Here is a 50,348-nt window from a genome sequence, read left to right on the forward strand (position 1 = left end):
GTGACGTGAACAATCACCAGCCTGCCATGACCGCCCCCTCTCAGCGAATTTGCAGAACTCTCAGCACACTACCATAACCTGAGACGGCATACGCCCGCCCGGGCCCTAAACGCATCCGACAGAAGACACCGACCGGGCAAACCCGACCCGGCAGCTATTGGTCGTTGCGATCGGTAGAAAGGTTCAGCCAGGTCGCGTAAAAATTCGTTGTCGCAGGACTGCTTCAGCCCGAATAGCGCTCGGCGAATTCGGAAATGCGCTGCACTACGGCTTTGGAGGCATTGATGCCGCGCGCCTGCGCCTTCTCGGCCGCTTCGGCCCGCGCCCGGCCCGGCACGTGCACGCCAAAGCGCCGGCGCAGCCGGTCGAGCTGGTCCTTCATGCGCTGCTCGAAATCCGGGTCGAGCAGCTTGGGCTCGACAGCGAGCACGAACAGGCCGGTTCCGGGGCTGTCCGGTCCGCCGGAGAACCACGGCGCGTCGAGCGACCAGTTGGCGCCCGACAGGCCGGCAGCCAGGACTTCGACCATCAGCGCGATGTTGGCGCCACGCTGGCCGCCGAAGGCCAGCATGGCGCCCTTCATGGCCGCGGCCGGATCGGTGGTCGGATTGCCGCTGGCGTCCAGCGCCCAGCCTTCGGGGATCTTCTTGCCGTCCTCGGCCGCCTTGCGGATGTTGACGAAGGCGGTGGCGCTCGACGACTGGTCGATGACCAGCGGCGCGCCATCGGCGGCGGGTGCCGCAAACGACATCGGGTTGGTGCAATAGACCGGCTTGACCGAGCCCGAGCCTGCCAGCACCGCCGGCCCGTTGGTGGCGGCGAAGGAGACCAATCCCAGCTGCGCCAGACGCCCAGTGAAATAGCCTAGTGCGCCGCAGGTATAAGCGTTCTTCTGCGAGAAGATGGCGACGCCGAACAGCTTTGCCGCCTTGGCGAGGTCGTCGATGGTGCGGTCGAAGCCGGTATGGGCGAGGCCGCCACGCGCATCGGATTGATAGACGGCGAGCGCCGGCCTGGTGATCACGGGATCGGCATTGCCGTCGATGCGGCCGGCTTCCAGCGCTTCGAGGTAATCGATGAAATGGGTCAGCCCGACGGTCGAAAGCCCTTCCGCCTCGGCGGCAATGATCGAGGCGGTGAGCGACTTCGCCGCCTCCTCATTGGCGCCGGCGCCGAGCGCCGCCATCCGGCACAGCCCTGTTGCCTGGTCGAGAGAGAGTTGCATGGTGCGGACCCGATTGGTGGTGAGTGATTAGGGAGTAGTCAGTAGGGAGTAGCGAAAGCAAGCGGTTTCCCGGTCATATGCTGACTACTCACTACTGCCTACTCACTATTCCCTAGCCCACCTTGTTCGGTATGCGCGCCTCGATCTTGCTGAATGCAAACACCAGTATGCCGGTGATGATCATGTAGATCAGCGCCAAAAGCAGCAAGGGTTCGTAGGTGAGGTAGGTGTCCTGCCGGACCTTGGACGAGACTGCGAAGATGTCGATGACGCTGATCGTCGCCACCAGCGGCGTCGACTTCAGCTGCAGCACGGTTTCGCCGGTCAGCGTCGGCAGCGCCCGGTAGATGGCCTGCGGCAGCCAGATGCGGCGGAAAATCTTCCAGCGGCTCATGCCGAAGGCGCGGGCCGCCTCTAACTGCCCCTTCGGCACGCCGGCAAAGGCGCCGCGCATCACTTCGCCCTCATAGCCGGCGAAGGACAAGGTCAGCGCCAGCACTCCATAAGGCCAGGCTTGCCTCAGATACGGCCACATCCAGGATTCGCGGATCCAGGGAAATTGCGGAAACAGCGAGCCCAGCCCGTAATAGAGCAGCCATAGCTGGATCAGCAGCGGCGTGCCCCTGATGACGGTGCAGAATGTCCTGGCGGGCGCGGAAAACCAGAAAGAGCCGGCGGCCTGCGCGAGCCCGAGCGGCACGGCGAGCAGGAAGCCGAGAAAGCAGGTGACGGCCAGGATCCACAGCGACCGCCAGATGCCGAGAAGCCCCATTTCATAATATTGCGGCAGCCAGTCCCAGCGCATGAAGAAGGCGGCGCTCAGCACCAGCCCGATCGCGATCAGGATCAGCACGATGCGATGCGGCTGCAGCCACAGCGACGTCCGCGCGGCAACATTGATGATGATCGCTTCTCCGGCCATCAGCGCGCATCCTTGAGCGACGGCATACCGCGCCGCGACCAGGCCTCGAGACGGCCGATGAGGAGGTTGGAGACCAGCGACAAGATGAGATAGAGCACGCCCGCGGCGAAAAAGAAGGTGAAATAGGCTTTGGTGACGCCCGCCGCCTGCCGCGTCGCCAGCGCCAGCTCGTAAAAGCCGACGACCGCCAGAAGGGCCGTATCCTTGGTGGCGATCAGCCACAGATTGGCGAGCCCGGGTATGGCGAAGGGCAGCATCGCCGGCAAGGTGATGCGCCGCAGCATGAGCCCGGGTGACATGCCATAGGCGCGGGCGGCTTCGATCTGGCCCTGCGGTATGGCCAGGATGGCGCCACGAATCACTTCGGTCGAATAGGCGCCCTGGACAAAGCCGAGCACGGCGATGCCTGCCGCAAGGCCGCTGATGTCGACGCGCTGGTAGCCCATTGCCGTCAGCGCCTGGTTGATCAGGTCTGTTCCGGCATAATAGAGCAGCAGGATCAGCACCAGTTCGGGCACGGCGCGCACGATGGTGGTGTAAACCGCCAGCAAGTCGCGTACGACCGGCCCGCCGTAAAGCTTGCCAAAGGCGCCCCCGGTGCCGATCAGGAGACCAAGGACCGTGGCGCCGAGCGCGATCTCGATCGAATGGAGCAGCCCAAGCAAGAGCGTGCCGCCCCAGCCCGGCGGATTGGGCGAAAGAAGCTCGATTATGCCGGCCGCCGAGGCCGAAAGAAGTGCGTCGATCAGCGTCGCCCCCGGATTGCTGGCTTCAACCACCGCCGACGGCAGCGCCGGCGGGGGCAGGGAGGCATGGCGCTAACGCCGTGCCCCCTAGCTCATGCGAGGATCGTCAGTTCGACTGCGCGCCGCCACCACCGTAAATGTCGAAATCGAAGTATTTCTTCGATATCTCGTCATATTTGCCGTTCGAGCGGATCGCCTTGATGCCGGCGTTGATCTTGGCCTTAAGGTCGGTGTCTTCCTTGCGCACGCCGGCGCCCACGCCCGGTCCGAGCACTTCATCGTCCGGAGCCACCATGCCCTTCAGATCGCAGCAGGCCTTGCCCTGGTCCGACTTCAGGAATGCGTCGAGCGCGATCGAATCCGCCTGGACGGCGTCGAGGCGGCCTGCGGCCAGATCGTTGTTGGCTTCGTCCTGGGTCTGGTATTCCTTGATCTCGGCGGCCGTGGGGCCGAAATGCTTCTTGGCATAGGCCGAATGGGTGGTCGACACCTGCACCCCGAGCACTTTGCCCTTGAGATCGTCCGGCGTGGCGCCGAATTTCTGGTCCTTCGGCCCGATGATGGCGGTCGGCGTGTTGTAGTACTTATCCGAGAAGTCGATGGTCTTCTCGCGTTCGGCGGTGATCGACATCGAACTGGCGATGACGTCGATCTTCTTGGTCGTCAGCGCCGGGATGATGCCGTCCCAGGCGACAGGCGTGATGACGCAGTCGAGCTTCTCCTCGGCGCAGACGGCGTCGATGAACTCGATTTCCCAGCCAACCCATTTGCCGGAAGCGTCCGGCGAGGTGAAGGGCGGATAGGGCTCGGCGGCGACACCGATCTTGACCGGATCGGCCTTGGCCACGCCCATGGCGGCAACGCCGAGCAGCAGCGCTGCGGCGAATGTTTTCAGAACAGTCTTCATGTCACGACTCCCAGTTTGTTGTTGGTTCCCGGTTTTCTTCCGTCCCGGCTTGTCCTAGCCGATGTTGCGGATGAACTGCTTCAGCCTTTCGGATTTCGGTGCGCCGAATATCTGCTCCGGCGGCCCCTCTTCCTCGACCAGCCCGTTGCAGAGGTAGACGACATGGGTCGCGACCTCGCGGGCGAATTTCATTTCATGCGTGACCAGCACCATGGTGCGGCCCTCGCGCGCCAGGTCGCCGATCACCTTCAGCACCTCGCCGACCAGCTCCGGGTCGAGCGCCGAGGTCGGCTCGTCGAACAGCATGACGCGCGGGTTGATGGCCAGGGCGCGGGCGATCGCCGCGCGCTGCTGCTGGCCGCCCGAGAGATAGGCCGGATAGACGTCGCGCTTTTCGGCCAGGCCGACGCGCGCCAAAAGCTTTTCGGCTTCCCTGATCGCCACGTCGCGCCTGACGCCCAGAACATGCACCGGAACCTCGATGACGTTCTCGATCAGCGTCATGTGGCTCCACAGGTTGAAGTTCTGGAACACCATGCCGAGCTTGGCGCGGATGCGTTCGATCTGCCGGCGGTCGGCGGGCACGGTGTGGCCGTGGCTGTCGGCCTTGAGTTTGATCTCCTCGCCATTGACGCGGATGATGCCGCTGGTCGGGTTTTCCAGGCAGTTGATGCAGCGCAGCAGCGTCGACTTGCCGGAACCCGAGCCGCCGATAATGGCGATCACCTCGCCGTCGCGCGCCGACAGCGAAACGCCTTTCAGCACATGCAGATGGCCGAATTTTTTGTGCAGGTTCTCGACATGGATGGCTTCGGCGGCGCCGTCCTGCGCCTTGCCGGATTGGACTGCGGCGGTTCCCGCCGCGCTCACCGGGGAACCTCTGCCACAGGGTCCACGGCAGATCGTCGAACGTCTATCCGGCTAATCAACATACGCTGTAATGCCCACTCCAGACTTCAGCATGGACCCAACAGCGCGAGCCCGTCAATCCCGCTCATTACGGCACTTGCGGCCTTATTGTGCAAGTGTATAAATAGCCTCCGATGAAATTTTTTCCATTTTTTTCACCTTGAACACGGCATTGAAAAGGGCACTGATGAGCGCTTTCGGATCACAATCCATGGCGGCGCCGTTGCGGCGCGTGCTGATGCGGTCGGCGGCCAATGCCATGCGCGGTGCCGACCGGGTTATCTGGCACTATGGCCCGGGTTTCGACCCGGCGAAAGCGGCGGCGCAGCACGCGGCTCTCGCTGAGCTGGTGACGGCGTCCGGCGCCGAAATCGAATGGATCGATGACAAGGCCGATGGGCTGTCGGATTCCGTATTCACCCACGACCCGTCGCTGATGACCGACCGCGGCGCGCTGATCCTGTCCATGGGCAAGCCATTGCGCGCCCGGGAGCCATCGCTGCATGAGGAAACCTACACACGCCTGGGTATTCCTATCCTCGGCCGCGTCGAGGCTCCCGGCCAGGTCGAAGGCGGCGATTGCGTATGGCTGGATAAAAACACGCTGGTAATCGGGCGCGGGGTGCGCTCCAACCAGGAAGGCATACAGCAGGTTTCCAACCTGCTGACGCCGCTCGGCATTTCCGTCTACGGCTTCGATCTGCCGCTGTGGCAGGGCGAGGAGGCGTGCCTGCATCTGATGTCGGTGATCAGCCCGCTGGCCGACGACCTGGCCCTGGTCTATTCACCGCTTTTGCCGGCGCCGTTCTATCAGTTGCTGAAGGCGCGCGGCATCCGGCTGGTGGAAGGCGACGCCGAAGAGTTTGCCGCGTCCAACGGCCTCAGCCTGAACGTGCTGCCGACCAGCCCGCATAAAGTCATTGCCGTCGCCGGCTTTCCCAAGACCAAGGCCGCGATGGAAGCCGCCGGCTGCACGGTTCAAATCTTCGAGGCGGATGCCCTCTGCATCGCCTGCGAAGGTGGGCCGACATGCCTGACGCGGCCCATCCTGCGGCAATGAATGAGCGCCGCAAGTTCCGCCGCGAGGGCGAGGAGCGGCGGCGGCAGGATCTGATCGACGCGACGCTTGCCTGCGTGGCCGAACATGGGCTGGAGGGCGCCAGCCTGCGCACCATCGCACTGCGCGCCGGCGTCACCGCGGGGCTGATCCGGCACTATTTCCCCGGCAAGGAAGACTTGCTGCAGGAAGCGTACGCGGCGCTGATGGGCCGTATGACCGAGCAGGCGAAGGCAGCATTGCTCATGGAAGACGCCGCGCCGCGCCAGCGCCTTGCGGCCTTCGTTACCGCCAACCTCAACGCCCCGATCATCGATGCACGCGTGTTTTCGCTCTGGGCAACCTTCATCGGCCGCGCCGGCGCGGATCCGAGCCTGGCTCGCGCCCACCGCGAAGGCTATCTTGGCTTTCGCAACGAGGTGGAAGCAGTCGTTGCCGAAGTGCTCGGCGCCGAGCAGCGCAGGCCAAACGCAAATGAACTGCGCCGCCATGCCATTGCCATCAACGCGATCATCGACGGGCTCTGGATCGAAGGCTGTCTGGCCGCAGAGATGTTCTCGCCTGGCGAATTGGCGGCGATCGGCGTCAAAGCCATAGAGGCCGAGCTCGGCCTCGCGCCGCAAAAGGGAGAGAAGCTATGACCACCATCGGCGAAGCGCTGATCACGCTGCTCGAAGCGCATGGCGTCAACACCGTTTTCGGCATTCCTGGCGTCCACACTGTCGAGCTTTACCGCGGGCTGGCGCGTTCAAAGATACGCCATGTCACGCCGCGTCACGAACAGGGCGCCGGCTTCATGGCCGACGGCTATGCCCGCGCCAGCGGCCGGCCGGGCGTCGCTTTTGTCATCACCGGACCGGGGCTGACCAACACCATCACCGCAATGGGCCAGGCGCGCGCCGATTCGGTGCCGGTGCTGGTGATTTCGGGCGTCAACGCGATGCCGACGCTGGGCAAGGGGCTGGGCTTCCTGCACGAACTGCCGGACCAGCGCGGCATGATGGAGAAGGTGGCGCTGTTTTCGCAGCGTGTCACCGAGGCCAGCGAATTGCCGGGCGCTCTGGCGCGGGCCTTTGAGCTGTTTTCGTCGTCGCGGCCGGGCCCCGTCCATATCGAGATCCCGACCGACGTCATGGTCAAACCGGCCGATGGCATCGCTGCTTCGCTCACCAATGCGGCGGCGCCGGCGCCGGACGGCTCGGCCGTTGCCGAGGCCGCCAGACTGATCGCAGCCGCGCGCCGGCCGCTGATCCTTGCCGGTGGCGGTGCCAAGCGCGCCGAACAGCCACTGCAGCGTCTGGCCGAGCGGCTCGGCGCGCCTGTCGTCCAGACCGCCAATGCGCGCGGTCTGCTGCACGCGCATCCGCTTTGCGTGCCGGCCAGCCCCAGCCTGAAGGCGGTGCGTGCGCTGATGGCAGACGCCGATCTGGTCATCGCCGCCGGCACCGAATTCGGCCCGACCGACTATGACGGTTACAGCGACGGCGGCTTCGTGCTGCCCGCCAATTTGATCCGCATCGATATCGGCGCCGACCAGCTCGCCCGCCGCCCGGTGAGCGTCGGCATCCAGGCCGATTGCGCGGAGGCGCTTGGTGCACTGCTAGGCGCGCTCCACCCTGATCATGCCGCAGCGAAGGACGGCGAGAGCCGCGCAGCCGCGTCGAGAAAGGCGGCCTTTGCCGAGCTCAGCCCGGCCTATGCCGCGCAGGTGCGTGCGGTGGAAACCATCCGCGACGCACTGCCGGGCGCCATCATCGTCGGCGATTCCACGCAGCCGATCTACGCCGCCAATCTCTATTACGACCATGACCGGCCAGGCGGCTGGTTCAACGCCGCCACCGGTTTCGGCGCGCTCGGCTACGGGCCGCCGGCGGCGATCGGCGCAGCGCTCGCCATGCCCGGCGTGCCGGTGGTTTGCCTCACCGGCGACGGCGGCTTTCAGTTCACCTTGCCGGAGCTGGGCGCGGCGCTCGATGCACCCGCACCGGTCATCTTCGTCGTCTGGAACAACAGAGGCTATCGCGAGATCGAAACGTCGATGCTCGATGTCGGCGTCGAGCCGGTCGGCGTGTCCCCGGCGCCGCCGGATTTCTGCAAGCTGGCCGAGGCCTATGGTATATCAGCCGAGCGGCTTGCCGGTACTGCCGGTCTCGCCGATGCGCTCAAGCGCGCACGCGCAACCAGACTGCCGCACGTCATCGAAATCACCATCGACTGACGCCTGGCCCTGCGCCGGATGTCCATGCGCGGGGGGTCGGAAGGGGCGGTCGGCGGCTTCGAGCGATGCAAAGACGCAACAACTGCCATGTCGAGATGTCGGTTGAGTGATCGTGCAAAAGGCGCGACGCTCTGCGTCGGCGCGGCACGACAAGCGGCATAATCATAAGAAACGACAGGAGCGTCCAGGATGACGGAAACAGTTCAGGGCAAGCATATCGTGGTGACCGGTGGCACCGGGGCGCTGGGTGCCGCGGTCGTCGGCAAATTGCTGGCGGACGGCGCGATCTGCCATGTGCCCAATGCCCACGCGTCGGCCCCCTCGCATTTCCCCTTCGCGGCCCATGATCGCGTCCGGCTGGCGCACAATGTCGATCTCGCCGATCCTGCCAAGGTCGATGCCTTCTATGACAGCGTCCCCGAATTGTGGGCCTCCATCCATCTGGCCGGCGGCTTTGCCGCAGCCCCGGTCGAGAAGATCGAATCCGCATCCTTTGCCGAATTGATGGACACCAACGCCCGCACCGCCTTTCTGTGCTGCCGCGCTGCGGTGCGCTCCATGCTGGGCTCGGCCACTGCAGGCCGCATCGTCAATGTCACGGCGCGTGCTGGGCTCGATCCGCGCCGAGGCGCCGGCATGGTCGCCTATGCCGCCAGCAAAGCGGCAGTGGCAGCGATGACCGTGGCGATGGCGGAAGAGCTGAAGCACAAAGGCATACTGGTCAACGCGGTGGCGCCCTCGACGCTCGATACGCCGGCCAACCGCGCCGACATGCCAGACGCCGATTTCGGCAAATGGGTCAGCCTCGAAGCCGCCGCCGAGGCAATCGCCTATCTGGCATCACCGGCCAATCTGGCGATGAACGGCACGCTGGTGCCGCTCTACGGCCGCGCCTGAAGTTCCGCCGCCCAGAGCGGCTCATTTGGTTTGGCTTCCGATGGCGGCCTTTGCCGACCTCGCCTGATCTACAGCGGAGGTTGGCCATCCAATCATGGCGACCGCCGACGCCTCCACGGCATTAGAAGGCCTGCGATTACGTCAGGTTCGAGACCCCCACTTGCACGACCTCGACTGCGTCGCCGATGGCGATCGCGCCGGCGTTGTTGGGAATGGCATTCTGGCCGAAGATGATGCCGCCCTTGGCGGAGCGGTGGAGTTTGCCAAGCGTCTGCAACGGCTCGCGCGGGTCCGGCTGCTCGCCGCTCAACGGATCTCGGGTGGTGATGACGCAGCGCGAGCAGGGCTTTGCGATCCGCAACTCCACCGTGCCGATGCGGATCGTCTTCCAGCTGTCTTCAAGCCATGCGCCTTCTGCGTCGACGACGATGTTTGGCCGGAACCGCGCCATCTCGATAGGCCTGGCAAGATGGCTGTTCAGATGGTTCAGCGAGCCCGTCGTGGCGATCAGCAGCGGAAAACCGTCGGCAAAGCCGACGTAATCGCCAGGCTGGCCGAATTCCGCATCGACCGGCCGGCTTCGCGGATCGTCGAAATAGACGAGATCGACGGGCCGGCCAACAATAGCCGAGAGATAGGCGCCGGCGGCCGGATCGCCCGGCCGCGCGGCAACCATATCCTTCCAGATCTTGACTTGCCGGAGCGCGGTGCCGGGAGCCGGTGCCTCGACGAAGTGCGAGCCATGCCTGTCATGTTTCAACAGGACGCCCGTTCCGCGATGCTCGACGTCGATCGTCGTCATATCGGGTGTCTGGCGAATGGTGAGGAACTGCCCATCCTTGTCGACGACCATCCAGCGGCGGTCGCCTTCCATGCCCATTGTCTCGATGTCGGCGCTCGGCACGGCATGGCCGCGCAGGCTCTTGACCGGATAGCGATAGAGTTCGACGACCTTCATCCCGCATGCTTCTCCGTTGCCCGAAGGGCCGGCCTTCCGTGTTTACGTCTGCAACGACGGCCGAGCCTACAACCGCGCGTGCGGAATTGAAGGGGTTGCACGGTCTTAGTCTTGTGCCAATCGCGCAGCCGAGCATGAAAAACCCGCGAGCCTTGCGGCCCGCGGGTTTTCTTGTTCAGGCTGCGCGCGAGGCGCAGCCGAGGCCTAGCTTGCGCGAAGCGACTTACGCGCTGCGCGCCAAGCGGCTTAGCTTCCCTGCTTCTTCAGCGCGGCGCCAAGGATGTCGCCCAGCGAAGCGCCGGAGTCGGTCGAGCCGTACTGTGCGACGGCTTCCTTCTCTTCGGCGATTTCCAGCGCCTTGATCGAGACCTGCAGCTTGCGGGTCTTCTTGTCGAAGGCGATGACGCGGGCGTCCAGCTTCTGGCCGACCGAGAAGCGCTCGGGGCGCTGCTCGTCACGGTCACGGCTGAGGTCGTTGCGCTTGATGAAGGTCTCGATGCCGCTGTCGACCAGCCGCACTTCCAGACCGCCATCCTTGATGCCGGTGACTTCGCAGGTGACCACCGCGTTCTTGCGCAGTTCGCCTGAAGTCGCGGCTTCGCCGACCGTATCCTTGGCCAGTTGCTTGATGCCGAGCGAGATGCGCTCCTTGTCGATGTCGACGTCGAGCACCTGCGCCTTGACCATGTCGCCGCGATTGTACTCTTCGATGACCTGCTCGCCCGGACGGGTCCAGTCGAGGTCGGAAAGGTGCACCATGCCGTCCACGTCACCTTCGAGGCCGATGAACAGGCCGAACTCGGTCTTGTTCTTGACCTCGCCCTCGACCTGGCTGCCGACCGGATGGCTCGCGGCGAAAGCCTGCCACGGGTTTTCCAGCGTCTGCTTGAGGCCGAGCGAGATGCGGCGCTTAGCCGGATCGACCTCGAGCACGACAACGTCGACTTCCTGCGTCGTCGACAGGATCTTGCCGGGATGCACGTTCTTCTTGGTCCACGACATTTCCGAAACGTGGATGAGGCCTTCGATGCCCGGCTCCAGCTCGACGAACGCGCCGTAGTCGGTGATGTTGGTGACGGTACCCTTGATCTTCTTGCCGATCGGGAACTTGGTGCCGATCTCGGACCACGGATCGCTCTCGAGCTGCTTCATGCCGAGCGAGATACGGTGGGTTTCCTGGTTGATGCGGATGATCTGCACCTTGACCGTCTGACCGATGTTGAGGATTTCGGTCGGATGGTTGACGCGGCGCCATGCCATGTCGGTGACATGCAGCAGGCCGTCGATGCCGCCGAGGTCGACGAACGCACCGTAATCGGTGATGTTCTTGACGACGCCTTCGACAACCTGGCCTTCTTCGAGGTTCTGCACGATTTCCGAACGCTGTTCGGCGCGGCTTTCCTCGAGCACGGTGCGGCGCGACACAACGATGTTGCCGCGGCGGCGATCCATCTTGAGGATCTCGAAGGGCTGCGGGTTGTGCATCAGCGGGGAGACGTCGCGGATCGGGCGGATATCGACCTGGCTGCGCGGCAGGAACGCCACGGCGCCGTCGAGGTCGACGGTGAAGCCGCCCTTGACCTGGTTGAAGATGACGCCTTCGACGCGCTCACCCTTGGTGAACTTCTCTTCGAGCTTGACCCAGCTCTCTTCGCGGCGGGCCTTGTCGCGCGACAGGACGGCTTCGCCCAGCGCGTTTTCGATGCGCTCGACCATGACCTCGACCGTGTCGCCGACCTTGAGCGTCGAGTCCTTGCCCTTGACGCCGAATTCCTTCAGCGGCACGCGGCCTTCGACCTTGAGGCCGACATCGATGATGGCCATGTCTTTTTCGATCGCCAGGATCGTGCCCTTGACGACCTGACCTTCGCCGGAGTGACCGGTGGTAAATGATTCTTCGAGCAGGCTCGCGAAATCGTCGCGAGTGGGATTTGCAGCTGACATATTTTCTCCTGGAGTGCCCCGCATCTGAAGCGGGACGGGCGCCGTGGGTTAGCGTTGCGTTGGCCTGCCGGCGTTCCGGGCTACAAAAGCCCTGGGCCGCCTAAGCGGCAATTCCGGCGCATGAAGAATGCTGGCAGGCTGGTTCGTGCCCGATATGGGTATTTTCTTCGCTTCCGGCAATCGGTGGAGCGGGAAAACCCTGGATCAGGCTTTGTCTCTCTTGGCCAGGGCGTCGTCGATGATCGCTTTGGCCGCTAGAAACGCGGCCTCTATAGCCATTTCGGAGGTATCAAGCAAGTGCGCGTCCGCCGCCGGCTTCAGCGGCGAGTCGGCGCGGCCCATGTCGCGCTCGTCGCGGCGCACAATATCGGCAAGGATTTCGGCGAAATCGGCGGTGCCGCCGATGCTTTCGATCTCGGCCAGCCGGCGCTGCGCCCGCACTTCGGCGCTCGCCGTCACATAGAGCTTTATGTCGGCGTCAGGGCACACGACCGTGCCGATGTCGCGCCCGTCGAGCACCGCGCCTGGCGGTGTCCTGGCGAAATCGCGCTGCTTTTCGACCAGGATGCGCCGGACGGTAGGGTAAATCGCGACCTTCGAGGCCGCCTCGCCAACCGCATGCGCCGACAGCACCGCACGGTCGAGCTTTGCCAGATCGACCTGGCGTGCGGCGGTTTCGGCTGCTGAGACATTGTCGAGTGGCAGCGCGTGCCGGATCAACGCATAGGCGACGGCGCGGTAGGTGAGGCCGGTGTCGAGCAGGTTGAGGCGGTAGTGGTCGGCCAGACGTCGGGCCAGCGTGCCTTTGCCGGCGCCGGCGGGTCCGTCGATGGCTATGGTGAAGGTCATTGGCGGGCCAACACGAAAGACAGACGCCGCGATCCTTCGCGCCCCCCTCTGTCCTGCCGGACATCTCCCCCTCCAGGGGGGAGATCAGAAGCTTCTGCGCCCCACTCTTTCCTGCAATTTCGAAAACTGGCGAAAGCCGCTGTGACGGCCGATCTCCCCCCTTGAGGGGGAGATGTCCGGCAGGACAGAGGGGGGCGCTGTCCCGCCGACATCTCTGCTTGCTTTGCGCTTAGCATCAACCTACCCGATCTCCGCACCGAGCCCCGTCATCAGACCCATGAACTCCGGGAAACTCGTCGCGATCATGGCGGCGTCGTCGATGGTCACCGGCTTTTCCGTTGCCAGCCCCATCACCAGGAAGCTCATGGCGATACGATGGTCGAGATGCGTCTGCACCGTCGTGTCCTGGCCGTTGGGATGGCCGCCCAGCCCCTTGCCGCCGGGCTTTCCGCGCACCGCGAGCGAAGCTTCGCCTTCGGTGCAGTCGACGCCGTTGAGCTTCAGCCCATTGGCAACCGCTGCCAGTCGGTCGGATTCCTTCACCCGCAGCTCTTCCAGCCCCTGCATCAACGTCTCGCCCTCGGCGAAGCTCGCGGCAACTGCCAGCACCGGATATTCGTCGATCATCGACGGCGCCCGCTCGGGCGGCACGGTGACGCCCTTGAGCTCGGAGTAGCGCACGCGCAGATCGGCGACATCCTCGCCGCCGGCATTGCGCGGGTTCAAGATGTCGATCTGGCCGCCCATTTCCTGCAGTGTCAAAAGCAGGCCTGTGCGGGTCGGGTTCATCAGCACGTTCTCGATGAGGATGTCCGAACCCGGCACGATCAGGGCCGCGACCAGCGGGAAGCCGGCCGAGGAGGGGTCGCCGGGCACGGCGATGGTCTGCCCCGTCAATTTGCCCTGGCCCTCGATGAAGATGTGGCGCACGCCGCGCTCGTCGGTCTCGACCGAGAGATTGGCGCCAAATCCCCTAAGCATCTTTTCGGTATGATCGCGCGTCATCACCGGCTCGATCACGGTGGTGATGCCGGGCGTGTTTAGGCCTGCCAGCAGCACGGCCGACTTCACCTGCGCCGAGGCCATCGGCACGCGGTAGGTAATGGGTGCGGCGTGTTTCGGCCCATGCAGCGTGATCGGCATGCGGTCGCCCGGCGTCGCCTTCAGCACCTGCACGCCCATCTGGCGCAAGGGTTCGAGCACGCGGCCCATCGGCCGTCCCGACAGCGATGCGTCGCCGATGAAGGTGGTTTCCATGTCGTAAGTGCCGACAAGGCCCATTGTGAGGCGGGAGCCGGTGCCGGCATTGCCGAAATCGAGCGGGCCTTCCGGCTGCAGCAGCGCGCCATTGCCGGTGCCGCGGATCACCCACTCGGCGCCGCGCTTCTCGATATGCGCGCCCATCGCCTTCATGGCGGCAGCCGTGCGCATCACATCCTCGCCTTCGAGCAGGCCGGTGACGCGGGTTTCGCCGGACGCGAGCCCGCCGAACATCATGGAACGGTGCGAAATCGACTTGTCGCCCGGCACCCGCGCGGTGCCGGAAAGGGCAGATGATTTGCGGGCGGTGGCCGGCTTGGCAGCGGCGGCGTGAGACATGGAATTTCCCTGGACGGAATGCCGGCGCACCGGCGCTTTTCATTTGTTGCGGCGGTCTCGTATCACGGCGGGGGGAAATGGTCATCCCCATGGGCGCCGCTTGGCGCGAGGCCTTTCAGTGCTTGGTTTTGTGACGCCGGCTTTTCGCTTTGACAGCGCGGTAAACTGTGGTTAAGGGGACCACTCTTTTACTGACGAGGCTTGACGTGGCAAAAAACGAACTTGGCACAAAGCGTGTCGACCCTGAAACGGGCCGAAAATTCTACGACCTGAACAAGGACCCTATCGTCTCGCCCTATACGGGCAAGACGTATCCTCGTTCCTATTTCGAGGACGGCAAGATCGCCGCCCTCGAAGAGGAAGAGGAAGTGGCCGAGAAGGAAGTGGACGCCGAGGAAGAAGAAGGCGTTGAAGTCGTCTCGCTTGAAGAGGCCGACGAAGACGTCAAGGCCGGCGACGAGCTTCCCGACCTGGGCGACGACGAGGACGATGTCGATCTAGGCGACGATGAGGACGATACTTTCCTTGCGGACGAAGAGGAAGAAGACGACGATGTCGCCGACATGATCGGCGTCGGCGACGACGACGACGAAGTCTAAGAACGCTTCGAACGCATGCATTTAGCGGCGTTCACGGGCTATGACGAAAAAGCGGCCCTCGAAGGCTTGATCTTCAGGGAAGGCGGGGTTAGAAGCCGCCTGCACTAAACGGCGCGGTCCTGAAACCCGCGCCGGACCTCTCGCCGGCAACGGCGACGGCTGACTGCCGGAGTGGGGCCATAGCTCAGTTGGGAGAGCGCTTGAATGGCATTCAAGAGGTCGTCGGTTCGATCCCGATTGGCTCCACCAAACAGTCTGCAATGTTTCCATGCATTTAGCATCGCGGCTGGCTTAACGCTGTTACTGTGATTAGTTCCGGGGCACCGCAGTGTTTCACGTCGACGGATTCCACTGCGGGCACACTTTGCCGACAGGTGTGGCTTCCTAGCTACATACAAAGTTGCAGGCATATTCTACTAGTTGCCTGACATTCTGCTGGGGATTCCGATGAAAGCCTTTCTTTTCGCTTCACTTATCGCGCTTTCGGTGACCGCGCCGGCAATCGCCGCCGACACCATTACTGCTCCTGTGGACACCCCTGAATGGACCTGGCAAGGACCTTACGCTGGTATCTTCGGCGCGGGAACGCTGGAGCACTACAAGATCCATGAGCCGAACATTGGCGCCGGAGCTACCCACAGCCCCGGCTCGGCAACAATCGGCGGCTTTGCGGGCTATAACTTCCAGTCGGGCAAGATTGTCTACGGCGTCGAAGGCGAGCTTGGGTATCGCTTCAAGAAGAACACCTTCAACGACATTCCTGGCCCAGGCGTCCTCGACGCTTCCACCGGGTTGTTTGGCTCTGTAAAGGGTCGAGTCGGAATGGACATGGGAGCGTACATGCCGTTCGTCACGGCGGGGGTAACCGCCGCAAAGTTGAAGACGTTCTATCCAGGTGGTGACGCGGAGCGCGATGCCACCTTGGTAGGCGGCATCGTTGGAGCAGGTTTAGACGTCGCACTCACCCACAACGTGTTTTTGCGCGGAGAGTATGATTTCTCCTTCTTTGGCAAGAAATCGCTCGAATATTGCGGTGGCGGGTGCACACTCGAACACACGGTTCAGACGCACGACTTCCGCGTCGGCGTCGCGATGAAATTCTAGCTGTTAGCAGCACGAGCCTTGCTGAACTGGTCGCGTGTGCGACTTGCCGCAAAGGTCGACCTTAGCGGAATGGCGATCAGCGGTCTCGAGAACGGATTCAGGAAATCGCGTCCTCACGATATCGCGGCAGTCCGCAAAGCGTTTGAAGAGGCCGGAATCGTCTTCACCGTCGAAGGCACTCCCTCGCTAGCCCGCTCAGAAGGTGATAGCGGCCTCGCCACCGACAACAGACAGTGGCGCCGGCGGCAGAGAAAATAATAAGGGCGAAAAGCACGGGCGACCGATGAAGAACGTCCGGGTGCGACTGAACATCCTCGCTCCAAGGATGTTCTTGGGCCGCACGAAAAAGCCCGCCAGCTTGAGCTGGGGGCAATCGGTCTGGAGTAGCTGGAATGAGCCAGCATAGACGAACGAGCGGCGGGTTGGATGGTCCCTTTACCTGCCTGGCTTACCAGCCACCGCTCTCCAAGGCTCCCATAGACCTACGCCTGCTAAGTCGTCACGTCGAGCGCGTGAGTGGCCGTCACCTTGCCAACCTTGGCAATTGTCACGCAGATCGCCCGGACCAGGCTCGGTAGCGCAAGATAACACGAAATGCCGCCGGTGGCGCGAACGCGAAGGCCAAACCCGATCCGCTCGCTGTCGAATACAGAAGTCCGTGCCGTTCGGCTTCGTAGCGCCCACCACGCGCTTTGTGATTTTGACTGATTTGGCGCCTTCGGACATACTGTGGCACCGCTTGGAGGGTCGGGGCACCGCCAGGGCACCATAAAATAGACAACCCGGCGACACTCACGGAAGCACCGTAGCTGATTTGCGTTGAAACTAATAACTTCCCGGACACTGGCTGCAACGCACGGAAACAGAACGAAAGAAAGGCCCTATGAATGGCATTCAAGAGGTCGTCGGTTCGATCCCGATTGGCTCCACCAAACAGTCTCTTTCCGACGCTCGGTTTCGCGGCATTCATGCTTGTCGCCTGCCAGTCGGCGCCTGAACCATCATCGCCGCCGCCAGCGCCCGCACCTCAGCCCATGGCGCCTGCCGCGATCTCTGCTCCGGATGGTGCGGCGGTCCTCGATCCATCCGTGCGGGTCATGCCCCCGGGCGAAGGCGTCCCGGCCAAATATGTCGCGTTTTCCGGCATATGGGGCGGACAGCTGGACGGGATGTATGACGGCAAGCTCGCCGTGCTGACGATTACGCGCGGCGGCAATGTCACCGCCACCTATGCCTGGGGCAATGTCGGCGACAACAAACCGGGCGTGGCAGATGGCGAAGGCAAGATTTTCGGCAACACGCTGAAACTGCGGCGCCTTCCCAATGGCGCGGACGTCAGCGCGGTCATTCAGGCGGACGGAACGCTGGCCGTCACCTATGGGCTTGCCGACCGCACCTATACGGGCACGTTCACCAAGCAGTAATCGCGAGAGCGAGTGTCAGCCTACGGTTCGCGCCTGCCCCGATCAGTGCAGGCCGAATTCGCGCAGCAGTTCTTCGCGATAGCGCACGAAGCGGCTCTCGCTGCGCTCGCGCGGGCGTGGCAGGTCGATGTCGATCAACCGCGCCGCGCCGCCTTTCTCCTTGGGCAGGATCAGCACGCGGTCAGCCAGATAGATCGCCTCCTCCAGATCGTGGGTGACCATCACCATGGTGACGTTCTCTTCGCTCCAGATGCGCGCCAGTTCCTCCTGCATGCCGATCTTGGTCATGGCGTCCAGCGCCCCGAGCGGCTCGTCGAGCAGAAGGATTTCGGGCTGCACGGTGAGCGCCCGGGCGATGCCGACGCGCTGCGCCATGCCGCCGGAAAGCTGGCTCGGAAAAGCATCCGCGAATTCGGCAAGGCCGACCAGGGCGACGTAGAAGCGGGCGCGTTCCTCGGCCTGCCTCTTGGGAACACCGCGCACTTCGAGGCCGAACGCGACATTGCCGAGCACGCTCAGCCACGGCAGCAGCCGCGGCTCCTGGAAGATCACGGCACGCTCGGCGCCGACGCCATGCACCGGCTGGCCGTCGATCGCGACACCGCCGCTGTCGGCCGCCTCCAGCCCGGCCAGAATACGCAGCAGCGTGGTCTTGCCGGAGCCGCTGGCGCCGACAATGACCAGGCATTCCCCCGAACGAATGTCGAGGTTGAGCGTCCGCAGCACGGCAAGCTGGCGCCCGCCGAGGCTGAAGGATTTGGACAGGTCGCGGATCGAGACCTCCCCGCCGCGGTTGGAACCGGTCATCTCATCTCTCAGCTATTTCAGAGCTCAGTTGATCTTGGTTTCGCCGGGCCGGTACAGAATGTCGGCGGCTTTCAGCTTGCCCTTGGCCAGACGGCCGTCGCGCTCCAGCACGGCGACCCAGAAGTCGATGTCGCGGTCGGTCGCCTGCGCACCTTCGCGCAGACCAAAGCCGGTCCAGTAGCGGGCGAGATCGCCGTTTTCACCGCGCTTGTCGAGGATAGTGGCCAGCACCTTGCGGGCTTCGTCCGGGTTCTGGCGCGACCAGTCCGAGGCGCGCGCCGACTGTTCGACGAAGTTGCGCGCCGCATCCGGGTTGGCGGCAATGAAGTCGCGCCTGAGCACGACGAAGCCGCCGGCGAGTTCGCCGAGCACCTGCGTGTCGTCGAACACGCCGCGCACGCCGCCATTGGCGACCAGCGCGCCGGCAAAGGTCGCCTGCCAGTAGCCGAGGCCGGCAATGTCGACTTGGCGCGAGCGCAGCGTCTGCTCAAGCTGCGGGCCGGGCACGACAATGAGGTTGGCGGCGGTCGGCGGCAGGCCGACGCTGTGCAGGGCCTCACGCACCGTATAGTCGAGATGAGCGCCGAGCGTGTTGACCGAGATGGTCTTGCCGGCAATGTCGGCGATCGATTTGATCGGGCTGTCTTCCAGCACGTAGAAGACGCTCTTCACATCCTTGTTGATGCCGTTGCTCGGATACGCCGCGACGAAGTCGTTGCCGCCCGACATCGAGTTGATCACCGCCGCGGTGGCGGCCGAGCCGATGTCGACGCTGCCGGAAGACAGCGCAAACAGCGATTCCGGTCCACCCGAGGAATAGCCGACATTCTCCAGCTCGACGCCGAGCCCTTTGAAGTAGCCGAGCTCGTCGGCCAGCTCATGCGGGGAGATGCTGCCACGGCTGGCGAGGTAGCGGAACTTGACGGCTGCGGCTTGCGCAAAGGCCAGGCGCGGCAGGCCGGCGGCGATGAGGCCGGCGGCAAGCGGCGCGCCGGCAAGCAGCGAACGGCGGGTGATTTTCATGATCGGGTCCTTGTGAGGTAAACGGTGAGGGGCGGACTGCTCAGTTGACAGGATTGCTCCAGCGACAGAGCCGCCGCTGCAGGGTGACCAATGCCTGATTGGCGATCAGGCCAAGCCCGGCGAGGATGACGATTGCCGCAAACATCAGCGGGATCTGGAAATTGTACTGCGCGTTCATCACCTGGAAGCCGATGCCCTTGTTGGCACCGATCATCTCGGACGCGATCAGCAGCAGCAGCGCCGTGGTGGCGCTCAGCCGCAAGCCGACGAAGATCGACGGCACGGCGCCCGGCAGTACGACGCGGCGAAACACGGTGAGCCGGCTCGCACCATAGACGCGCGCCATTTCAAGCAGCTTGGGATCGACTTCCTTGACGCCGCTGGTGGTGTTGAGCAGCAGCGGAAACAGCGTCGCCCAGAAGATGACGAAGATCTTCGAGGTCTCGCCAAGTCCCAAGAGCAGGATGAACACCGGGTAGAGCGCCAGTGCAGAGGTCTGCCGGAACACCTGCAGGATCGGATCGAGCGCGGTTTCGACCGGGCGCACCTGGCCCATGAACAGGCCGAGCGGAATGGCGACGGCGACGGCTGCGGCAAAGGCGATGCCGGCGCGCTGCAGGCTGATGGCGATGTCGCCGAGCAGGCTGCCGCCGGCAAGCCCCTTCCAGAGCGCTTCGACGATCATGTCGATCGGCGGCAGCACCGCCGCGTTGACCCATCCGACGCTGCTCGCCACCTGCCAGAGCGCCAGGAAGCCGGCAAGCACGCCGTAGCGCTTCAGGAAGCGAAAAGCCGCCTTGCTACCGAGGTTCAGGAAGTCGGTGCCGAGCCCGGTTTCGCCACCACCGCGGCGAACCGTGATTTGCCGATCGATGTGCTGCAACGTCATTGCTTCACCCCTTCGATGCCAAGGTCATTCGGCGGCAAGGACGGTCGAGCGGGCGACGGTCCATGGATTTTCCGGGCGCCTGAGGCCGAGATTCTCGCGCAGCGTGCGGCCTTCGTAAGCCGTGCGGAACAGGCCGCGCCGCTGCAGCTCGGGAATGACCAGGTCGACGAAATCGTCGAGCGCGCCGGGCAGCCAGGGCGGCAGGATGTTGAAGCCGTCGGCCGCGTCGCTGGTGAACCATTCCTCCAGCTGATCGGCGACCTGCCTGACGCTGCCGACGATGGTGTAGTGGCCGCGCGCCGTCGCTACCCATTGGTAAAGCTGGCGGATGCTGAAATTGTGCTCGTCGGCAATCTGCCGGATCAGCGCCTGGCGGCTCTTCATGCCTTCGGTTTCCTTGCTCGGCGGCAACGGGCCGTCGAGCGGATAGCCCCTGATGTCGAGCGTCTGGCCGGCAAGACCGTTGAGGAGCGCAACACCGTCCTCGGGCAGGATAAGGTCGTTGAGCTGTTGGTATTTGGCGCGGGCCTCGTCCTCGGTGCGGCCGACGAAGGGCGCGACGCCCGGCATGATCAGCACCTGGTCGGGATCGCGGCCGACTTCAGCCACGCGCGCCTTGATGTCGCGGTAGAATTCCTGCGCCGTCTCGAGCTTCTGATGGGCCGTGAAGATGACCTCGGCCGAGTGCGCGGCAAGCCCACGGCCGTCTTCCGACTGCCCCGCTTGTACGACAACCGGATGTCCTTGCACCGGGCGCGGCACGTTGAGCGGACCCTTGACGCTGAAATGCTCGCCCTTGTGGTCGATGTCGTGCAATCTGTCCTTGTCGTAGAAACGGCCCGACTGCTTGTCGCGGATGAAGGCGTCATCCTCCCAGCTGTCCCACAGCGCCTTGACCGTCTCGACATGCTCATGCGCCCTGGCATAGCGCTCGGCATGGCTGGGCTGGACGTCGCGGTTGAAATTGCGTGCCGTTTCGTCGCCGGCCGAGGTCACCACGTTCCAGCCGGCGCGGCCGTTCGACAACAGGTCGAGCGAAGCGAATTTGCGCGCCAGCGTGTAAGGCTCCTCATAGGTGGTGGACGCCGTTGCGATGAAGCCGAGATGCGTCGTCAGCGGCGCCAGCGCCGCAAACAGCGTCACCGGCTCGAAGCCGGCGATCTTGGCGTTGCCGCCCTCGCGGGCGCCGAGGCCGACGGTCAGGTTGTCGGCCAGGAAATAGGCGTCGAACAGGCCGCGCTCGGCGGTCAGCGCCAGCTGCTTGTGGAACTCGAAATTGGTGGCGCCGTCGGCCGGCGCATCGGGATGACGCCAGGCGGCGATATGCTGCCCGCCGCCGGGCAGGAAAGCGCCTAGCTTGATCTGCCGCGGCCTGCTATCGGACTTGCTGGCTCGAGTCATTGCAGGCGTCCTTCTGGTCTATGCGGGATGGAATATTGCGTCGCGGATCGTGGTTTCAGGCGGCAAGGACGACGCTGTAGGGCACGCCGGCCACCCGGCATGCCTCGGCGACCGCCTGCCGGGCTCGCGCCTTGACTGCCTCTGACACCAGCACGCCATCTGCAAAGTCCTTGTCCGAGGCGTAGATCGCGGTCGGCAGGGTCTGCGCCTCGAAGAAGCCGAACAACGGCCGCAACTGGTGTTCGACGACAAGCGAATGACGCTCGCCGCCGCCTGTTGCCGCCAGGATGATCGGCTTGCCGCGCAGTGACGACGGGTCGAGCAGGTCGAAGAAGTGCTTGAACAGCCCGGTGTAGCTGCCCTTGAAGGTCGGGGAGCCGACCACCAGCACGTCGGCGCCGAGCAGCTGCTCGATAATACCGCGCGCCGCCGGATCGAGATCGCCAAGCTGTCTTGCAGGCGCAAAGGACGGGCCGAGATCCTCGATGTCGAAAACGCTCAAAGCCGAGCCGGCCCGGCTCGCCACCTCACCGGCGATGTGGCTGACGAATGCCTTCGTCTTGGACGGACGGGTCAGGTTGCCGGACAACCCCACCACCAGCTTTTTTGACATCCGAGGCTCCTTCTCGCAAACGCACTATCCGCATTAAGCCTACCGATTTTGTAGAATTAAATGAGCGAGAAGATTTCAAAACCGGGCTCTGAAGCGAATGGAGTTTGCGGTACATCGCCTTTGGTTGGTTCATTTGGCCCCAAAAGCGCCGCGGCAGATGCTGACGCGGTCGCGCAGGGCATCGCCGGGGACCATGGCCTTGGTCCTTTGCGCACCGATGGGTATCGTCGCGAAACCGTCAAGGGCCGGCGGCATTGACACTGCGTTGTGTCAGTGTCGATTGAACCCAATCGCGTGGGCGACGAAGTAGGCAACTGCAATCAAAGAACAGGATACGCGCATGAAGAAGATCGGCTTTCTTTCCTTCGGCCATTGGTCGCCCTCGTTGCAATCGCAGACGCGCTCGGCGTCCGACGCGCTGCTGCAGTCGATCGACCTGGCCGTCGCCGCCGAGGAGCTGGGCGCGGACGGCGCCTATTTCCGCGTCCATCATTTTGCCCGCCAGCTCGCTTCGCCGTTTCCGCTTCTGGCCGCGGTCGGCGCCCGCACCAGCCGCATCGAGATCGGCACCGCCGTCATCGACATGCGCTATGAGAATCCGCTGTATATGGCCGAGGATGCGGGTGCTGCCGACCTGATCGCCGGTGGCCGGCTGCAGCTTGGCATCAGCCGCGGTTCGCCGGAGCAGGTGATCGACGGCTGGCGCTACTTCGGCTACGTGCCGCAGGACGGCAAAAGCGATGCCGACATGGCGCGCAATCATGCCGAGGTTTTCCTGAATGTGCTGCGCGGCGAAGGTTTCGCGCAACCCAATCCGCGGCCGATGTTCCCCAATCCTCCGGGAATGCTGCGGCTCGAGCCATTCTCGGCCGGCCTGCGCGACCGGATCTGGTGGGGCGCCGCTACCAACGCGACCGCCGAATGGGCGGGCAAGCTCGGCATGAACCTGCAAAGTTCGACGCTGAAGTTCGATGAGGGCGGCCAGCCGCTCCACATCCAGCAGGCCGAACAGATCCGCGCCTATCGCGCGGCGTGGAAGGCGGCCGGCCATACACGCGAGCCGCGCGTGTCGGTCAGCCGCAGCATCTTTGCGCTGGTGAACGACCGCGACCGCGCTTATTTCGGCGGCGGCAGCAGCGAAGATCATTTCGGCTATATCGAGCCTGAGAAGCTTGCCGTCTTCGGCCGCTCCTATGCCGCCGAGCCCGATGTGCTGGTCAAGCAGCTGAAAGAGGATGAAGCGATCGCCGAGGCCGACACGCTGCTTCTGACCGTCCCCAACCAGCTCGGCGTCGAGTACAACGCCCACGTGATCGAGGCGATCCTGAAGCACGTCGCGCCGGCTCTGGGCTGGCGCTGACAAGAGGCGCCAGCCGCCGGGCAAACAAAGAGATAGACCGTTTCGCCGGCAAACGGTGAAACGCTCTAAGGGAAGAGGCGGCTAGGCATCCGCCTTGAGGGTCTGCTTCTGCTGGCCGAGCCCCTCGATGCCCAGTTCCACCACATCGCCGGGCTTCAGGAACACCGGCGGCTTCATGCCGAGACCGACGCCGGGCGGGGTGCCGGTGGAGATGATGTCGCCAGGATGCAGCGACATGAACTGGCTGAGATAGGAAACGAGATAGGCGACGCCGTAGACCATGGTCCTGGTCGAGCCGTTCTGCATCGTCTTGCCGTTGACCGTCAGCCACATTTTGAGGTTCTGCGGATCGGCAACCTCGTCCTTGGTGACAAGCCACGGGCCGGTCGGACCAAACGTGTCGCAGCTCTTGCCCTTGGTCCACTGGCCCTGGCGCTCGGCCTGGAAGGCGCGCTCGGACACGTCATGGGCGACGGCATAGCCGGCGACATAATCCAGCGCATCGGCCTCGCTGACATATTTGGCTTTTCTGCCGATGACCACGGCGAGTTCAACCTCCCAGTCGGTCTTTTCCGAGCCGCGCGGGATCAGCACATCATCGTCGGGGCCGACAATGGCCGAGCTCGCCTTCATGAAGATGATCGGCTCCGGCGGCACGGTGGCGCCGGTTTCGGCGGCATGGTCGGAATAATTCAGGCCGATGCAGATGAACTTGCCCGTGCCGGCGACGCAGGCGCCGAGGCGCGGCTTGCCGGAAACCGCCGGCAGCGACTTCGGATCGAGCCTGGACAATGTCTCGATCGACGCCGGATCGAGCGCGTTGCCGGCAATGTCGGCGACATGACCTGAAAGATCGCGGATCGTGCCATCCGCATCGAGCAGGCCGGGGCGTTCGTTCCCTATCTCGCCATAGCGCAGCAGTTTCATCTTGCTCTCCAAATTGTGGCCCAAGGCCGTTTTCAAAACTCGCTCCGCCAAGCGATGACTGGGCGGACTCTGGCTATCGGACCCGACCTGGGGCAAGCCGGACTTTAGAACTGTTCGAGCCTGGACCTGCGGATCGAGGCTATTGCTCAGATCGACCAGCCGCCGTCGATATTATAGGCCTGCCCTGAGGTGTACGTGGCGCCGGCCAGATAAACCGCAAGGTCGGCGATTTCCTCGGGCGTGCCGAGACGGCCCATCGGCTGGCGGGCAATGAAGGCCGCGCGGGCCGCCTCGTAATCGCCCTGCGCATGCATGCGGTCCTGCAGCGACGGGCTTTCGACTGTGCCGGGGCAGATGGCGTTGCAGCGAATGCCCTTGGCGACATAGTCGGCCGCGACCGCCTTGGTCAGGCCGATCACGGCCGCCTTGGTGACGCCGTAGGCGAAACGGTTGGGCACACCCTTACCGGCGCCGGCGACGGACGACATGTTGATGATCGAGCCATCGCCGCGCTCCAGCATGCCGGGCAGTACGGCCCGAATGGTGCGGATCATGGCGCGGACATTGAGGTTGAAGGCGAAATCGAGATCGGCGTCCTTCATCTCGAGGATAGACCCGGAATGGACGAAGCCGGCGCAGTTGAACAGCACGTCGACGCGGCCGATTTCGGCGAAGCCGGATGCCACCGCATCGTCGTTGAGAACGTCGAGCTTGCGGGTCTTGATGCCGGAGGTCTTGGCGAGTTCGGCCAGCAGCGCCTCGTTGATGTCGGTGGCGTGCACGATGGCACCTGCCTTGGCGAAGGCCAATGCGCTCGCTCTGCCGATGCCTTGTGCCGCCGCGGTGACGACAACGACCTTGCCTGCTAGATCCGCCATGCGTTTCTCCTCGCCCTCTTTGGCCACTGCTCGGCCCGATTTACTGCCGGCTGACTGGGGCGTCCCGTGCCAGACAGGCGCGACTATGCGGCCTGCACAATCCATCAGTCCTTAAATAACAAATGTTTTTTCTGGTTAAAGAACACATGTCCAAGCGTCAAGCCCGAACGCGATCACCTTCGCGACGGCCGATGTAATACACATCGCTTGCTCTGATGCAACAACATGTATGACAACCGGACAACGAGTCACGTTTCAGGCGGCATTAGTCGCCGTATGGCACCCAGACGTTCTTCACTTCGACGGCGCGGCGCAACAGGGCATCGCCGGCGGCCTCGTCGGAGGCCCAGTCGAGGCTGCGGCCGTTGCCGGTCCAGACGCGCTTGAGATTGCCGACGGAATCGGCCTCCGCCTTGGCGCAAGTGTCGGCGTCGGCGAACAGCCAGAGCCCGTCGACATCGTCATGCTTGGCCAGCACGCCGGCAAGCTCCGCCGTGCGGCCGGTGACGATGTTGATGGCGCCGGCCGGAACGTCGGAATATTCGATCACCTGGTAGAGATCGGTGGCGAGCAGCGGGTATTTTTCCGACGGCACGGCCACCACGGTATTGCCCATGGCAAGCGCAGGTGCGGTCAGGGAGATGAAGCCGAGCAGCGGCGCGCTGTCCGGGGCGACGATGCCGACGACGCCGACCGGCTCGTGCAGCGCCAGCGTGACGGCGCGGGCCGGTGGCTGATGCACCCTGCCCTCGAACTTGTCGGCAAGGCCGGCATAGAGGAAGAGCCGCTCGATGGACTGTTCTACTTCCTCCCGCGCGGCCTTGGCGTTGGCGCCGGTCAGTTCGGTGAGGCGGGCGGCGAACTCGCCGGTGCGGCCGGACAGGTTTTCGGCGAGATAAAAGAGCACCTGGGAACGGTTGTAGGCGGTCGCTTCCGTCCAGGCCTTGCAGGCGCGGGCGGCGGCAACGGCGTCGCGGATGTCCTTGCGGCTGCCGAGACCGACTTCGCCGGCGAGCTTGCCCTTGGCAGTGGCTATCGCCAGCGAATAATTGCCGTCGGGCCGCACCTGCTTGCCGCCGATGAACAGCTTTGCGGTACGATCGATGGCGCCGCCATCCGATTGCTCGACGGGCTGCGCCGAAGACGCCGTCGGCTTGATCACCGGGCCGAGCGGCAGCTTTGCCGAGAGATACTCGAACATGCCCTCGCGCCCGCCCTCGCGGCCAAAGCCGCTTTCGCGATAGCCGCCGAAGCCGCAGGCGGCGTCGAACATGTTGGTGCCGTTGATCCAGACGACGCCGGCCTTCAGCTGCGGCGCGACATGCAGCGCGAGGTTGATGTTTTCGCTCCACACCGAGGCGCCCAGCCCATAGCGCGTGTTGTTGGCGAGTTCGATCGCTTCCTCGGTGTTGCGGAAGGTCATGGTGGCCAGAACCGGGCCGAAAACTTCTTCTTGCGCCAATATATTTGCCGGCGAAACACCGGTGGCGAGTGTCGGCAGATGGTAGTAGCCGGAAGACGGCAGCACCGCGTCGGGCTGCCAGCAGACGGCGCCCTGTCTGGCGCCTTCTGCGACCAGGCCCTTGACGCGGTCGAGCTGGGTGGCGTCGACCAGCGGGCCGATATCGGTGTTCTTGTCGAGCGGGCTGCCGACGCGAAGCCGGCTCATCCTGACCTTGACCTTGGCGATCAAGGCATCGGCAATGCCTTCCTGCACCAGAAGCCGTGACCCGGCGCAGCAGACCTGGCCCTGGTTGAACCAGATGCCGTCGACCAGTCCTTCGACGGCGCTGTCGAGATCGGCGTCCTCGAAGACGATGAAGGCCGACTTGCCGCCGAGTTCCAGAGACAGTTTCTTGCCCGATCCGGCCGTGGCTTTCCTGATGATCTTGCCGACTTCCGAGGAGCCGGTGAAGGCGATCTTCTGGACGCCGGGATGGTTGACGATGGCGACGCCCGCTTCAGGTCCACCCTGGACGATGTTGACGACTCCCTTCGGCACGCCGGCGCGCTCGCAGATCTCGGCGAACAGGATGGCCGTGAGCGGCGTGAACTCGGCCGGCTTCAGCACCACCGTGCAGCCGGCGGCGAGCGCCGGCGCGATCTTCCAGGCCAACATCAGCAGCGGGAAATTCCATGGGATGATCTGGCCGACGACACCGACGCCCTTGTGGCCGGGGAAATCCTTGTCTAGAGCCTGCGCCCAGCCGGCGTGATGGATGAAATGGCGGATGGCCAGCGGCACGTCGATGTCGCGGCTTTCGCGGATCGGCTTGCCATTGTCGATTGACTCAAGCACTGCGAACAGGCGCTGATGACGCTGCATCGCGCGGCCAATGGCGTAAAGCATTTTTGCGCGCTGGTAGCCCGAGGATGCCGACCATTTCGGTAAGGCCTTGGTGGCTGCGGCGACGGCTGCGTCGATATCGGCGGCGCCGGCATCGGAGATCTTGGCCAGCAGCTTGCCGGATGAGGGTTCGCTGGTCTCGAAGGTCTTGCCGCCGCCTGCTGCCTTCCAGCCGCCGTCGATGAACAGCGCCTTGCCGAAATCGCGTCCGGCAAGCCAGGCATCGGCCTCGGTGCGGGCTTCCGGCGCCGGGCCGTATTCCATGGCGTGATAGCGTTCGAGAATGTTCATGACGCGCTCCAGATAATCGTCTTGGCAGGCGCTCTGTGGCGCCCCCCTCTGTCCTGCCGGACATCTCCCCCACAAGGAGGGAGATTAGCCTTCGCGCCTGTCGGCTCTGAAACGTCGACAATTGGCGAAATCGCCGACGTTAGCCAATCTCCCCCCAAGTGGGGGAGATGTCCGGCAGGACAGAGGGAGGCGCGAAGGAACTCGACGTTCAAGGCCTTCTCCGCCTCACGCCATTGCGTGGCGGTGATTGGCCGAATAATGCCCGGTCAGATGGTGCTCGAGCTGGCGCTCGATATCGGTCAGCAGGCTCGAGGCGCCGAAGCGGAACAGGTCTGGCTCCAGCCATGGCCGGCCGAGCTCCTCCTTCATCAGCACCAGCCAGTCGAGCGAAGCCTTGGCTGTAGAGATGCCGCCGGCCGGCTTGAAGCCGATGAGAAAGCCGGTCTCCTCGAAATAGGCTCGGATGGCGCGCACCATGGCAAGGCCGACGGGCAGCGTGGCGTTGACGCTTTCCTTGCCGGTCGAGGTCTTGATGAAATCGGCGCCGGCCATCATCGCCACCATCGAGGCTAGCATGACATTGCGCAGCGTGGCGAGGTCGCCAGTGCCGAGAATGACCTTCAAATGCGCATCGCCGCAGGCTTCGCGCATCGAGACGATCTCGTTGTAGAGCTCCTGCCATTTGGCGCCGAAGACGAGGCCGCGCGGGATGACGACGTCGATCTCGTCGGCGCCGTCGCGCACCGAAGCCTCGATCTCCTGCAGGCGGGTCGACAGCGGCGCAAGGCCGTGCGGGAAAGCGGTGGAAACGGCGGCGACATGGATGCCGGTGCCGCGCACGGCATCAACAGCCGTCGCGACGAAGGGATGATAGACGCAGACCGCTGCCGGCCGGATTTTTTCGCCCTCGATGCCAAGCCCCTCGACGATGTCGCGGCGGAACGGGTTGATCGCCTTGGCGCACAGGCGGCGGACGCGCTCTTCGGTGTCGTTGGAATTCAGCGTCGTCAAATCCATGCAGGAGACGGCGCGCAGCAGCCAGGCGGCCTGGTTGTCGGCCTTGATCGAACGACGCTTGGTCAGGCTGGCGACGCGGCGCTCCAGCGCCGAGCGATTGACCGAGCGCACCGATTCCATGAAGCCGAGATCGAGCCGCATGCCGGTGTTGCGGGCGATGCCATGCGATTGCGGAACGGGCGTGTTGGCTGCGGCACGCGCCGGCAGCGGCGTGACCTTGGACCCGCCGAGATCGGCTTCGCGGATTGTGCTGCTCATCTCCTGCCCTTTCGCTCGACGATTTTACGTCGTGGTGCGTGTCGTTGCTCCCGGACCGCATGGCGGCTTTAGGCGACGCACACCGAAGATAGCTCGTGAAGCATCGCTTCACGAGTCCTTCAAGCGGTCATAGCAGAAAAAGGCGGCGAAAGCAGCTGAATTTTGACCGCATGGTCAAAATTCCAATCGAGAAGCTGGCGCCGAGGCGCCTGCTGATGTCAGCCGACGAAAGCGCGCTCGACGACGAAGGTCGAGGGATGGCTGAGCGAGCCCTCATGGAAGCCGAGGCTTTCGGCCATTTCCTTGACGTCCTTCAGCATATGCATCGAGCCGCAGATCATGATGCGGTCCGTCTCCGGATTGAGCTTCTCGATGCCGAGGTCGGCGTAGAACTTGCCCGAGCCGATCAGCGCCGTGATGCGGCCCATGCGCGCCGATTCTTCGCGGGTCGTCGAATTGTAGAGGGTGACGCGGCCGCCGGTCAGTTCGCCGATCAGGGGATCGTTCTCGAGCGCGGCCACCAGTTCCTGGCCATAGGTCAGTTCGGCATTGTCGCGGCAGGTGTGGGTCAGGATGACCTGATCGAATTTTTCGTAGGTATCGGGGTCGCGCAGAAGGCTGGCGAAGGGCGCAATGCCGGTGCCGGTCGAGATCATGAACAGGCGCTTTGCCGGGGTCAGCGCGTCGACAACCAGCGTGCCGGTCGACTTCTGGCGCATGATGACGGTGTCGCCGACCTGGATCTTCTGCAGTTCGGAGGTCAGCGGACCATCCGGCACCTTGATCGAGAAGAATTCCAGCTCCTCGTCCCAGGCCGGGCTGGCGACCGAATAGGCGCGGTACACCGGCTTTTCGGCATTGGGCAGACCGATCATGACGAACTCGCCGGAGCGGAAGCGCAACGACTGCGGGCGGGTGATGCGGAACGAGAACAGGCGGTCGGTGTAATGCTTCACCGAGACGACGGTTTCGGCATAGACATTGGCCGGAATCGGGAACTGCAGCGGACGGGCGCCGGCGGTGTTGAGTGCGGATGTGGTGTTCATCAATCCAACTCTGTCTTGCCCAAGCCACTACGCGGGCGCCAAACCGTTTCCTGCGCGCCCAGACCCTTCAGGTCCCGGCGCGCCGTTCACACACTCCAAAGCAGTAAGCTCTTGTGTCCCAAATTTATTAGTATACAAACGATATTTGTGTCAAGATACCACGCTAAAACAGCATTCCAAACTGCGGCATATTCATAGTCCTGGCATTTCGGGTTTCGACAATGAAAGAGAATTTTTCGGTGAAGCAGCCGGATTCCGCGGGCGACGTCGTTGCCGGCATCGATGTCGGCGGAACCTTCACCGACCTCATTTTGATCGACGGCAAAGATGGCGGAAAGGTGCATATCGCCAAGACGCCGACGACGGTCGACAATCAGGCGTTCGGCGTGGTTTCAGCGCTGGGCGCCACAGGCTTTGCCATAGACGGCATCGACCTCATCGTGCATGGCACGACCACCACCACCAATGCGGTGCTGGAACGCAGGCTGGCGAAAACCGGCATGATCACCACGCGCGGTTTTCGCGACGTGATCGAGCTTGGCCGCCGCACACGGCCGCAGCCCTACGGCATGACCGGAAGCTTCGTTCCGATCATCCCGCGCGATCTCAGGCTCGAAGTGTCGGAGCGCGTCGAAGCATCCGGCGCGGTGCGCACGCCGCTCGACGAGGCCGAGATGCGCGACGCCGTGAAGACGCTGATCGGGGCCGGCTGCGAGTCCCTCGTCATCCATTTCCTGCATTCCTACGCCAACCCTGGACATGAGCGGCGCGCCGCCGAAATCGCCGCCGAGCTTTGGCCGAACGGCTACATCACGACTGGCCATGCGCTGCTGTCGGAAGCCCGCGAATTCGAGCGCGGGGTGACCGCCGCGGTGAACGCCTCGGTGCAGCCGATCCTCGAGCGTTATGTCGAGCGGCTGCGCAAGGAATTGGCTGCCAAGGGCTATGCCCGCGACTTCCTGATCATGAACGGCAATGGCGGCATGATCTCGGCCCGCTTCGTCACGCGCGAGTCGGCCAAGACCGTGATGTCAGGCCCGGCTTCGGGTGTCATCGCGGCCGCCTATACGGGCAAGCGCGCCGGCTTTGAAAACCTCGTCACCTACGACATGGGCGGCACCTCGACCGATGTGGCGCTGATCCGCAACGCCGAGCCGGCGGTCTCCAACGAGATCGAGATCGAATATGCGATGCCGATCCATGTGCCGATGGTGGCGGTGCATACGGTCGGCGCCGGCGGCGGCTCGATCGCGCGCGTTGATGCGGCCGGCCTGATCCAGATCGGCCCGGAAAGTGCCGGCGCCAATCCCGGTCCGATCTGCTACGGCCGCGGCGGCTTGGAGCCGACCATCACCGATGCCAATCTGGTGCTGGGACGGCTGGCGCCGAAAAAACTGCTGGCGGTCGAAAATCCGGTCACCGTCGAGCGGGTCACCGGGATCTTCGAAGACAGAATAGGCAAGGCCACCGGCCTCTCCGGCGTCGAGGCGGCGGGTGCAATCCTGCGGCTCGGCAACATGAAAATGGCCGGCGCCATCCGCATGGTCTCGGTGTCGCGCGGCCATGATCCGCGCGATTTCGCGCTGTTCGCCTTCGGTGGCGCCGGGCCGCTGCATGCCTCCGCCCTGGCGCGCGAACTCGGCCTGCCCCGTGTGCTGGTGCCGGCGCGTCCGGGCATCACCAATGCGCTCGGCTGCGTCGTGGCCGATCTGCGCCATGACTTCGTCAACACCATCAACCAGCCGGTCGCCGTGCTCGATGAAGCCAGGCTTCGCGAGGTGCTGGAACGTCACCGCGGGGAAGGCGAGGAACTGATCGGCAAGGAAGCGGTGAAGCCGGAAACGATCCGCGTCACGCACTCTGCCGACATGCAGTTCGTCGGCCAAACCCACATCATCAACGTGGCGCTGCCGTCTTCATCGGTGACAAGGCAAGAGTTGCAGGCGCTGTTCGAAAAAGCCTATTTCGCCCGCTTCAAGGTCGAGTTGCCGGAGATCCGCGCCAATCTGGTCAACCTCAACACGTCGGTGACGGGCGTGCGGCCGGCGATCGACCTGTCACGGCTGATCGACCCGGCCGGACGTACAAAGACGCTAGACGAGGCGCTGCGCGAAACAAGGCCTGTCTGGTACGCAGGGCGCTGGCACGATACGCCGATATACGCACGCGAAAAGTTGCCGCCCGATGCCGTCATCGAAGGGCCGGCGATCCTCGAACAGATGGACGCCACCACCGTGCTCGAACCCGGCGACCGCGCAAGATCGGACGCCGACGGCAACATCATCATCGATATCGGCGAGGCCTGAGATGCAAAAGCTCGACGCCATCACGCTTTCGGTCCTGCAGGCAGCCTTGCAGCAGGTCTGCGACGAGATGGATCTTACTTTCTCCCGCGCTGCCTTCTCGCCTGTCATCGCCGAAGCAAATGACCGCTCCGACGGCATCTACTCCGCCGTCGACGGCTCGTTGATCGCACAAGGCAGCCAGGGCCTGCCGGTGTTCGTCGGCGTCATGCAGTATTCGACCAGGACGGTGATCGAGATGATCGCCAACGGCCGCTGCCTGCCGCCGGAACCCGGCGACATCTACATCGTCAACGATCCCTATCTCGGCGGCACGCATCTGATGGACGTGCGCTTCGCCATGCCGGTCTACCGCGACGGCAAGATATTTTGCTGGCTATCGAATACCGGCCACTGGCCCGATATCGGTGGCTCGGTGCCGGGCGGCTTCTCCGCTTCCGCCACAGCCGTCGAGCAGGAAGGCCTGCGGCTGCCGCCGGTCAAGCTGTTCAAGAAGGGCGTGCTGGACACGGAAATCTACGCCATCATCTGCTCCAACATCCGCGTCGCCGACCAGCGCATCGGCGATATAAGAGCGCAGGCCGCAGCACTGCTGATCGGTCAGGACCGGCTCAATGGAATCCTCGATCGTTACGGCGACGAAACTGTCGTCGGGGCGATCGCCGAACTGCGTCGCCGCGCCGCCGAGCAGATGCGCGCCAACATCTCCGCCATTCCCGACGGCACATACAGTTCGAAGGCCTTTGTCGACTCGGACGGCGTGGTCAACGAACCGCTGACCATCGCGCTCGCCGTCGAGAAGCAGGGCGACACGCTGACCTTCGATTTTACCGGCTCGTCAAAACCATGCGCGGGGCCGATGAACAGCGTGCTGGCGACGACATTGTCGTCGGTCTATCTCGCCATGCGCCATATTTTTCCTGATGTGCCGATCAGCGCCGGCGCCTTCCAGCCCCTGATCGTCAAGCGGCCGGAAGGCACCTTCCTCGACGCCAAATACCCGCGGCCGGTCTCGGGCTGCGCGGCTGAAGTCTCGCAGCGCATCGCCGAGGCGGTGTTCGCGGCGATGGTGCAGGCGCTGCCGGACAAGGTGACGGCCGCGCCCGCCGGCTCCAGCGGCAATTTCGCGCTGGGCGGCAACGATCCGGCGCGCGGCCGCGACTATGTGATGTATCAGATCTCCGGCGGCGGCTATGGCGGCAATTCAGGCCATGACGGGCTGACCAATGGCTGCTCGACCATCGGCATTTCCAAATCACCGCCGGTCGAGATCATGGAGCAGGCGTTTCCTGTGCTCTACCGCCACTATGCCTTGCGCGAAGGCTCGGGCGGCGCCGGCAAGCAGCGCGGCGGCTTCGGCCTCGCCTATGAGGTCGAGATCTTGCGAGGCGAAGCGCGCGCGTCCTTCGTCATGGACCATGGCCGTTTCGGCCCGCAAGGCGCGCTCGGCGGCAAGGACGGCGCGGTGAACACGGTGACCGTGTTCCGCGACGGCGAGGCACATGTGCCGCCGCATCTATCCAAGGAGCAGGACATCGCGCTCAAGGCCGGCGACCGCGTGCGCGTCGGCACGCCCGGGGGTGGCGGCTATGGCGATCCGCGTGAGCGCGACCCGAAACTGGTCGCCGAAGACATCAGGCTTGGTTACTACACCGATGAGCAAGCCAAAGAGCTGTTCGGAACCTGACAGCCGACAGGCCCGAGCCGCGTCAGGTCTGCAGCTTGGCCTTCAGCGCATCGGCGAATTTCTGCGCGATCTTCTTGAAGCCGGCGGGATCGGGATGCAGTTCGTTGGCCCAGTCGGCCACCTTCAACGTTCCCTGCGTGTCGACCAGATGGAAATTGTTGTTGGGATCGTCGGCCAGGCGCTTCACCACATCGCGGAACGCCGCCAGCGCGTCGTGAACGATGACCGTGCCCTTGGCGACCGTCCAGTTGCAGAAATCGAGCGACGGTTTCAGCCACGGGCCGACACAGGACGGATGCGCTCCGTTCGGGATCGGAAAATCATAGCAATGGCCAAAGATCGGCACGCCTGGCGCGACGCGGTCGCGCAGCGCGAACAAATCGAGATAGCAGGCCTCGACCATGCCGAGCGCCTTGGTGAAGCGGTTCTTGTTCAGCCCGGGGGCGTGGCCGTCATTGAAGTCGAGGAAGATGCAGAACTGGTCGCCGGCAATGTCGTTGCCACCGGCAGAGAACAGGATGGCATCGGGCTTGCCGTCCAGCCAGTTGGCCTTGTTGCGCAGGGCGGCGATCATGCGCTGCTGCTTGGGCAGCGACATCTCGTCGGTCGCCGCATCGCCATGATGGGCAAGGTTGAGGATGGTCGGCGGCATCGAGCCGATGCGTCGCAGCTGCGCGATCACGTCGGTGTCGACGAACGGAAAGCCGTTACCGGTGAGCGGATAGTCGAACCAGGAATCGCCCTGCGCCAGCATCACCAGCGGCCGGTTGGCGACGGCCGCCTCGAGATTGCCGGCGCTTTCCCTTGCGGTTTCGAGCCGCTCGATGTTTGCTTGGTGAACCCTGATGCGCTTGGCGATGTCGTCGTCGATGCGCCGTTGCGCGGCTTCCTGCACGAATTCCTGCTGGTCCATCCCCAGGTCCCTCCCATGACCGCTTATGTCCGGCTGAGCATGCGCCGATGTCCATGATCGGTCTGTAATTTAGATCACAGTAAGATTCCTGGGGAAGGACGGCTTGCCGCGCCGTGATCGCCGCAGAGCATGTCGTTTCCGTCTCCGTGGGGCCTGCAAAACACCATAGACTTCTATCCTTGTTTTCGCGCAATTCCGGACGGGAAACCGCCAACACCTTCCCTGGAATTGCTTAGTCAACGGAGATCAGGAACATGCGTCTTTTCGGTCGTTTCGTGCTTGCCGCTTCCGCCGCCCTGCTGCTTGGGACCGGTGCTGCCTCCGCCGAGAAACTCAGGATCGGCACCGAGGGCGCCTATCCGCCCTTCAACTACGCCAATTCGGACGGCACGCTGGGCGGCTTCGACATCGACCTCGGCAAGGCACTGTGCGCCGAAATGAAGGCCGAGTGCGAATTCTCCGTGCAGGATTTCGATGGCTCGATCCCGGCGCTGCAGGCTGGCAAGTTCGACGCCATCATCAACATCACCATCACGCCGGAACGGGCCGAGAAGGTCGAGTTCACCCACAAATATTACCAGACGCCGCCGGCCATCGCCGTGCCGAAGGATTCGACCATCGCCGGCACATCGCCGGACGATCTGAAGGGCAAGGTGCTGGGCGTGCAGAGCGCAACCATCCACCAGAATTTCGCCGAGCAGAAATACTCCGGCTCGACCGTGAAAGCGTATCCGACCGGCGACGACGCCCGCACCGACATGGCCAATGGCCGGCTCGACGCGATGATGGACGGCTCGATCATCCTGACCGAATGGCTGAAGAAGCCCGATGGCGCCTGCTGCAAATTGCTCGGCACGCTGACCGCCGATCCGGCCATTCATGGACCCGGCGTCGGCATCGCCCTGCAAAAGGGCAACAAGGAACTGGCCGACAAGTTCAATGCCGCCATCGACGCCCTGCGTGCCAACGGCAAGTACAAGGAAATCAACGACAAATACTTCTCGTTCGACGTCTACGGAAGTTAACCCCTTCACCGCTCCTACCTCGGCAGCGCCATCAGGCGCTGCCGTTTTCATGAGATGACGGAGAAGTTTCTTGGTTGAGCGGCGCTCCCCTTTCTACACCAGCATCGTTGGCCTCGGCGCCACGATGGGCCGGGTCGGCGGCGACTTCGTCTCGGCCAAAACTTATTCCGGCATCGCCGACGAGCATCTGAACACGCGCAAGAATGTCGGCGTGCAGGATCTCAGCACCATGGGCAAGATGGACATCAAGGGGCCGGAAGCGGAGGCGCTGGTCAACCACATCATCGTCAACGATGCGGCCGCGATGAGCCCCGGCCAGGTGCGCTATTCCACCGTCTGCCGCGACGATGGCGGCATCATGGACGACCTCACCGTGTTCCGGCTGGGATCGGAGCATTTCATGCTGGTGACCGGTTCGGTCAACCGGCTGAAGATGCTGCCCTGGCTGCAGCATCATGCTGAAGCGCGAAAGGCCTATGTCACCGACATCACGGCGGCCGTCGCCTTTCCGACGATACAGGGGCCGCGTTCACGCGAGCTGCTGAAAGCACTGGTTTCGGATGCCGATCTCGATGAGTTGAAACGCTGGGCGTTCACTTCAGGGCGCGTCGGCGAGACCAAAGTCCTGATCTCACGCACCGGGGTGACCGGCGAGCTCGGCTTCGAACTGTTCGTGCCGGCGGACGAGGCCACTTCCGTCTGGGACGCGCTGATGCGGACCGGTAGCGATTTCGGCCTGAAGCCATACGGCGTGCTGGCCATGTTCACGCTCGGGCTGGAAAAGGCCTATCCGGCGCATGGCATCGACATGGACGAGAGCCGTACGCCCTTCCATGTCGGGCTCGATCGCTGGATCAAGTTCGACAAGGGCGAGTTCATCGGCCGCGAGGCATTGCTCACAATTCGCGGCAAGGGGCTCGACGAACGCTGGACCGGGCTGATTCTCGACGGTGACAAGCCGGCCGCGACGGATGCCAGGGTTTTCGCCGACGGCGAGGATGCCGGCGTCGTCACCTACAGCGATCACGGCTATTCGCTGGGCAAGGTGCTGGCGACCGCGCATCTGCGGCTGCCGTTCACCGCCATCGGCACCGAACTCAGCATCGACATTGACGGCAAGCGGACACGCGCGGTGGTGGCGCCGATGCCGTTCTTCGATCCAGAAGGCACGAGACTGCGCGCCTAGGCGAGTTTCGCCAGCAGCCGCATAAACGTAGCGGCCTCCTTGGCGGTCAGCGGCGCCAGCGTTTCCTGGGTGATGGCGCGGGCCAGCGGGATCAGCCGCTCGATCGCCTCGCGTCCCCGGGGCGTGAGACTGACCAGCAGGCGCCTTTTGTCGACCTCATGCTTGGTCAGGTCGACCAGGCCGCGCGCTTTCAGTCGGTCGATGACGCCCTTGACCGTCGCCGCGTCCATGGCAATCAGCGTGCCGAGCTGGTTCTGCGAGGTCTCGCCGACATCGTGCAGTTTGGCGAGTGCTGCAAATTGCGGCGGCGTCAGGTCGCTGATCTGGGCGGCAAAGATCGAGACATGGCGCTGATGCGCCTTGCGCAGGATGAAGCCGACCTGCTCCTGCAGGCGGTAGTCATGTTCGTCGGGCTCTTCGGCCTCGACGAGCTTGAGAAGATTGTCCCCGCCGCTCATCGCAAGCCGTCCCAGGCCTTGATGTCGCCGACCGCCAGGCCGCCCATGCGGTCGTGCACGCGGGGGCCGCAGCTCATGGCGAGGCAGAACAGGATTTCGTCGGCGCGCGGCCCGTCGCTGAGACCGACCTCCATGGCGTCGAAATGGCTACGCACATAGGCGGCGTTGGTGTGGCCGAGCGGCACGTCGAGCCGCGAGCCGAAGGCGCCGACCTTGGTTGCCGACGGCACGATCGCCTTGGCGTCGCCCAGCCGCTCGCGCATGGCGTAACCGCCAGGAACGTGCCACAGCGCGCCGTGCTCCAGCTCCCCTGACGAACCGACGATGGTGCCCTTGCCGTAGGCGTCGATCTGCTTGATGTCGCCGCCCAATGCGGCAATGAGCTTGTCGGTGAGCAGCAGGCCGAGCGGCTTCAGATCGTCCATGGCGCTCTGCAGTTCTTCGACGTAGCGGCCGGCGAACGGGTTCTTCACCAGGGCCACGGCTGCGGCGCGGCGGCGCGGCGCAGCAGCGACCGGCCCGCCATCGTGAAAGATCTCTTCGGTCAGAACCGCGATCTTGCGGATCGGAAACTCAGGCATGGGCAACTTCCTTCCCTGGATTTTTGTTGGGCGCGGCAAGCGCCATGGAACCACTGATGCGCGCTTCCCCACCTAGAAACAGCGCCGATGCGGCAATCAGGCCGCGCCGGCGAAAATCTTCGGCGACGGCAAGGCCATTGTCCAGCGCCCGCTCCACATCGCCACGCGCGAGCATGCCGACGGCTTGTGTCACCAGCCGTGCACCGAGGTCGCTGTCGGGCGCCAAGTCCTGCGCGGGAATGCGCTTGATGGCGGGATTGCCGGGCAGGTCGACGGCGTTGGCAATGAGTGTCGCGGCCGCATCGGCCTCGGCGCCGGTGTGCGCCAGCACGGTGACGGCGTCGGCAATGCCAAGCGAGAACGAACGGCCGCGCCAGCCGCTGGTGGCGACGCCGCGCACGCCGTCCGCCGAGCGAATGGTGAGGCGGTCGGCCATGCCGTTGCCGGTGCCGGCGATCGCCAGGTTCATCGACTGGCCCTTGCCGATATGGAGGGCGCTGTCGCCGCCATTGTTGACATAGGCCCGGTCGAGCTTGCGACCGGCAAGCAATGCCGAGAGCATTTCGTCGGCTACCGATCCCGCGACGGCGGCCATCGGCGTGATGAAGCATTCCGCCAACGGCATGACGGCTGCTTCCATGCGCCGCGCGGTCGGGCCGGCGAAGGTGCGCGGCGCCAGGAAAAATGCCGGCAGCCGCAATTCGGGAAGCTCCTCGACCAACTCGATCAGGATCGTCTGGAAGCGCTCGATCGCCTGATCGTAGGCGGCACGACACTCAGCCGCCTCACCAAAGGCCTCGACGATCAGGTCGATCGGCCCGTGGTTGAGGTGCAGCCGCTTGCCGTCCTGCAGCCAGTGGACTTGCGGGCCTTGCATCAAGAGGCCCCGTTCGAGCCGACGCGGCGCAACTGCGCCAGCGGCGGCCATGGGTTTTGAGCCTCGGCGCCTGAGCCGCGACGCGGGTTGAGATATTCGCCGCCCCTGGCAACGATATCCTCGACGCTGCGTATCTCGGCCTCGTAGCCGCCCAGCCGGACATAGTCGTCGCGGCGTAGCGTGAATTCGATCGGCGCCACCAGCGCCGGCGTCGGCACATAGCCGAAGGCGCCTTCCGGCACGCGCATGACGTCGACCATCAGCGTGATGCCGCCGCCCGGCCAGACATAGACCGGCGCGCCGCCAACGGTAACATAGGTATTCAAGCCCTGCACCGAGCGGGTGAGATTGACCGGGTTTTCGGTGACGCCGGCGCGCAGCGAACCGCCGGCGCCGCCGATGAACAGCACGGTGCAGAGCGCCGGCTCGCAATTGTCCTCGATCAGGCCGACCGATTTCTGCAGCCGCTCGGGGAACGGTTTTTCCACCGGCTTCAACTCGTCGTCGAGCTCGTAATAGGCGAACTGCTCGCCGGTGGTCGACACCATCAGCAGCGACAGGCCGGGGCGGGCGCCCTTCTTGGCGTTCCATTCGCCGAGGATCGACAGCGGGTCGGAAATCGAGGTGCCGCCCCAGCCGAGGCCGGGCTCGGAAACCTTGAAATAGCGGCCCGGCGTCGAACGGCGGCCGATGATCTTGATGCCGGTATCCTGCCAGCCCAGCACCTTGCCGGCCTGATGCTCGGAGACGACGCCGGTGATATGGTCGTCGACCACCACCACCTCGTCGACAAGGCCGCGCCATTGCGTGGCGAACATGCCGATGGTGGCCGACCCGCAGCCGACCCGCATACGGTGTTCCTGCTTGCCGTCGATGACAGGTGGTTTGCCGGCTTCGACGATGATGGTGGCGCCGCCATCGATGGTCAGTTCGACCGGCTTGCGATTGCACAGACTGAGCATCGCGTCGCAGGTTGCCCGGCCTTCGGCCTTGGAGCCACCGGTCAAATGATGCACTCCGCCGAGCGACAGCATCTGCGAGCCGTATTCGCCTGTCGTGACGTGGCCGATCGGCTCGCCTTGCGCGCGCACGATTGCCGTTTCGGGACCGAGATGGCGGTCGGTGTCGATCTTCACCTTGACGCCGCAGTACGAAAAAATGCCTTCGGTGACCACGGTCACCAGATCGACCCCCTCGACCTCCTGGCTGACGATGAAGGGAGCCGGCTTGTAGTCGGGATAGGTGGTGCCGGCGCCGATTGCAGTGACGAAGCGGCGGCCGGTGTTGACCAGTTCGCCGTCCCATTGCTCGCCCTCGGCAGTGAAAGGCACGACCGCGGCGCCGCTCTCTGCCGCATGGTCGAGGATGGTCAGCGGGTCCATACGCACGATGCGGCCACCGACATTGCCGTAGCGGTCGCAGGCGCCGGTGCGGCCATCGGCGATGTAGCACATCACCGGACAGGCATCGCAGCGGATCTTTTCCGCCACCAGCTTTTCGCCCGGATCGTGGGTTTCGAAGCGTTCGGCAAGCTCGCTCATCGGCGTGCCTCCTTGTCGCGGATGCCATCTTTTTCGCGGATGGCGGCGCGGATGCGCGCCGGCGTCGCCGGAACCTTGGTGATGAGAACGCCGGTGGCGTGGCGTATGGCGTTGAGGATGGCGGGTGCGGTCGGGATCAGCACATGCTCGCCCAGGCCCTTGGCGCCGAACGGTCCCTCCGGATCGGGAACCTCGATCAATATGTGCTCGATCTCAGGCACATCGCCGATGGTCGGGATGAGATAGTCGTGCAAATTCTCGGTGCGACCGGGGATGTATTCCTCCATCAGCGCCATGCCGATGCCTTGCGCGATGCCACCTTCGATCTGGCCTTCGACCAGCAGCGGGTTGATAGCCTTGCCGACATCGTGCGCGGCGGTGATTTTCAAGAGCTTCACCGTGCCGAGCTTGAGATCGACTTCGAGTTCGGCGATCTGCGCGCCATAGCCATAGACGGCGTAAGGCTTGCCCTGGCCCTTGGCATCGAGCGGCAGCGTCGGCGGATCGTAGGTCTCCTCGGCGCGAAAGACGAAACTGTCCGCATCGACATCGAGCGCGGCGAGATCGATGCGCCGAGTGGCTTCGCCTTCACGAATGACGATCGCCGGGCCGTCCAATTGCAGGGCAGCGTTCTCCGAGACATTGGCAAAGCGCAGGATTTTTTCGCGCAAGGCGCGGCCGGCCTTCTCGGCCGCCTTGCCGGTGACAAAAGTCTGGCGCGATGCCGATGTTTTGCCGGCGTCGGGGCTGATCGCAGTGTCGGCGCTCTTCAGCTTGAATTTTTCCAGCGGCAGGCCGAGTGCGTCGGCGCAGATCTGGGCGATGACGGTGTTGGAGCCCTGGCCGATATCGACGGCGCCCTGATGCAGGATGACCTCCCCCTCTGGCGAGATACCGACCCTTATGGTCGACGGATTGGGCAGCGAGGTGTTGCCGCAGCCATACCAGCAGGACGCGATGCCGACGCCGCGCTTTTTGCTCGTATTGGCATTGTTGAATGTATCTGCGTCGGCCGTCGCGCGAGCCCAATGCAGCCGCAAGGAGTCGAGGCACTCGAATATGCCGACGCCCGACTCCAGTCGCTGTCCGGTAACCGTTTCGGATCCGTTCCGAAGGCAGTTCTTCAGCCGAAAATCGAGCCGGTCCATGCCAAGCTTGCCGGCGAGCTCATCATAGAGCGTCTCCTGCATGATCGTCGCCTGCGGCACGCCGAAGCCACGGAAGGCGCCGGAGATCGGCCCGTGGGTGTGGATGGCGCGGCCTTCGGCGCGGTAGTTCGGCGTCGCATAGGGACCGGAGGCATGCACCGGCACGCGGTTGGCGACGGTCGGGCCCCAGCTGGCATAGGCGCCGGTGTTGAAATCGCCTGTGAAGACCATGCCGGTGACATGGCCCTCGGCATCTACGCCGATGGTCGCCTTCATCTCCGACGGATGTCGCTTGGTGGTCGACATCATGGATTCGGTGCGGGTGTAGGCAAGCGCCGCCGGCCGGCCGGTCTTCAGTGCCACAAGCCCGATGAGCGGCTGCAGCGACACGTCGAGCTTCGAGCCGAAGCCGCCGCCGGTCGCGGTCGGCACGATGCGCACCTTGTCGACGGCAAGACCGAGCACCTTTGCCGTTTCGTCACGGTCCATGTAGGGGGCCTGGGTGCAGGCGACGACGACCAGCGTGTCGCCGTCCATGTAGGCATGGCCGGCTTCCGGCTCGATATAGGCGTGCTCGACATAGGAGGTGTCGATGGCACCGGACACCGTGTAAGCAGCCTCGCCAAGCGCCGTCTCGGGGTCGCCGCGCTCGACAAAGCCCTTGGTCAACAAATTGGCCGGGCGGTTCGCGTGGATGAGCGCAGCCCCTTCTGCCTGCGCGTCGCCGGGCTGCAGAAAATGCGGCAGCTCGGTCCAGCGGACCGGGAAATCCTGGAGGTCGAGATCGAGCATGGCCTCGCGCTCGCCGGCGACCAGCGCCACTGCCTCGCCGCGCAGCCGCGCAAAGCCTTCGGCCAGCGCCGGCTGGTCGGCAAACGGACCGATGACGCCGAAACAGTTTTTTCCCGGGATGTCGGCGGCGGTGAAGACGCCGGCGATGCCGGGATGCGACTTCACCCAGCCCTCCAGGTCGCCGAAGGCGAAGCCGGCATGATAATGCGGCGAGCGGACCACCAGCACAGCCAGCGCATCGGCGGGAAAGGCATCGCCGCCGAATTTTTCAGCGCCGGTGACTTTTGGCACGCCGTCGAGCCGGACCGGGGAGGCGCCTACAGCATTCCCTGTGGTTGGCATTCTACGTTCAAAGTTGAATTCCAACGAATGACGTTGGCGCTGCCCCTCACCCTTACCCTCTCCCCGTGAAGAACGGGGAGAGGGGAGCGTCGGCGCTGGAGCACTTCCCTTCTCCCCGTCACTATACGGGGTGAGGGTGCCGGCAGGCGGATGAGGGGCAGCGCCGTCGGTCGACGTCTCGAACCGTCCCGCATCCATCACTGCCGCGATGATCTTTCTGTAGCCGGTGCAACGGCAGAGGATGCCGCCCAGCGCATCCTGCACCTCGGTCTCGGTCGGATTCGGCGTGCCATCCAGCAGCGCCGTTGCCGCGACCAGCAGCGCCGGCGTGCAGATGCCGCATTGCGCGGCGCCATGCGCCAGGAAGGACGCCTGCAGAGCCGAGAGCCGGCCATTGGCGAGGCCTTCGACGGTCGTTACGGACGTCCCGGCTGCGGAGGCCGCCGGCATCAGGCAGGCGCAGACGGCGTCGCCGTCGACCAGCACCGTGCAGGCGCCGCAATCGCCGGCATCGCAGCCAACCTTGGTGCCCGTCAGCTGCAATTCGTCGCGCAAAACCTGCGACAGACGGCGCAGCGGCGGCACATTGACCGAGACGGCGGCGCCATTGACGGCGAAGGCGATCTCGGCGCGATCGAGGCCGACGCCCGGCACGAGGTCGGGCAGGGCTTCAATCATCTCGGAGTGGCTCATGCCGCCACCATGCTGTTGTCGTTCGTCAGTCCGCAAGCCCCCAGCACGGCGCGGGCGACAAGCTCGCGCGCTGCGTCGAGCCGGTATTCGGCGCTGCCGCGCACGTCGGCAATCGGCGAGAGCTCGGCCATCGGCGCGGACAGGAGCGCATCGGCGAGTGCCGGGCCGACAGGCTTGCCCACCAGCACGGCTTCGACAGCGGCGAGCCGCTTGGCCACGGCCGAGCAGGACCCGACCGCGACAGCGGCTTCCATGACTACGCCATCCTCGGCAACGAGGCGCGCCGCCACCATGGCGATGGAGATGACGAGGTAGCGCCGCGCACCGAGCTTGACGAAGGCCGACGTGCCGGTGGCCCTGGGCTTCGGCACCCGGATGGCGGTAACCAGCTCGCCCGGTCGCAGGGCGGTGCGGCGGTTGCCGAGAATGAACTCCTGCAGCGGCAGATAACGCGTCGCGGTTGCAGAGCGCAGCTCGACCTCGGCGTCCAGCACCAGCAGTCCCGGAACGCCATCGGCGGCAGGCGAAGCATTGCAGAGATTGCCGGCGATCGAGGCGACATTCTGGATCTGCAGGGAGCCCACTTCGCGCGCGGCCTGCTTCAGCGCATCGAAAGCCGCCGGCAATGGATGGCGGACAAGGTCGGTCCAGGTGGTGCGGGCGCCCAAAACCCAATGGGTTTCGGTCTCGGCAATGCCGCGCAGCGAGACCAGGCCGTTAATATCGAGAACATTGTCGCGGAACGGTTTGGCGCCCTGCGCCGGATAGAAATCGGTGCCGCCGGCAAGCACGCGCCAGGCGCCCTCGCCCAGCAGAGCGAGCGCCTCGTCGAGCGTGGCGGGTTTCGCGTAACGGATCACGCTTTGCCTTCCAAAAAAATAGGCCTTCCCATTGGGACCTTCAAAAGGTGGGGTCTTCCCGAACCCCGCCAATGTCTGATCAGGCCAAATTCATTCGTATGCAAATGATATCAAGCTGGCGGAAATTGTCAAAGCCGGAGTTTAAGGGAACCCGGCCGCCAAGCATTTCTTACGCTTGCAGAGGTTGACGCAGGCGGCCATCCGGTCAAGTTTCAGCATCCGGTCGCATCAGCGGCGTATTTCACTCGATCCCCCGTTCGAGACGTAGAAGAGGAGAGGCGCCATGGCCGACGAAGCGCTTGTTGTCATCGACCTGCAAAACGACTTCTGCCCCGGCGGCGCACTGGCGGTTGCCGGCGGCGACGAAATCGTGCCGCTGGTCAACGATCTGATTCGGCATGCCGAGCATGTCGTGCTGACGCAGGACTGGCACCCGGCCGGACATTCGAGCTTTGCCTCCAGCCATCCGGGGGCGCAGCCCTTCAGCGCGATCGAAATGCCCTATGGGCCGCAGACGCTGTGGCCGGACCATTGCATCCAGGGCAGCCTCGGCTCGGATTTTCACTCGGGGCTCGCCTGGACCAAGGCCGAGCTGGTAATCCGCAAGGGATTTCGCCCTGATATCGACAGCTACTCCGCCTTCTTCGAGAACGACCACAAGACGCCGACGGGGCTCGCCGGCTACCTCAAGGAGCGCAGCATCGACAGTGTGACCCTGGTTGGCCTGGCGACCGACTTCTGCGTTGCCTTTTCGGCCCTCGACGCGGTCAAGCAAGGCTTCAAGACGACGGTGCGGCTCGACGCGTGCCGCGGCATCGATCTAAACGGTTCGGTCGAGGCGATGCTGAAGAGGATGCGCGATGCCGGGGTGAAGCTCGAAGACCCGATCTCGGAGTGACTGGATCGTGACGCATCGAGGGGGCTGCACACGGTTGGGGAAGGCTTTCGCGGCAGGTGTACTCGCTTCCGCTGTGTCTCCGCAAATGGCCTTCGCGGCCGAGACCCGCGGCCTGCCCGATGCTGCCATGTCGCTGTGGTGGGCGCTGCCTTTCGCCGGCCTGCTGCTCTCGATCGCCACCGGACCGCTGCTGTTCCACCATGTCTGGGAGCATCATTACGGCAAGATCGCCGCCGGCTGGGCAGCGCTGGCGGTCATCCCGCTGATGGTTGCATTCGGCGTTCCGGTAGCCGGTGAAGCCGTGCTGCACACGCTGCTCACCGAATACATGTCCTTCATTATCCTGCTGTTCGCGCTCTACACCATTTCGGGCGGCATCCTTGTCGCCGGCAACATCCATGGCACGCCGCTGGTCAATGCCGGGCTGCTGCTCGTCGGGGCGATGCTGGCCTCGGTGATCGGCACCACCGGCGCCTCGATGATCCTGATCCGGCCGATGCTGCGCGCCAACGACAACCGGCAGTTCAACGCCCATGTCGTCATCTTCTTCATCTTCCTGGTGTCTAACATCGGCGGCTCGTTGACGCCCTTGGGCGACCCGCCATTGTTCGTCGGCTTCCTGCGCGGCGTCGACTTCTTCTGGACGTCGGCGAACCTCTGGCGCGAGACGCTGTTTACCGGCGGCCTGGTGCTGCTTGTCTTCCTGGCCATCGACATCATGCTGCATCGCCGTGAAGGCGGCGCGCCGAAGATCAAGGATCCGACTCCGGATACGAAGGTGCGCCTTCGCGGCCTGGCCAATCTGCCGTTGCTGGCCGGCGTCATTGCCGCGATCCTGCTTTCAGCTGCCTGGAAGCCGGGCGTGACTTTCTCCATCCTCGGCGTCGGCCTCGAACTGCAGAACCTGGTGCGCGATGCCATCATCCTGGCGCTCGCCGGGCTGTCGCTTGTCGTTTCCCTCAAGAGCCATCGCGAGGCCAACGGCTTCACCTGGGGCCCGATCGCGGAGGTGGCAAAACTGTTTGCCGGCATCTTCATCTGCATCGTGCCGGTCATTGCCATCCTTCGCGCCGGCCATGACGGCGCGCTGGCGCCGCTGGTGGCGCTGGTGACGTCACCCACCGGCCAGCCCAATGATCTCGCCTATTTCTGGCTGACCGGCGGGCTGTCGTCCTTCCTCGACAATGCGCCGACCTATCTAGTGTTTTTCGAACTCGCAGGCGGCGACGCGCGGCACCTGATGACGGAGGCGGCCTCGACGCTGGCCGCGATCTCGGCCGGCGCGGTGTTCATGGGCGCCAACACCTATATCGGCAATGCACCCAACTTCATGGTCTACGCCATTGCCCGACACCGCGGTGTGAAGATGCCGGGCTTCTTCGGCTACATGGCATGGTCAGGGCTGGTGCTGATCCCGATCTTTTTGATCGCCGGGTTCCTGTTTTTCGGCTGATCAGCCGACGCCGACATAGCGCCTGACTGCCGATGGGTCGGCGCGCAATTGCTCGACATCGACGGTCTCGCGGTTGCGGCCGTTCTCGATGAAGCAGACGCGGTCGGCGACGGACAGCACGGCGTCGACGCGCTGTTCGACCAGAATGGTGGAGACACCTAGCTCACGCAGCTTCACCACCGTCTCGCGGATTTTGGCGATCATCGACGGCATCAGCCCCTCCGTCGGCTCGTCTAGCAACAGCACCTGCGGCTCCAGACAAAGCGCGCGGGCCATGGCCAACATCTGCTGTTCGCCACCGGACAAAGTGCCGGAGCGCTGCTTGAGCCGCTGGCGCAGCAACGGGAAGAGGTCGAGCACGCTCTCGCGCGTCGCTCTTCCCTTGCCGCGCGCCATCAGGCCGATCTCGATGTTTTCCGCCACCGTCATCTCGGCGAACAGCCGCCTGCCTTGCGGCACATAGGCGACGCCGGCCTTGGGCACCTCATGCGCCGGCAGGCCGGTCAATTCCTTGCCGGCGAGCCGGATCGAGCCGGCGCTCGACGGAACCAGCCCCATGATTGCTTTCAGCGCCGTCGTCTTGCCGGCGCCGTTGCGACCGAACAGGCACAGCACCTCGCCCTTGTTGAGCACGAGATCAAGCTCGTAGAGCACCTGAACCTCGCCATAGAAGCAATCGAGCCTGGAGATGGTCAGCGCTTCAGTCTTGTGGGCTTCAGTCTTGGGGGCCTCAGTCTTGGGGGCCTCAGTCTTGGGGGCCTCAGTCTTGGGGGCTTCGCTCATGGCGCCGTCCCCAGATAGGCTTCCTGCACCTGTGTGTTGGCGCGGACCTGTTCGGGCGTGCCTTCGGCCAGGATCCTGCCGGCGTTGAAGACCGTGATGCGGTCGGCCAGTTGCATGACGACAGGCATGTTGTGCTCGATCAGGAGCACGGTGGCGCTCTTGGCGATCTCGCGCACCAGTTCGATGAAATTGTCGATCTCGCTGTCGGCCAGCCCTTGCGTCGGCTCGTCGAGGATCAAAAGCCGCGGCTTCAGCGCCAGGCCCATTGCCACTTCCAGCAGGCGCTGATGGCCGTAGGAAAGCTGGCCGGCCGGCATATGGGCGCGGCCGGCAAGTCCGGTGCGTTCCAGCGCGGCCATGACGCCGGTGCGCACCGCACCTTTCGAGCGGCCATCGGTCAGCGTGCGCTGCACCGGCAACGCGACATTATCGTAGGCAGAGAGGTTGGCGAAGACGCTGGTGATCTGGAAGGTGTAGGCGATGCCCCGGCGCACCCTGAGATAGGCCGGCTGGCTGGTGATGTCGGCGCCGTCGAAGACGATCATGCCGGATGATGGCTGAATGCGGCCGCTGACCAGGCTGACGAAGGTGGTTTTGCCGGCGCCATTGGGGCCGATGACGGCGCGGATCTCGCCCGGCATCAGCTGAAAATCGACACCGTCGACGGCGCGCAGGCCGCCGAAACTGCGCGCCAGGCCTTTGGTGGTCAGCAACGGCATCATGGCAGCCACCCGAGCCAGCGCTGGCGGATGGTGCCCAGAATGCCTTTGGGGAAAAACAGCACCAGAAGGATGAGCGCAATACCGACGATCAGGAGATAGGCGGAGGTGTAACCGCTGGCGGTGTCGATGACATAGTACATGAACACAGTGCCAAGCAGCGCACCCAGCGTCGTGGCGGCGCCGCCGAGCAGCACCCAGAGCAGCGGCAGGATGGAATACTGCACCGAGGCAAAGCTCGAGCCGACATAGCCGAACAGCAGCGCATAGGCCGCACCAGAGGCGGCGCAGATGGTGCCGGAGACAACGACGGCGATCAGCTTATTGGAGAAGGTGTCGTAGCCCAGCATTTTCGTGCGCTCCTCGTTCTCGCGCACCGCGACCAAAACGCGGCCATAGCGGGAGCGGACGATGGCGAGGGTGATCAGCAGCACGACCGAGAACAGCGCCAGCGCGCTCATGTAGCGCACGGTCGGGTTGGTGAGGTCGAGCGATGTCGAGCCGAAGGCCAGAACCCGCGCGGGCTGCGGCACCACCAGACCCTGGTCGCCGCCGGTCCAGGCGGCGAAATAGAGGATGGTGAGGTAAAACACCTGCGCGAACATCATGGTGACGATCATGAAGGCGACGCCGGTGGTGCGCAGCGCCAGCAGGCCGATCACCAGTGCCAGCAGCGCGCCGCAGGCGATACCGGCGAGGAAAGCCAAAGGCACGCTCCAGCCGAGATGGATGACGGCGAGACCAGCGCCATAGAGCCCGGCGGCGAAGAACATGGCGTGGCCGAGGCTGAGCAGGCCGACATAGCCGAACAGCATGTTGTAGCCCATGGCGAACACCGCCAGCACCATGATGCGGGCGAGCAGGCCGTGATGATAATCCGGCAGGACGAAGCTCAGGGCGAACAGCAGCGCGATGGCGCCGATATGCAGAGCATAGGCTTTTGCCGGCGAAGCTTCGCTCATCGCGGCGCCTGCCCGAACAGGCCTTGGGGCCTGAACACCAGCACCATGGCCACCAGCAGCGTGGCTATGATCTTGGCCAAAGTCGGCGAGAAGAACACCGAGATGATGCCGTCGGACAGGCCGATCAGCACGGCGGCAACGACGGTGCCGCGCAGCGAGCCGAGGCCGCCGATGATGACGACGATGAAGGACAACAGCAGCGGGTCCTGCCCCATCAGGTAGTGCGCCTGACTGATCGGCACGATCAGCACGGCGGCGACGGCCGCCAGCATGGCGCCGAGCGCGAAGACGCCCGCATAGACGCGGTCGACCGGAATGCCGAAGGCCTGCGCCGTTTCGCTGTCATATTGGGTGGCGCGCATGATGAGGCCGATCTTGGTGCGCGTCAGCACCAGCCAGGTGGCGATGAGCAGAAGGGCCGAAGCGGCAATGATCGACAGCTTGTAGCCGGAATAGCCGAACCAGGGCAAAAGGATGCGGTAGCTGAAGGGCGGCTCCACCGGGCGGGCTTCCGGGCCATAGAAGCTCAACGCCAGCTGCTGGATGATGTAGAGCATGCCGATCGTGGCGACGATGGTGGCTTCCGGATTGTAATTGAGCCGCCGCAGCACAAGCCGCTCGGCGACCAGCGCAATGGCGCCGACAATCAGCGGCGCAATCACCAGCGCCGCCAGGAAGCCGAGCGTGGGATGGCCGGGTATCGCCGTCGAGATCGCCCAGGCCAGCACCGCGCCCAGCATGAAGAACTCGCCATGGGCGACGTTGACGACGCGCATGACGCCGAACACCAGCGACAGCCCAAGCGCCGTCAGCGCCAACACGGCTGAGGTGACAAGGCCTTCGAGGGCGGCGAGGAGGAGATGGGGTCCGAAATGCATTCAGGGCGCCCTTACCCTCCCCTTGTGGGGAGGG

The 50,348-nt window shown here is 64.3% G+C and carries 46 protein-coding genes and 1 tRNA gene; 16 read left to right on the forward strand and 31 right to left on the reverse strand.

The genetic code is table 11. The annotated features are described in order from the left end of the window. Positions 1–223: 223 nt before the first annotated feature. From NKI61_RS18705 to NKI61_RS18730, 6 genes are all read right to left on the reverse strand, one after another. Positions 224–1,225, reverse strand: a complete 1,002-nt coding sequence (locus NKI61_RS18705) for an Ldh family oxidoreductase (RefSeq protein ID WP_023745829.1) — start codon at positions 1,223–1,225, stop codon at positions 224–226. A 112-nt stretch (positions 1,226–1,337) separates the two neighbouring features. Then, positions 1,338–2,147 (reverse strand): ABC transporter permease, encoded by an 810-nt coding sequence (locus NKI61_RS18710; RefSeq protein ID WP_023729737.1) that lies wholly within the window; start codon positions 2,145–2,147, stop codon positions 1,338–1,340. Further along, positions 2,147–2,860 carry an ABC transporter permease gene (locus NKI61_RS18715; RefSeq protein WP_196813869.1) on the reverse strand — a complete coding sequence of 238 codons (714 nt, stop codon included), beginning with the start codon at positions 2,858–2,860 and terminating at the stop codon, positions 2,147–2,149. The genes NKI61_RS18710 and NKI61_RS18715 overlap by 1 nt, the downstream gene beginning before the upstream one ends. Before the next feature lie 139 nt (positions 2,861–2,999). After that, complete coding sequence (locus NKI61_RS18720) at positions 3,000–3,800, reverse strand: transporter substrate-binding domain-containing protein (protein ID WP_023671323.1); 801 nt, start codon at positions 3,798–3,800, stop codon at positions 3,000–3,002. A 54-nt stretch (positions 3,801–3,854) separates the two neighbouring features. Continuing rightward, complete coding sequence (locus NKI61_RS18725) at positions 3,855–4,670, reverse strand: ABC transporter ATP-binding protein (RefSeq protein ID WP_023671322.1); 816 nt, start codon at positions 4,668–4,670, stop codon at positions 3,855–3,857. Between the two features lie 144 nt (positions 4,671–4,814). Then, on the reverse strand, positions 4,815–4,970 hold the full coding sequence (locus NKI61_RS18730; RefSeq protein ID WP_196813600.1) for a hypothetical protein: 156 nt from the start codon (positions 4,968–4,970) through the stop codon (positions 4,815–4,817). Here NKI61_RS18730 and NKI61_RS18735 point away from each other — a divergent pair. From NKI61_RS18735 to NKI61_RS18750, 4 genes are all read left to right on the forward strand, one after another. Continuing rightward, the gene (locus NKI61_RS18735; RefSeq protein WP_352496992.1) at positions 4,897–5,769 is read left to right on the forward strand and encodes a dimethylarginine dimethylaminohydrolase family protein; all 873 of its coding nucleotides are present in this window, start codon (positions 4,897–4,899) and stop codon (positions 5,767–5,769) included. The two genes, NKI61_RS18730 and NKI61_RS18735, sit on opposite strands and share 74 nt — an antisense overlap. Further along, entirely contained in the window at positions 5,739–6,407 is a 669-nt protein-coding gene (locus tag NKI61_RS18740) for a TetR family transcriptional regulator C-terminal domain-containing protein (RefSeq protein WP_352496993.1), read from the forward strand. Before NKI61_RS18735 ends, NKI61_RS18740 begins: the two co-directional genes overlap by 31 nt. Continuing rightward, the gene (locus NKI61_RS18745; RefSeq protein WP_352840249.1) at positions 6,404–7,984 is read left to right on the forward strand and encodes a 5-guanidino-2-oxopentanoate decarboxylase; all 1,581 of its coding nucleotides are present in this window, start codon (positions 6,404–6,406) and stop codon (positions 7,982–7,984) included. Before NKI61_RS18740 ends, NKI61_RS18745 begins: the two co-directional genes overlap by 4 nt. A 189-nt stretch (positions 7,985–8,173) precedes the next feature. Further along, positions 8,174–8,881 (forward strand): SDR family NAD(P)-dependent oxidoreductase, encoded by a 708-nt coding sequence (locus NKI61_RS18750; protein WP_023815973.1) that lies wholly within the window; start codon positions 8,174–8,176, stop codon positions 8,879–8,881. A gap of 136 nt (positions 8,882–9,017) precedes the next feature. Here NKI61_RS18750 and NKI61_RS18755 read toward each other — a convergent pair whose 3' ends face one another. The 4 genes from NKI61_RS18755 to aroA form a co-directional block, all read right to left on the reverse strand. Further along, complete coding sequence (locus tag NKI61_RS18755) at positions 9,018–9,839, reverse strand: MOSC domain-containing protein (protein ID WP_352840251.1); 822 nt, start codon at positions 9,837–9,839, stop codon at positions 9,018–9,020. Positions 9,840–10,085: 246 nt separating this feature from the next. Further along, positions 10,086–11,783 carry a 30S ribosomal protein S1 gene (gene rpsA / locus NKI61_RS18760; protein WP_023671316.1) on the reverse strand — a complete coding sequence of 566 codons (1,698 nt, stop codon included), beginning with the start codon at positions 11,781–11,783 and terminating at the stop codon, positions 10,086–10,088. A 204-nt stretch (positions 11,784–11,987) separates the two neighbouring features. Further along, a complete protein-coding gene (gene cmk / locus NKI61_RS18765; protein ID WP_023671315.1) occupies positions 11,988–12,632 on the reverse strand; it encodes a (d)CMP kinase in 645 nt (214 codons plus the stop codon). Positions 12,633–12,872: 240 nt separating this feature from the next. Then, the gene (gene aroA, locus NKI61_RS18770) at positions 12,873–14,231 is read right to left on the reverse strand and encodes a 3-phosphoshikimate 1-carboxyvinyltransferase (RefSeq protein ID WP_023815974.1); all 1,359 of its coding nucleotides are present in this window, start codon (positions 14,229–14,231) and stop codon (positions 12,873–12,875) included. A 206-nt stretch (positions 14,232–14,437) separates the two neighbouring features. Between aroA and NKI61_RS18775 the strand changes: the two genes are divergently transcribed. The 4 genes from NKI61_RS18775 (at position 14,438) to NKI61_RS18790 (ending at position 17,358) form a co-directional block, all read left to right on the forward strand. Further along, positions 14,438–14,830 carry a TIGR02300 family protein gene (locus tag NKI61_RS18775; RefSeq protein WP_023683538.1) on the forward strand — a complete coding sequence of 131 codons (393 nt, stop codon included), beginning with the start codon at positions 14,438–14,440 and terminating at the stop codon, positions 14,828–14,830. A 173-nt stretch (positions 14,831–15,003) separates the two neighbouring features. Continuing rightward, positions 15,004–15,079 (forward strand) — tRNA-Ala (locus NKI61_RS18780). Positions 15,080–15,277: 198 nt separating this feature from the next. Next, on the forward strand, positions 15,278–15,934 hold the full coding sequence (locus NKI61_RS18785) for an outer membrane protein (RefSeq protein WP_023688264.1): 657 nt from the start codon (positions 15,278–15,280) through the stop codon (positions 15,932–15,934). A 1,088-nt stretch (positions 15,935–17,022) separates the two neighbouring features. Beyond that, on the forward strand, positions 17,023–17,358 hold the full coding sequence (locus tag NKI61_RS18790) for a hypothetical protein (RefSeq protein ID WP_245261929.1): 336 nt from the start codon (positions 17,023–17,025) through the stop codon (positions 17,356–17,358). A gap of 42 nt (positions 17,359–17,400) precedes the next feature. Here NKI61_RS18790 and NKI61_RS18795 read toward each other — a convergent pair whose 3' ends face one another. From NKI61_RS18795 to msuE, 5 genes are read right to left on the reverse strand one after another with little or no spacing between them, the layout of a single operon-like run. Then, positions 17,401–18,165, reverse strand: coding sequence for an ABC transporter ATP-binding protein (locus tag NKI61_RS18795; protein WP_023683542.1), 765 nt, complete (start codon positions 18,163–18,165; stop codon positions 17,401–17,403). Between the two features lie 24 nt (positions 18,166–18,189). Then, the gene (locus NKI61_RS18800; RefSeq protein ID WP_023746533.1) at positions 18,190–19,188 is read right to left on the reverse strand and encodes an ABC transporter substrate-binding protein; all 999 of its coding nucleotides are present in this window, start codon (positions 19,186–19,188) and stop codon (positions 18,190–18,192) included. Positions 19,189–19,228: 40 nt separating this feature from the next. Continuing rightward, a complete protein-coding gene (locus NKI61_RS18805; RefSeq protein WP_023746532.1) occupies positions 19,229–20,077 on the reverse strand; it encodes an ABC transporter permease in 849 nt (282 codons plus the stop codon). Positions 20,078–20,101: 24 nt separating this feature from the next. Continuing rightward, positions 20,102–21,478 (reverse strand): LLM class flavin-dependent oxidoreductase, encoded by a 1,377-nt coding sequence (locus NKI61_RS18810; protein ID WP_352840252.1) that lies wholly within the window; start codon positions 21,476–21,478, stop codon positions 20,102–20,104. Between the two features lie 55 nt (positions 21,479–21,533). Beyond that, positions 21,534–22,091: an FMN reductase gene (gene msuE / locus NKI61_RS18815; protein ID WP_023683545.1), complete on the reverse strand. Its 558-nt coding sequence runs from the start codon at positions 22,089–22,091 to the stop codon at positions 21,534–21,536. Positions 22,092–22,151: 60 nt separating this feature from the next. Between msuE and NKI61_RS18820 the strand changes: the two genes are divergently transcribed. Then, the gene (locus tag NKI61_RS18820; RefSeq protein WP_155923605.1) at positions 22,152–22,349 is read left to right on the forward strand and encodes a hypothetical protein; all 198 of its coding nucleotides are present in this window, start codon (positions 22,152–22,154) and stop codon (positions 22,347–22,349) included. An 82-nt stretch (positions 22,350–22,431) separates the two neighbouring features. Next, on the forward strand, positions 22,432–23,451 hold the full coding sequence (locus NKI61_RS18825) for an LLM class flavin-dependent oxidoreductase (protein ID WP_352840253.1): 1,020 nt from the start codon (positions 22,432–22,434) through the stop codon (positions 23,449–23,451). A gap of 81 nt (positions 23,452–23,532) precedes the next feature. Here the strand turns inward: NKI61_RS18825 and NKI61_RS18830 are convergent, their stop codons facing one another. From NKI61_RS18830 to NKI61_RS18850, 5 genes are all read right to left on the reverse strand, one after another. Further along, entirely contained in the window at positions 23,533–24,378 is an 846-nt protein-coding gene (locus tag NKI61_RS18830) for a fumarylacetoacetate hydrolase family protein (protein WP_352840254.1), read from the reverse strand. A gap of 146 nt (positions 24,379–24,524) precedes the next feature. After that, positions 24,525–25,256, reverse strand: coding sequence for an SDR family oxidoreductase (locus NKI61_RS18835; RefSeq protein WP_352840255.1), 732 nt, complete (start codon positions 25,254–25,256; stop codon positions 24,525–24,527). A 265-nt stretch (positions 25,257–25,521) separates the two neighbouring features. Next, positions 25,522–27,894 carry an aldehyde dehydrogenase family protein gene (locus NKI61_RS18840; RefSeq protein ID WP_352840256.1) on the reverse strand — a complete coding sequence of 791 codons (2,373 nt, stop codon included), beginning with the start codon at positions 27,892–27,894 and terminating at the stop codon, positions 25,522–25,524. Positions 27,895–28,119: 225 nt separating this feature from the next. Next, a complete protein-coding gene (gene deoC / locus NKI61_RS18845; protein ID WP_023689207.1) occupies positions 28,120–29,169 on the reverse strand; it encodes a deoxyribose-phosphate aldolase in 1,050 nt (349 codons plus the stop codon). 218 nt (positions 29,170–29,387) lie between these two features. Then, on the reverse strand, positions 29,388–30,215 hold the full coding sequence (locus NKI61_RS18850) for a ferredoxin--NADP reductase (protein ID WP_023683551.1): 828 nt from the start codon (positions 30,213–30,215) through the stop codon (positions 29,388–29,390). Positions 30,216–30,436: 221 nt separating this feature from the next. Here NKI61_RS18850 and NKI61_RS18855 point away from each other — a divergent pair, with 221 nt between their 5' ends. Both NKI61_RS18855 and NKI61_RS18860 read left to right on the forward strand, forming a co-directional pair. Beyond that, positions 30,437–32,521, forward strand: coding sequence for a hydantoinase/oxoprolinase family protein (locus tag NKI61_RS18855; protein ID WP_352840257.1), 2,085 nt, complete (start codon positions 30,437–30,439; stop codon positions 32,519–32,521). Between the two features lies 1 nt (position 32,522). Continuing rightward, a complete protein-coding gene (locus NKI61_RS18860; RefSeq protein WP_352840258.1) occupies positions 32,523–34,205 on the forward strand; it encodes a hydantoinase B/oxoprolinase family protein in 1,683 nt (560 codons plus the stop codon). A 22-nt stretch (positions 34,206–34,227) separates the two neighbouring features. Here the strand turns inward: NKI61_RS18860 and NKI61_RS18865 are convergent, their stop codons facing one another. Next, positions 34,228–35,118: an SGNH/GDSL hydrolase family protein gene (locus tag NKI61_RS18865; protein ID WP_023689203.1), complete on the reverse strand. Its 891-nt coding sequence runs from the start codon at positions 35,116–35,118 to the stop codon at positions 34,228–34,230. Positions 35,119–35,372: 254 nt separating this feature from the next. Here NKI61_RS18865 and NKI61_RS18870 point away from each other — a divergent pair, with 254 nt between their 5' ends. Both NKI61_RS18870 and NKI61_RS18875 read left to right on the forward strand, forming a co-directional pair. Then, complete coding sequence (locus NKI61_RS18870; RefSeq protein WP_023755444.1) at positions 35,373–36,143, forward strand: ABC transporter substrate-binding protein; 771 nt, start codon at positions 35,373–35,375, stop codon at positions 36,141–36,143. A 70-nt stretch (positions 36,144–36,213) separates the two neighbouring features. Further along, positions 36,214–37,329 carry an aminomethyl transferase family protein gene (locus NKI61_RS18875; RefSeq protein ID WP_352840259.1) on the forward strand — a complete coding sequence of 372 codons (1,116 nt, stop codon included), beginning with the start codon at positions 36,214–36,216 and terminating at the stop codon, positions 37,327–37,329. Here NKI61_RS18875 and NKI61_RS18880 read toward each other — a convergent pair. The 6 genes from NKI61_RS18880 to NKI61_RS18905 are packed head-to-tail and all read right to left on the reverse strand — an operon-like array spanning position 37,326 to position 44,621. After that, complete coding sequence (locus NKI61_RS18880) at positions 37,326–37,787, reverse strand: MarR family winged helix-turn-helix transcriptional regulator (protein ID WP_023700432.1); 462 nt, start codon at positions 37,785–37,787, stop codon at positions 37,326–37,328. The two genes, NKI61_RS18875 and NKI61_RS18880, sit on opposite strands and share 4 nt — an antisense overlap. Next, entirely contained in the window at positions 37,784–38,368 is a 585-nt protein-coding gene (locus NKI61_RS18885) for an amino acid synthesis family protein (RefSeq protein ID WP_023806235.1), read from the reverse strand. Before NKI61_RS18885 ends, NKI61_RS18880 begins: the two co-directional genes overlap by 4 nt. Continuing rightward, a complete protein-coding gene (locus NKI61_RS18890) occupies positions 38,361–39,245 on the reverse strand; it encodes a UPF0280 family protein (protein WP_023729752.1) in 885 nt (294 codons plus the stop codon). Before NKI61_RS18890 ends, NKI61_RS18885 begins: the two co-directional genes overlap by 8 nt. Further along, the gene (locus tag NKI61_RS18895; protein ID WP_352840260.1) at positions 39,245–40,786 is read right to left on the reverse strand and encodes a 6-hydroxynicotinate reductase; all 1,542 of its coding nucleotides are present in this window, start codon (positions 40,784–40,786) and stop codon (positions 39,245–39,247) included. The genes NKI61_RS18890 and NKI61_RS18895 overlap by 1 nt, the downstream gene beginning before the upstream one ends. Next, complete coding sequence (locus NKI61_RS18900; RefSeq protein WP_502899906.1) at positions 40,783–43,746, reverse strand: molybdopterin-dependent oxidoreductase; 2,964 nt, start codon at positions 43,744–43,746, stop codon at positions 40,783–40,785. The genes NKI61_RS18895 and NKI61_RS18900 overlap by 4 nt, the downstream gene beginning before the upstream one ends. 11 nt (positions 43,747–43,757) lie before the next feature. Further along, on the reverse strand, positions 43,758–44,621 hold the full coding sequence (locus NKI61_RS18905; RefSeq protein ID WP_352840262.1) for an FAD binding domain-containing protein: 864 nt from the start codon (positions 44,619–44,621) through the stop codon (positions 43,758–43,760). A 283-nt stretch (positions 44,622–44,904) separates the two neighbouring features. On the opposite strand from NKI61_RS18905, the gene pncA reads away from it, so the two are divergent. Together pncA and NKI61_RS18915 are read left to right on the forward strand one after the other, a co-directional pair. Next, on the forward strand, positions 44,905–45,519 hold the full coding sequence (gene pncA, locus NKI61_RS18910; RefSeq protein ID WP_023683560.1) for a bifunctional nicotinamidase/pyrazinamidase: 615 nt from the start codon (positions 44,905–44,907) through the stop codon (positions 45,517–45,519). A gap of 85 nt (positions 45,520–45,604) precedes the next feature. Then, positions 45,605–46,972, forward strand: coding sequence for a sodium:proton antiporter (locus NKI61_RS18915; RefSeq protein WP_352840263.1), 1,368 nt, complete (start codon positions 45,605–45,607; stop codon positions 46,970–46,972). Here the strand turns inward: NKI61_RS18915 and NKI61_RS18920 are convergent, their stop codons facing one another. Genes NKI61_RS18920 through NKI61_RS18935 form a run of 4 tightly spaced genes read right to left on the reverse strand, consistent with a single transcriptional unit; the run spans position 46,973 to position 50,314 of the window. Then, positions 46,973–47,755 carry an ABC transporter ATP-binding protein gene (locus NKI61_RS18920; protein ID WP_352840265.1) on the reverse strand — a complete coding sequence of 261 codons (783 nt, stop codon included), beginning with the start codon at positions 47,753–47,755 and terminating at the stop codon, positions 46,973–46,975. Beyond that, entirely contained in the window at positions 47,752–48,477 is a 726-nt protein-coding gene (locus tag NKI61_RS18925) for an ABC transporter ATP-binding protein (RefSeq protein ID WP_352840266.1), read from the reverse strand. Before NKI61_RS18925 ends, NKI61_RS18920 begins: the two co-directional genes overlap by 4 nt. Continuing rightward, positions 48,474–49,436 carry a branched-chain amino acid ABC transporter permease gene (locus tag NKI61_RS18930; protein ID WP_023683564.1) on the reverse strand — a complete coding sequence of 321 codons (963 nt, stop codon included), beginning with the start codon at positions 49,434–49,436 and terminating at the stop codon, positions 48,474–48,476. The genes NKI61_RS18925 and NKI61_RS18930 overlap by 4 nt, the downstream gene beginning before the upstream one ends. Next, positions 49,433–50,314: a branched-chain amino acid ABC transporter permease gene (locus tag NKI61_RS18935; protein ID WP_023725976.1), complete on the reverse strand. Its 882-nt coding sequence runs from the start codon at positions 50,312–50,314 to the stop codon at positions 49,433–49,435. Before NKI61_RS18935 ends, NKI61_RS18930 begins: the two co-directional genes overlap by 4 nt. Positions 50,315–50,348: the final 34 nt, after the last annotated feature.

It is taken from the genome of Mesorhizobium sp. M0514 (genome assembly GCF_040321145.1).
In the GTDB taxonomy this organism is placed as follows: domain Bacteria; phylum Pseudomonadota; class Alphaproteobacteria; order Rhizobiales; family Rhizobiaceae; genus Mesorhizobium.

What these genes read in the sequence shown, in the direction of transcription:
- NKI61_RS18820 (WP_155923605.1), top strand. Translation starts at nt 22,152, where the DNA reads ATGAGCGAGAAGATTTCAAAACCGGGCTCTGAAGCGAATGGAGTTTGC.
- NKI61_RS18895 (WP_352840260.1), bottom strand. Translation starts at nt 40,786, where the DNA reads ATGAGCGAGCTTGCCGAACGCTTCGAAACCCACGATCCGGGCGAAAAG.
- NKI61_RS18835 (WP_352840255.1), bottom strand. Translation starts at nt 25,256, where the DNA reads ATGGCGGATCTAGCAGGCAAGGTCGTTGTCGTCACCGCGGCGGCACAA.
- NKI61_RS18930 (WP_023683564.1), bottom strand. Translation starts at nt 49,436, where the DNA reads ATGAGCGAAGCTTCGCCGGCAAAAGCCTATGCTCTGCATATCGGCGCC.
- NKI61_RS18935 (WP_023725976.1), bottom strand. Translation starts at nt 50,314, where the DNA reads ATGCATTTCGGACCCCATCTCCTCCTCGCCGCCCTCGAAGGCCTTGTC.
- NKI61_RS18880 (WP_023700432.1), bottom strand. Translation starts at nt 37,787, where the DNA reads ATGAGCGGCGGGGACAATCTTCTCAAGCTCGTCGAGGCCGAAGAGCCC.
- aroA (WP_023815974.1), bottom strand. Translation starts at nt 14,231, where the DNA reads ATGTCTCACGCCGCCGCTGCCAAGCCGGCCACCGCCCGCAAATCATCT.
- NKI61_RS18855 (WP_352840257.1), top strand. Translation starts at nt 30,437, where the DNA reads ATGAAAGAGAATTTTTCGGTGAAGCAGCCGGATTCCGCGGGCGACGTC.
- NKI61_RS18920 (WP_352840265.1), bottom strand. Translation starts at nt 47,755, where the DNA reads ATGAGCGAAGCCCCCAAGACTGAGGCCCCCAAGACTGAGGCCCCCAAG.
- NKI61_RS18795 (WP_023683542.1), bottom strand. Translation starts at nt 18,165, where the DNA reads ATGACCGGTTCCAACCGCGGCGGGGAGGTCTCGATCCGCGACCTGTCC.
- NKI61_RS18755 (WP_352840251.1), bottom strand. Translation starts at nt 9,839, where the DNA reads ATGAAGGTCGTCGAACTCTATCGCTATCCGGTCAAGAGCCTGCGCGGC.
- NKI61_RS18735 (WP_352496992.1), top strand. Translation starts at nt 4,897, where the DNA reads ATGAGCGCTTTCGGATCACAATCCATGGCGGCGCCGTTGCGGCGCGTG.
- NKI61_RS18810 (WP_352840252.1), bottom strand. Translation starts at nt 21,478, where the DNA reads ATGACTCGAGCCAGCAAGTCCGATAGCAGGCCGCGGCAGATCAAGCTA.
- NKI61_RS18710 (WP_023729737.1), bottom strand. Translation starts at nt 2,147, where the DNA reads ATGGCCGGAGAAGCGATCATCATCAATGTTGCCGCGCGGACGTCGCTG.
- NKI61_RS18720 (WP_023671323.1), bottom strand. Translation starts at nt 3,800, where the DNA reads ATGAAGACTGTTCTGAAAACATTCGCCGCAGCGCTGCTGCTCGGCGTT.
- NKI61_RS18840 (WP_352840256.1), bottom strand. Translation starts at nt 27,894, where the DNA reads ATGAACATTCTCGAACGCTATCACGCCATGGAATACGGCCCGGCGCCG.
- NKI61_RS18830 (WP_352840254.1), bottom strand. Translation starts at nt 24,378, where the DNA reads ATGAAACTGCTGCGCTATGGCGAGATAGGGAACGAACGCCCCGGCCTG.
- NKI61_RS18865 (WP_023689203.1), bottom strand. Translation starts at nt 35,118, where the DNA reads ATGGACCAGCAGGAATTCGTGCAGGAAGCCGCGCAACGGCGCATCGAC.
- NKI61_RS18890 (WP_023729752.1), bottom strand. Translation starts at nt 39,245, where the DNA reads ATGCAAGGCCCGCAAGTCCACTGGCTGCAGGACGGCAAGCGGCTGCAC.
- NKI61_RS18785 (WP_023688264.1), top strand. Translation starts at nt 15,278, where the DNA reads ATGAAAGCCTTTCTTTTCGCTTCACTTATCGCGCTTTCGGTGACCGCG.
- NKI61_RS18860 (WP_352840258.1), top strand. Translation starts at nt 32,523, where the DNA reads ATGCAAAAGCTCGACGCCATCACGCTTTCGGTCCTGCAGGCAGCCTTG.
- NKI61_RS18825 (WP_352840253.1), top strand. Translation starts at nt 22,432, where the DNA reads ATGAAGAAGATCGGCTTTCTTTCCTTCGGCCATTGGTCGCCCTCGTTG.
- NKI61_RS18750 (WP_023815973.1), top strand. Translation starts at nt 8,174, where the DNA reads ATGACGGAAACAGTTCAGGGCAAGCATATCGTGGTGACCGGTGGCACC.
- rpsA (WP_023671316.1), bottom strand. Translation starts at nt 11,783, where the DNA reads ATGTCAGCTGCAAATCCCACTCGCGACGATTTCGCGAGCCTGCTCGAA.
- msuE (WP_023683545.1), bottom strand. Translation starts at nt 22,091, where the DNA reads ATGTCAAAAAAGCTGGTGGTGGGGTTGTCCGGCAACCTGACCCGTCCG.
- NKI61_RS18745 (WP_352840249.1), top strand. Translation starts at nt 6,404, where the DNA reads ATGACCACCATCGGCGAAGCGCTGATCACGCTGCTCGAAGCGCATGGC.
- NKI61_RS18800 (WP_023746533.1), bottom strand. Translation starts at nt 19,188, where the DNA reads ATGAAAATCACCCGCCGTTCGCTGCTTGCCGGCGCGCCGCTTGCCGCC.
- NKI61_RS18805 (WP_023746532.1), bottom strand. Translation starts at nt 20,077, where the DNA reads ATGACGTTGCAGCACATCGATCGGCAAATCACGGTTCGCCGCGGTGGT.
- NKI61_RS18730 (WP_196813600.1), bottom strand. Translation starts at nt 4,970, where the DNA reads ATGGCATTGGCCGCCGACCGCATCAGCACGCGCCGCAACGGCGCCGCC.
- NKI61_RS18870 (WP_023755444.1), top strand. Translation starts at nt 35,373, where the DNA reads ATGCGTCTTTTCGGTCGTTTCGTGCTTGCCGCTTCCGCCGCCCTGCTG.
- NKI61_RS18925 (WP_352840266.1), bottom strand. Translation starts at nt 48,477, where the DNA reads ATGATGCCGTTGCTGACCACCAAAGGCCTGGCGCGCAGTTTCGGCGGC.
- pncA (WP_023683560.1), top strand. Translation starts at nt 44,905, where the DNA reads ATGGCCGACGAAGCGCTTGTTGTCATCGACCTGCAAAACGACTTCTGC.
- NKI61_RS18850 (WP_023683551.1), bottom strand. Translation starts at nt 30,215, where the DNA reads ATGAACACCACATCCGCACTCAACACCGCCGGCGCCCGTCCGCTGCAG.
- cmk (WP_023671315.1), bottom strand. Translation starts at nt 12,632, where the DNA reads ATGACCTTCACCATAGCCATCGACGGACCCGCCGGCGCCGGCAAAGGC.
- NKI61_RS18740 (WP_352496993.1), top strand. Translation starts at nt 5,739, where the DNA reads ATGCCTGACGCGGCCCATCCTGCGGCAATGAATGAGCGCCGCAAGTTC.
- deoC (WP_023689207.1), bottom strand. Translation starts at nt 29,169, where the DNA reads ATGAGCAGCACAATCCGCGAAGCCGATCTCGGCGGGTCCAAGGTCACG.
- NKI61_RS18885 (WP_023806235.1), bottom strand. Translation starts at nt 38,368, where the DNA reads ATGCCTGAGTTTCCGATCCGCAAGATCGCGGTTCTGACCGAAGAGATC.
- NKI61_RS18900 (WP_502899906.1), bottom strand. Translation starts at nt 43,746, where the DNA reads ATGATTGAAGCCCTGCCCGACCTCGTGCCGGGCGTCGGCCTCGATCGC.
- NKI61_RS18915 (WP_352840263.1), top strand. Translation starts at nt 45,605, where the DNA reads ATGGCCTTCGCGGCCGAGACCCGCGGCCTGCCCGATGCTGCCATGTCG.
- NKI61_RS18705 (WP_023745829.1), bottom strand. Translation starts at nt 1,225, where the DNA reads ATGCAACTCTCTCTCGACCAGGCAACAGGGCTGTGCCGGATGGCGGCG.